The sequence below is a fragment of the Kitasatospora sp. NPDC001540 genome (assembly GCF_042894345.1).
In the GTDB taxonomy this organism is placed as follows: domain Bacteria; phylum Actinomycetota; class Actinomycetes; order Streptomycetales; family Streptomycetaceae; genus Kitasatospora; species Kitasatospora phosalacinea_C.
Window position 1 is genome coordinate 1 of record NZ_JBIAVO010000051.1, and the last position, 49,417, is coordinate 49,417.

The window sequence follows — 49,417 nt, forward strand, 5'->3', positions numbered from 1 at the left end:
GCAGGGGGGACCCTGTGGGAGAGTAGGACGCCGCCGAACAATCTTTCAGAGAAAGGGCTCCAGCCATACGGCTGGGGCCCTTTCCGCATTTCCGGGCCGGGTCTGGCAGGGGGGACGACTGCCATCCGGATATTCGCCCGAGGTTCGAGCGGAGGCGTCATGATGATCGGCATGACGATGACTGACGGGATCGGACCGAGGGCGCACCACTATGGGTACGCGCACCGGGTGCTGCCGGGGCTGGTGCGGGACCTTGGGGCGAAGATGCTGGACCACGAGCCGAAGCCCGGGTTCACCGGTGGGCTCACGGCGATCTGGCAGGGGTACGGCGAGAGGCTCCCGGAGCCGGAACGGTTGCCCGCTGACGGGCTGTCGGCCGAGCTCGTTCAGGAGGACGGTTACCGGGCCCTGCTCGTGGTCCTGCCGCCTGCGGTGGCGCCGTCCGAAGCGCATTTCGTCGCGGTGGTGCAATCCACGGGGGACGAGCGGTGCCGGTACCTGACGCTCGAGCACGGAGTCAGCCCGATCGACCGCCAGGCGTACACGGTCCTCGGCGAATGGGCCGCTGACGGTCGGCACCTCAACCTCGGATCCGGACCTGCTGCGGAACCCGGCGACTTCCTCGCGGCGGTGGCGCGGGTCCTGGCGCGGTCGGTCCCGGTCCACGCGGCCACCCGGGCCGACTCAACCGGCTCGTCGGAGAGCGGGCAGCCCGGGGCGCGGTGAAGTGCGGTCGATGGCCGGGGTGAGAAGGCGAGGAGGCCGTGGTGGCTCTCGGCCGGGGTGTCTCAGAGGCGGCCGGCGGCCTTGAGGGCGAGGTAGGTGTCGGAGAGGGCGGGGGCGATGGACTCCGGCGGGGCGTCGAGGACGGTGACGCCGCGGCGGGTGAGGAGGTCGGCGGTGCGGCGGCGGTCGGCGCGGGTCTGTTCGGCGGCGGCGGCGCCGTAGACGTCTTCGACGGTGGTGCGGGGGGCGCGGACGAGTTCGTCCAGGCGGGGGTCGGAGACGGACGCGAGGACGAGTTCGTGGCGCTTGGTGAGGAGCGGGATCTGCGGGAGCAGGTGCTCCTGGATCTGGTGGGTGTCGAGGCCGGTGAGCAGGACGATCAGGGAGCGGTGGGGGGCCATCCGCAGGGCGGTGGAGGTTAGGGCGCGCAGGTCGGTCTCGATCAGGGCGGGTTCGAGCAGGGCCATCGCGTCGGTGAAGGCGGGGAGCACCTCGGCGGGGGAGCGTCCGGCGACGGTGGCGCGGCGGTGGCGGTCGTGGGCGAGCAGGTCGACGCGGTCGCCCGCCTTGGTGGCGAGGGCGGTGAGCAGCAGGGCGGCGTCCAGGGCGGCGTCCAGGCGGGGGGCGTCGCCGACGCGGCCGGCGGAGGTGCGGCCGGTGTCGAGGACGATCAGGACGTGGCGGTCGCGTTCGGGGCGCCAGGTGCGGACGGCGACGGTGCTGCGGCGGGCGCTGGCGCGCCAGTCGATGGAGCGGACGTCGTCGCCGGGGAGGTACTCGCGCAGGGAGTCGAACTCGGTGCCCTGGCCGCGGGTCAGGACGGAGGTGCGGCCGTCGAGTTCGCGCAGGCGGGCGAGGCGGGAGGGGAGGTGCTTGCGGCTGGTGAACGGGGGCAGGGCGCGGATCCGCCAGGGGGCGTCCAGGTTGGCCTGGCGGCCGGCCAGGCCGAGCGGGCCGAGGGAGCGGACGGTGACCTTGCCGGCGTGGTGGTCGCCGCGGCGGGTGGGGGCGAGCGGGGTGGTGAGGCGGCGGCGTTCGCCCGCGGGGACGGTGACGGTGTGCCGGGAGGCGGTGGAGGCGGTGCCGGGGGCCCAGGCGGAGGGGTACCAGGCGTCGCGGATCCGGGCGCGCAGCGGGCGGCCGGAGGGGTTGGCGACGAGCAGGTCGACGGTGGTGGCCTCGCCGAGGCGGACGGTCGGGTCGCCGGAGCGTTCCAGGGTCAGGCGGCGGACGGGGGCGGCGAGCACCAGGTCGGCGGCGACGGTGGCGAGCAGGGGCAGCACGACCACGCCGACACCGGTCCAGGAGGGGAGGACGATTCCCACCAGGAGGGCGCCGAGGGCGGCGATGAGGGCCGTTCGGCCGGTCAGGGCCATGGGGTGCTGGGCTCGCTTTCTGGCGCAGGGAAGGGGCGGGCCGGGGGAGGGCGCCCCCGGCCGCGGGGTGCCTAGCGGGGCGCGGGCGTCTGGGCGAGGACGGCCTGGATGACGCTGTCGGCGGTGGTGCCCTCCATCTCGGCCTCGGCGCGCAGGTGGACGCGGTGGCGCAGGGTCGGCAGGGCGAGCGCCTTGACGTCGTCGGGGGTGACGTAGTCGCGGCCGGCCAGCCAGGCCCAGGCCCGGGAGGTGTTGAGCAGGGCGGTGGCGCCGCGGGGGGAGACGCCCATGGAGAGCGAGGGCGACTGCCGGGTGGCGCGGACCAGGTCGACGATGTAGGCGAGGACCTCGGGGGAGACGGTCAGCTTGGCGATCTGGGCGCGGGCGGCGGCCAGGTGCGCGGCGTTGGCGACGGGGCGGACGCCGGCCGCGGCGAGGTCGCGCGGGTCGAAGCCGCTCGCGTGCCGGGACAGGACCTGGAACTCCTGGTCGCGGGTCGGCAGCGGGAGGATCAGCTTGAGCAGGAAGCGGTCGAGCTGGGCCTCGGGCAGCGGGTAGGTGCCCTCGTACTCGACCGGGTTCTGGGTGGCGGCGACCAGGAATGGTTCGGGGAGCTTGCGGGGCTCGCCGTCGACGGTGACCTGGCGCTCCTCCATGGCCTCCAGCAGGGAGGCCTGGGTCTTGGGCGGGGTGCGGTTGATCTCGTCGGCGAGCAGCAGGTTGGTGAAGACCGGGCCGGGCTGGAAGGAGAACTCGGCGGTGCGGGTGTCGTAGACCAGGGAGCCGGTGACGTCGCCGGGCATCAGGTCGGGGGTGAACTGGATGCGCTTGGTCTCCACGTCGAGGGCGGTGGCCAGGGTGCGGACCAGGAGGGTCTTGGCGACGCCGGGGACGCCCTCCAGCAGGACGTGGCCGCCGCAGAGCAGGGCCACGACGATGCCGGTGACGGCGGCGTCCTGGCCGACCACGGCCTTGGCGATCTCCTCGCGCAGGCCGGTGAGGGCGGCGCGGGCGTCGCCGGCCTGGGCCGGGACGGTCTTGAGCAGCTGGTCGGTCACGGCTGTCGTACCTGCCATTCCATGTCGTCGAGCTCGTTGGCGAGCCGCAGCAGCGCGGCGTCGTCGGTGGGGGCCGGGCCGTACAGCAGGTGCTGGAGGTCGGCGGTGGGGCGTTCGAGCCGGGCGGCCGCGGCTTCGAGGAGGACGGTCGGGTCGGGGTCCCCGGAGGCGTGCGGGAGGCCGAGGGCGGCGGCGGTGCGGTGGCGGGCGGCGCGGCGCAGCGTCTCGGCGGCGTGGCCGCGGGCGTTGGCGCGGCGGTAGAGCCGGGCGCGGCCCTCGGTGGTCTCGGAGGCGCGGACGACGGCGGGCAGCCGTTCGGTGAGCACCGGTCCGAGGCGGCGGGCCCGCCAGGCGACGGCGAGCAGGCCGGCCACCAGGAGTTGCAGGGTGCCCCAGTACCAGCCGTCGGGGATGTAGTCGCTGATGTCCTTGGGGCGGCCGGTGGAGGTGCCGGGGTCGAGCTGGTCGAGGGTCTGCCAGACCAGGTGCGGGTGGGCGCCGAGCAGGCCGAGGGCGAGGGCGGCGTTGCCCTGCTGGTCCAGGTACCGGTTGGTGAGCGGGTCGCCGTTGCCGAGGACGACGACCTGCTGGGTGCCGCGGGTGCGGCTGAGCAGCAGGTCGCGGCCCCCGACGGGGTAGCAGGCGGTGTCGCCGGGGCGGCCCTCGTAGCTCTGGCCGCCGAGGTCGGCGGCTCCGGCCCGGCGGGCCTCGGGCAGGGTGCAGTCCGGGGTGGGCACGGTGCCGGTGGGCTCGGCGTAGCTGGAGGCGGTGACGCCGGGGGCGAAGGCGTTCAGCAGGGGCTGCTCGGGGGCGATCAGGACGAGGCGGGTGCGCTCGCCCCGGGGGAGCGCGGAGAGCCCGGCGAGGTGCTGGTAGCTGAGCTCGTCGGGGTAGGTGAGGACGACGGTGGTGTCGTCGGCGCGCAGGGCGGCGGCGAGGTCGTCGGTGCGGGAGGCGGTGCGGGAGGAGATCCCGTGCCGCTGCAGCAGTTGGTCGACGGCGCGGGTGCCGCGCGGGTCGCCGCTGCGGGGGTCGAGCGCGTAGTAGACGGAGCTGCCGGGGATGCCGGCGATCAGGCCGCCGACCAGCAGCAGGACCAGGACGCTCAGCAGCCACCAGCGGGAGCGCCGCCAGTGGGCGCGCAGGCGGCTGCGGGCGGGGTCGGTGTCCGCGGGCGGGGCGGCGGGTGCGGGGGCGGCCCCGGCGGTGGCGGGAGGCGGTGCGGTGACGGTCACGCGGTTCCTCCGCCGGCCGTGACGGGTGTGGGGCGGGTGCGTCCGAGGGTCCGGTCGAGATCGGCGAGCAGCTGGTACGAGCGTTCGTCGGCGGGGTGCTCGCCGAACGCGATGTCGTCGAACAGCCGTGCCGCGGAAGCGAGTTCGCGGGCCTGGTCGGGCAGGGCGCGGCCGGCTTCGGCGGCGGCCTCGTCCGCGGTGCGGCCCGGGCGGGGGGAGAGGACGGTGCGCTCCTCCAGGCCGCGGACCAGGGCGCGCATCTGTTCGCGGACGGCGTCCTCCCACTCGCCCCGGGCGGCGTGCGCGGCGGCGTCGGCCCGGTGCTGGGCGGCGCTGCGCGGGCCCTGGGCGCCGGTGAACAACCCGTCGGCGGCGCGGGCGGCGCGGCCGGGCGCGCCGTAGCGGCGCCAGAGCACCACGCCCAGGACGAGCAGCAGGACCAGCAGCACGACGAGCGCGGCGTTGCCGCCGCCGCCGAGCGGGGAGGCGACGCCGTCCACGGTCTTGCTGAACTCGTCCCTGATCCAGTCGAGGAGGCGTTCGACCGGCCCGGGGTCGTTCTGGTGGTAGGCGGCCTTGCGGAGTTCCTCGTGCGCGGCCTCGCGGGCGGCGTCGCGCGGTACGTCGACGGGGGCGCCGTCGGTGAGCAGCGCCCCCTCCCCCCGGAATCCCATGGCGGTCAGGCTCCCGACGGGGCGGTCGCGGCGGGCCGGACGTAGCCGGGCAGGCCCGCGGCGTGGGCGAGTTCCAGGTCGAGGGCCTCGCGGCGGATCCGCTGGTCGGCGTAGATCAGGGTCTGCAGGGCGCCTTCGAGCGGGAGGGTGACGGTGCGGGCGACGATGCCGCAGACGGCGACGGCGGCGATGCTGATCGCGGCAGGGCCGTCCCCGGCGGCGCCGTTGCCCGGGGTGCCGCCGAGGATCATGGCGACGATCTCGCCGGGGCCGGCCAGGACGGTGGCGACCACGCCGAGGCAGATCCGGAACACCAGGATCAGGCCGAAGATCCGCCACCAGGCGCCGCGGGACAGCCGCCAGGAGCGCTTGAGCGCGCCGAGGACGGGCTGCTTCTCCAGCACCAGCGCGGGCACGGCGAGGCTCAGCCGGACCCACAGCCAGACCACCGGCGGCACGGTGAGCAGCAGCAGGGCGAGCAGGCCGGGCAGGTCGGTGGCGAAGGCGAGCAGGGCCAGCGGGACGATCGCGAGGGCGAGCGAGCCGATGCCGATCGCGGTCAGCAGCAGGCACAGGCCGACCAGTCGGCCGAGCCGGCCGCGGGTCCGGGTCCAGGCCTCGGCGAGCGAGGTGTCGCGGCCCAGCAGGCCGTTGCTGACCACGGGGGCGAGCAGGCCGGAGGCCAGGACGCCGAAGAACAGGCCGAGCGGGGCCAGGTAGTTGCCGGACAGCAGGGCGTCGGTCTGGCTGCCGCTGGTGTGCAGCCACCAGTCGATGCCGGCCTGGAGGAGTTCGAGGACCGCGGCGAGGGCCAGGGTGAGCCCGAACGCGGCCCGCCAGTTGCGGCGCACCAGGGCGAAGGTGCCGTCCATCACCTCGCCGAAGCCGAGCGGCCGCAGCGGGATCAGGCCGATGCCCGGGCCGGTGGGGGAGGTCGGCGGGAGGGGCGCGGCGGGGGCCGCGGGGGGCGGGGGCGGGGTGGGTGCCGAGTGGCCGGTTCCGGCGGGGCCGGGCGGTGCTTCGGGAGAACCGGGTGAGGTCCAGCCCGGGGTCTCGGTCATCGACGCTCCTCGTCGGGGCACCCTGGCTCGGGTGCTTCGGGGTGCTTATCGTGCCATGGTGCGCACGCGTACCCCAGGGGTATCCCGTTGCTGATCCACAACGGTCCGGGCAAGGCCACCGAGCCACAACCTTTGCGATGGTATGACTGGTTCGGCGGGGGTTGGGGTCGTTGGACGTCGTTGGACGGCGAGGCCGTGCGGCGCGGGTCACATTCGGGTGATGAGAAGATGGAGACATGAAGGGACGTGTCCTCGTCGTCGATGACGACACCGCGCTGGCCGAGATGCTCGGCATCGTGCTGCGGGGTGAAGGTTTTGAGCCGTTTTTCGTCGCTGACGGGGACAAGGCGCTGGCCGCCTTCCGGGAGACCAAGCCGGACCTCGTCCTACTCGACCTGATGCTGCCCGGACGGGACGGCATCGACGTGTGCCGCCAGATCCGGGCCGAGTCGGGCATTCCGATCGTCATGCTGACCGCGAAGACCGACACGGTCGACATCGTGGTCGGCCTGGAGTCCGGCGCCGACGACTACGTCACCAAGCCGTTCAAGCCCAAGGAACTGGTCGCCCGGGTGCGCGCCCGGCTGCGCCGGGCCGAGGAGCCCACGCCGGAGCAGCTGACCATCGGCGACCTGGTGATCGACGTCGCCGGGCACTCGGTGAAGCGCGAGGGGCGCGGCATCCCGCTGACCCCGCTGGAGTTCGACCTGCTGGTCGCGCTGGCCCGCAAGCCCTGGCAGGTGTTCACCCGCGAGGTGCTGCTGGAGCAGGTCTGGGGCTACCGGCACGCGGCCGACACCCGCCTGGTCAACGTGCACGTGCAGCGCCTGCGTTCCAAGATCGAGAAGGACCCGGAGCGTCCGGAGATCGTCGTCACCGTGCGCGGTGTCGGGTACAAGGCCGGGCCCAGCTGAGGATGAGCGACACCAGGGCTGACCGCTCCCCGTCGGACGACCGGTCCGGCGGGGAGCACGCTGTGCGCGGCGACGTGCTGAGCTCCACCACCGGCAGGCCGCACCGGCGCCGGTGGTGGGCCGGGCTGCTCGCCCCGCTGGTCCGCCCGTTCCGGCACCCGGTGGGCCGGGTGCTGGCGCTGTACCGCCGCTCGATCCAGCTGCGGGTGGTCGCGATGACCCTGCTGCTGTCCTTCGTCGTGGTGCTGGTGCTCGGCGTGGTGGTAGTCGCCCAGGTGCGCACCGGCCTGCTGGAGGCCAAGCAGAAGTCCGCGCACGGGCAGGCCCTGGGCGGCTTCCAGATCGAGCAGGACAAGATCAACGAGGCGATCAACCTGCAGGCCAAGGCCGGGGCGACCGCCGACCCGACCCGCGACCAGATCAACGCCTGGTTGACCAAGCAGGTCTCCGACCTGGCCTCCGGCGGCTCCGGCGTCTACTCGGTGATCGCGCTCGCCCCCGGTGACCAGGAGGCCAGCGCCCCCAGCGCCGGGCTGCGCGGCGCCCGCTACTCCGGCTCGATCCTGCCCGACTCGATCACCCCGGAGCTGCGCGCCAAGGTCGCCGCCGACTCGTCCAACCCGCAGGAGCAGCCGGTCAAGCTGCACCGCGCCCCGAACAGCCAGACCCCGCCCGGCGACGACAAGGGCCTGGCGATCGGCAAGCAGTTCACCGGTCCGGACGGCACCCCGTACCAGCTGTACTACGTCTTCTCCTTCTACCAGGAGACCTCCACCCTCAACCTGGTCATCGGCACCCTGGCCACCGCCGGGCTGTTCCTGGTGATCCTGCTCGGCTGCATCGCCTGGGTGGTGGTCCGGCAGGTCGTCACGCCGGTGCGGATGGCCGCCGGGATCTCCGAGCGGCTCGCCGCCGGGCACTTCGACGAGCGGATGAAGGTCACCGGCACCGACGACATCGCCCGGCTCGGCGAGTCGTTCAACCGGATGGCCAACGGCCTGCAGGCGCAGATCCGCAAGCTGGAGGAGCTCTCCCGGGTGCAGCGCCGCTTCGTCTCGGACGTCTCGCACGAGCTGCGCACCCCGCTGACCACCGTCCGGATGGCCGCCGACCTGATCTACGACAGCCGCGAGGACCTGGACCCGATGGCGGCCCGCTCCGCCGAGCTGCTCCAGGACCAGCTGGACCGCTTCGAGTCGCTGCTCGCCGACCTGCTGGAGATCAGCCGGTTCGACGCGGGCGCGGCGATCCTGGACGCCGAACCGGTCGACCTGCGGGGCATCGTGACCCGGGTGGTGGAGGCCGCCGACCCGCTGGCCCAGGCCAAGGGCAGCGCGGTGCTGATCCGCGGCGCCGAGGACCCGGTGCTGGCCGAGGTCGACGGCCGCCGGATCGAGCGGATCCTGCGCAACCTGGTGGTCAACGCGCTGGAGCACGGCGAGGGCCGGGACGTGGTGATCCGGCTCGGCTCGGCCGAGGGCGCGGTCGCCGTCGGCGTGCGCGACTACGGCATCGGCCTCAAGCCCGGCGAGGCCTCCCGGGTGTTCCACCGCTTCTGGCGGGCCGACCCGTCCCGGGTGCGGACCACCGGCGGCACCGGCCTGGGCCTGTCCATCGCGGTCGAGGACGCCCACCTGCACGGCGGCTGGCTGCAGGCCTGGGGCGAGCCCGGCGGCGGCTCGCACTTCCGGCTGACCCTGCCGCGCACCCGCGGCGGCGAGATCTCCCGGGCCCCGTTCCGGCTGGAGCCGGAGGACTCCCGGTACAACCGCGGGATGTCCTCGGCCGGCGCCCCCTACCGCCGCGCCGCGCGCGGCTCGGGCGCGCTGCCCGCGGGCGAGTCCACGTCCGTCCCGGAGACCCCGGACACCGAGCGGCACACCTTCGGCTCCGGCCTCGGCGGCGTGCTCAGCATCGGCCCCGGCCTGGGCCGGCCCGCCGCCGCCCCGGTCTCCGACCCCTCGGACGTCACGGGTTACGGTGCCACCGGCGCGCAGGTCGTGGTCGACCGCGGCCGCCCGACCCAGCCGGCCCCGACCGAACCGGCCGGCGCCGAGACCGACCAGGAGGGGACCGCCGGTGGACAGGACCGACAGGACGGCTGACCGGCGGGCCCTGGCGATCGGCTGGGCCGTGCTGCTGGCCACCGTCGCCACCGGCTGCGTCTCGATGCCCTCCGGCGGCGCCCCCCAGCGCCTGGAGGCCCCGCAGAACGCCGCCGACGGCCTCCAGGTGCACGTCTACCCGGTCGCCCCGCGCAAGGGCGAGAGCCCCCGCGACCTGCTCGCCGGCTTCCTCGACTCCTCCAACGCCGACCAGGCCAACTACGACACCGCCAAGCAGTACCTGACCGCCCTCGCGGCCAAGAGCTGGAAGCCCGACGCGGGCGTGGTGGTGCTGGCCGGCGCCCCCAGTCCGAGCGGCCCCACCCCGTCCGACGACGACGTCACCGTCCGGCTGACCGTCGAGGGCAAGCAGGTCGCCGCACTGGACGAGCAGCACACCTACCAGGCCCACTCCGGCGAGTCCTACCAGCGGACCTTCACCTTCGTGAAGGAGGCGGACGGCCCCGACAAGGGCGAGTGGCGGATCAGCGACCTGCCCGACGGCCTGATCGTCGACCAGACCAACTTCAAGAACACCTACAAGCCCGTCCACCGGTACTTCTTCGCGCGGACCGACGCCTCCGCCACCCGCCCGCAGGGTGCCCAGGTGCTGGTGCCCGACCCGATCTACCTGCGCCGCCGAATAGACCCGCTGACCGAGGCCGCCCAGGCCACCATCGACGGCCCCTCGCACTGGCTCGGCCCGGTGGTGACCTCCAGGCTGGGCGGGGTCCGGGTGGAGAGCGCCGCGATCGGCGACAACCGGGTGGCCACCGTCAAGCTGCAGGGCGGCGACCCGGCCGCCTGCAAGCAGATGGCCCAGCAGCTCTTCCAGACGCTCGCCGACCAGCAGAGCAAGCTGGACCGGCTCGACCTGTCGGTCAACGGCGTCGCCTGCTCGCTCAGCGGCGCCGAGGCCGCCCTGGTCGCCCCCGGCGCGCTGGCCGGCGCCGACAACGGCGTGCAGGCGTTCATCCAGCTGGAGGACGGCCGGCTCACCCGCTACCTGCCGGAGGTGGCGGAGCCGCTGCCCGTCCCCGGGGCGCTCGGCCAGGCCCCGCAGGCCGGGCAGTTCCACCCCGGCACCGTCGCGGTCCGCCGGGACGCCGCCGTCGCCGCCGTGATCGCGGCCGACGGTCGCGACCTGGTCGAGACCGAGCTCACCGAGGGCGGCAAGTACGGCGAGCCGGTCGTCAGCAGCCGCTCCGCGCAGCCCGGCAAGGGGCTGGCCTCGCCCAGTTGGGACGGCCGCCAGGACCTGTGGCTGGTCGACCGCGACCCGGCCGGGCCGCGGGTGCTGATGGTGCGCGGCCGCACCGTCGTCCCGGTGCAGGTCGAGGGCCTGGACGGACGCACCGTGCAGTCGCTGCGGATCTCCTCCGACGGCACCCGGATCGCCCTGCTGCTCAGCCAGGGCGGCGGACCGACCCGGCTGGTGCTCGGCCTGGTCGAGCACGGCGGCACCGCCGAGGCCCCCGCCGCGAGGATCACCGCGCTGCGCGACATCGCGCCGCAACTGTCCGAGGTGGCCGCCGTCTCCTGGGGCGACACCGACCAGCTGGTGGTGCTCGGCAAGGAGACCGACCGGCTGCAGCAACTGCACTTCCTGGGCACCGACGGCTCGCAGTCCACCGACTCCCCGCTGCAGGGCGGCGAGTCGATGACCGCGCTGTCCGCGACCGAGGCCCGGCCGCCGGCCGACCCGACCAGCCCGTCCGGCCCCGCGGTGCTCACCTCCTCCGAGAACGGCCTGTACCGGCTCAAGGACAACCAGTGGCACGAGGTGCCCAGCAAGTCCGCGGCCAAGGCGTTCATCTACCCGGGCTGAGCCCGGCCTCCCCGGCGGCCTCCCCCGCCGCCGCACCGCGCCGCCCCGCCACCGCGCCGCGCCGGGCGGTGGCCGCGACGGTGGCCGCCGCCCGCGGCGGGCAGCCCGCCGCGCGCAGCGCCCGGGCCGCCTCGGCCAGGCTCGCCCCGGTGGTGACCAGGTCGTCCACCAGCACCAGCCGGTGCCCGGCCAGCCGGGACGCGACCCGGCTCGGCACGGCCAGCGCGCCGTCCAGGTTGCGCCGCCGTTCGGCCGCGCCCAGGCCCGCCTGGTCGGCGACCGGGCGGTTGTGCCGCAGCACCGGCGCGACCAGCGTGGCGACGCCGCCGCGGCGCAGCGCGCGGGCGGCGGCGCGGGCCAGCCGCAGCGTCGGGTCGTGGCCGCGGGCCCGGGTCGCGGCGCGGGCCGAGGGCACCGGCACCAGCAGCAGCGGGGCGGCGCCCGCTCCGGTGGCGGAGCGCACGGCGGCGGCCAGCGCGCCCCCGAGCGGGGCGGCCAGCCGGAGCGCGCCGCGCTCCTTGTGGGCCAGCAGCAGTTGGCGCACCGGCCCGGCGTAGGGCGCGGCGGCGTGCACCGGCGGCAGTCCGGGCGGCGGGCGGTGCGGCCCGGCGGGCCCGGCGGCGGCGCCGTCGAGCAGCGCGCGGCAGGGCGGGCAGAGGCCGGAGAAGCCGCTCCCGCAGCCGGCGCAGCGGGCGGGGAGCAGCAGGTCGAGCAGGGCGGCGAGGACCGGGGCGGAGCCGGATCCGGGCAGGTGGGCGGTGCTGCGACTCGTCACGGAACCCCTCCGGAACGCTCGCCGGGCGGCGACATCAGCCATACGGTGGGCGGTACCGGGCGTGTTGTCCAGCCGTTCGCCGTTGTTTCACCCGTAGGTGGGTAAACAGGGGGGAACAGCCGGGCCGCCGACCCTCCGTCGGTACGTTCCGTTCGACCGGGGGCGCCGGAGGAGCGCTGGGGAGGCGAGATCCCCGCGGCAGGTGTTGCATGAGGCTTCCAGGGGTTTCGAATTCTCCTGGTGGGGAGGAAGTGAGGTGAGGGCCGGTGGTCCTCGCCGATCCTCCGGGCGGTGCCCGGCGGGCGGCGGCGGCCGGCCGGTCCGGCTGGGTCTCACGCCGGTTCGGGACGCACTCCGGGCCGGTCAGCACGAGGGATCGGAGTTCTGCGTGGACATCGTCGTCAAGGGCCGCAAGACCGAGGTGCCCAAGAGGTTCCGCGAGCACGTGGCCGAGAAGCTGGAGAAGGTCCAGAAGTTCGACACCAAGGCGATCAGCCTGGATGTCGAGGTGTCCAAGGAGCCCAACCCGCGCCAGGCCGACCGCGCCGACCGGGTGGAGATCACCCTCCGCAGCCGGGGTCCGGTGATCCGGGCCGAGGCGTCCGCCAGTGACCCGTGGGCGGCCCTGGACCTGGCCTCCGCGAAGTTGGAGGCGCAGCTGCGCAAGTCCGCCGACCGCCGCCGGGTGCACAAGGGCGGCACCAACGGGCGGACGCCGGTCAGCGTCGCCGCCGCGACCGCCGCGCTGGCCGACCTGCCGGCGACCGAGGCCGCCCCGAGCGTCGACGGGACGGCCCGCAAGACCGTCGCGGGCAACCTGGAGGTGGAGGGCGACGGGCCGCTGGTGGTCCGCGAGAAGACCCACGCCGCGGCGCCGATGTCGCTGGACCAGGCGCTGTACGCGATGGAGCTGGTGGGCCACGACTTCTACCTGTTCCAGGAGAAGGACAGCGGGCTGCCGAGCGTGGTCTACCGCCGGCACGGCTACCACTACGGCGTGATCCACCTCAAGGAGGACATGACCGCGGCGGCGGACGTCGCCGGGGCGGGCGGCGCGATCAACAACGGGGCCGACGAGGACTGACGGCGGGCCCCGCCCGCGGAGGGCGACGGGTGACCCCGGCGGCCGCACCGGCCGCCGGGGTCACCCCTGTCGCGATCACCCGGCCGGGCGGTTCGGCGGCGCAGGGTGACCGGGACGGGCCCGGGCCGTGGAATGATGGGCGCGTCGAGGTGACCTGAGGGCGGGGGAGGGGCGGATGGGGGAGCTTTCGCGCGAGGGCCTGGGATCGGGGGACGCCGGGTACCCCCCGCACCGCGCGGAGCCGATCCGGGTGCTGGTGGTGGACGACCACGCGCTGTTCCGCCGCGGCCTGGAGATCGTGCTGGCCGAGGAGCCGGACATCCGGGTGATCGGCGAGGCGGGCGACGGGGCGGAGGCCGTGCTGAAGGCCGCCGACCTGCTGCCGGACATCATCCTGATGGACGTCCGGATGCCCCGGCGCAGCGGCATCGAGGCGTGCACCGCGATCAAGGACGTGGTGCCCAGCGCCAAGATCATCATGCTGACGATCAGCGACGAGGAGGCCGACCTCTACGAGGCGATCAAGGCGGGGGCCACCGGCTACCTGCTGAAGGAGATCTCCACCGACGAGGTGGCCACCGCGATCCGCGCGGTGGCGGACGGGCAGTCGCAGATCAGCCCGTCGATGGCGGCCAAGCTGCTGACCGAGTTCAAGTCGATGATCCAGCGCCGCTCGGACGACCGGGAGCTGCTGCCCGCGCCCCGGCTGACCGACCGGGAGCTGGAGGTGCTCAAGCTGGTGGCCACCGGGATGAACAACCGGGAGATCGCCAAGGAGCTGTTCATCAGCGAGAACACCGTGAAGAACCACGTGCGCAACATCCTGGAGAAGCTCCAACTCCACTCCAGGATGGAGGCCGTGGTGTACGCGATGCGTGAGAAGATCCTCGAAATAGGCTGAGTGCGGGCCGGGAGCCGCCGGGCGGCTCAGCCCAGCAGCTTCTCCAGCTCCGGCCGCAGCGACTCGTCCGCCAGCCGCTCCACCCGGACGTCCGAGCAGCCCACCCACTCGGCCGCCTCGCGCAGCGCCTCGGCCAGCGCGGGGACGAACTTCGGTGCCTCCAGCGAGACTTGGCGGGCGACCAGGGTGCGGCCCTCCCGCGCCGGGTCGACCCGGCCGACCAGCCGGCCGGCGGTGAGCAGCGGCATCGCGAAGTACCCGTGCACCCGCTTGTGCTTGGGGGTGTACGCCTCCAGGCGGTGGGACATGCCGAAGATCCGCTCGGTGCGCGGCCTGTCCCAGATCAGCGAGTCGAACGGGGAGAGCAGGACGGTGCGGTGGCGGCCGCGGGGCTCGGTGGCCAGCGCCGCCGGGTCGGCCCAGGCGGGGGCGGCCCAGCCCTCGACCTCGACCGGGACCAGGCCCGACTCCGGGAGCACGGCGTCCAGTTGGGCGCCCTTGAGGCGGTGGTAGTCCATCAGGTCGGCCCGGGTGGCCACGCCGAGGGCGGCCCCGGCCCGGGCCACCAGCTCCGTCAGGCACGCGGCGTCGGACGGCTCCCGGCCGAACAGCTCGGCCGGGACGGCCCGTTCGGCCAGGTCGTAGACCCGCTTCCAGCCGCGGCGCTCGGTGACCACCACGTCGCCGAAGGCGAGCGCCCGCTCGACGGCGATCTTGGTGTCGGACCAGTCCCACCACTCCGACGTCCGCTTGGCGCCGCCGAGCCCGGTGGAGGTCAGCGGGCCCTCGGCGCGCAGCTGGTCGATCACCGCGGCGTACGCCTCCGGGGAGACCCGGTGGCCCCAGACCCGGCCCTTGTCCCGGTAGGCGCGGCGGCGGAAGGCGAACAGCGGCCACTGCTCGATCGGCAGCACGCAGGCGGCGTGCGACCAGTACTCGAAGGCGGCGCCCCGCCCCCAGTACGCCTGCTCGACCGGGCGGCGGCCGACCGCGCCGAGCCGGGCGTACGGCACCAGTTCGTGCGAGCGGGCCAGCACCGAGATGGTGTCCAACTGGACGGCGCCGAGCTGCTGCAGCACGCCCCGGGCGCCGGCCCGGCGGTCGGGCGAGCCGAGCAGGCCCTGGGCGCGCAGCGCGAGCCGGCGGGCGTGGTCCGCGGTGATCCGGAGGGCGGGGGAGGGCAGCGCGGCGGGGGCCGCAGCGGGGATCTCGGCAGGGGTCTGGGCCATGGGGCGAGGCTAGGCCACGGCACTGACAACCGGCCGTCGGCGAACCGCTTTGACCGTTTGGACCCGGCATCGGCCGATGTGCTCCCAGGGGTGACACAGGAATACCGTGCTGACGGACCTCCCGGCCGCTCGGGCTCCTCGCATACGATGGCCCGTACGGTGGGGTGCACTCCCCACCGGCAGTCATCCAGAGCCGAATGAGGCAAGGAGCCCGCTCACGTGTCCGTCTTCGACAAGATCCTGCGCGCAGGCGAGGGCAAGATCCTCCGCAAGCTGCAGCGGATTGCCGCCCAGGTCAACTCGATCGAAGAGGACTTCGTCAACCTCACCGACGAAGAGCTGCGCGCGCTGACCGACGAGTACAAGTCCCGCCTGGCCGACGGCGAGAGCCTCGACGACATCCTTCCCGAGGCGTTCGCCACCGTCCGCGAGGCCGCCAAGCGCGTCCTGGGCCAGCGCCACTACGACGTCCAGATCATGGGCGGCGCCGCCCTGCACCTCGGGTACGTCGCGGAGATGCGCACCGGCGAGGGCAAGACCCTGGTCGGCACCCTGCCCGCGTACCTGAACGCGCTGACCGGCAAGGGCGTGCACCTGATCACCGTCAACGACTACCTCGCCGAGCGCGACTCGGAGTGGATGGGCCGGGTGCACCGCTTCCTGGGCCTGGAGGTCGGCGTGATCCTGGCGAACATGTCGCCGGCCGAGCGCAAGCGCCAGTACGCGATGGACATCACCTACGGCACCAACAACGAGTTCGGCTTCGACTACCTGCGCGACAACATGGCGTGGTCGCAGGACGAGCTGGTGCAGCGCGGCCACAACTTCGCGATCGTCGACGAGGTCGACTCGATCCTGATCGACGAGGCCCGCACCCCGCTGATCATCTCCGGCCCGGCGGACCAGGCCACCAAGTGGTACAACGACTTCGCCAAGCTGGTGCAGCGCCTCAAGATCGACCGCGACTACGAGGTCGACGAGAAGAAGCGCACCGTCGGCATCCTGGAGGAGGGCGTCGGCCGGGTCGAGGACTACCTCGGCATCGACAACCTCTACGAGTCGGTGAACACCCCGCTGGTCGGCTTCCTGAACAACGCCATCAAGGCCAAGGAGCTCTACAAGGTCGACAAGGACTACGTCGTCATCAACGGCGAGGTCATGATCGTCGACGAGCACACCGGCCGCATCCTGGCCGGCCGCCGCTACAACGAGGGCATGCACCAGGCGATCGAGGCCAAGGAAGGCGTCGAGGTCCAGAACGAGAACCAGACGCTGGCCACCATCACCCTGCAGAACTTCTTCCGCCTGTACGACAAGCTGTCCGGCATGACCGGTACCGGCACCACCGAGGCGGCCGAGTTCCACCAGATCTACAAGCTCGGCGTCGTCCCGATCCCGACCAACAAGACGCCCAAGCGGATCGACCAGCCCGACCTGATCTACAAGTCGGAGCCGGCCAAGTTCGCCGCCGTGGTCGAGGACATCGCCAAGCGCCACGAGGACGGCCAGCCGGTCCTGGTCGGCACCGTCTCGGTCGAGAAGTCCGAGTACCTGTCGCAGGAGCTGCGCAAGCGCGGCATCCCGCACGAGGTGCTGAACGCCAAGCACCACGAGCGCGAGGCGCAGATCGTCGCGCAGGCCGGCCGCAAGGGCGCCGTCACCGTCGCCACCAACATGGCCGGCCGCGGCACCGACATCATGCTCGGCGGTAACCCCGAGCACCTGGCCGCCGCCGAGCTGGCGCAGCGCGGCATCACTCCCGAGGAGACCCCGGAGGAGTACGAGGCCCAGTTCCCGGCCGCGCTGGAGAAGGCCAAGGCCGCGGTCAAGGCGGAGCAGGAGGAGGTGCAGGAGATCGGCGGCCTGTACGTCCTGGGCACCGAGCGGCACGAGTCCCGCCGGATCGACAACCAGCTGCGCGGCCGCTCCGGCCGCCAGGGCGACCCGGGCGAGTCCCGGTTCTACCTGTCGCTGGGCGACGACCTGATGCGCCTGTTCAAGGCCGGCATGGTCGAGCGCGTCCTGTCGATGGCGAACGTCCCGGAGGACGTGCCGATCGAGTCGAAGATGGTCACCCGCGCCATCGCCTCCGCGCAGACCCAGGTCGAGCAGCAGAACTTCGAGATCCGCAAGAACGTCCTCAAGTACGACGAGGTCCTCAACCGCCAGCGCGAGGTCATCTACGGCGAGCGCCGCCGCGTCCTGGAGGGCGAGGACCTGCAGGAGCAGGTCGGCCACTTCATGGACGACACCGTCGCCGCGTACGTCAACGCCGCCACCGGCGAGGGCTTCGAGGACGACTGGGACCTCGACAAGCTGTGGACCGCGCTCAAGCAGCTCTACCCGGTCTCGCTCGACCTGGACGAGCTGGAGGAGGAGGCCGCGGAGAGCGGCGGCCTGACCCCCGAGTTCCTCACCAAGGCCATCCAGGAGGACATCGCCGCCGCGTACGGCCGCCGCGAGGACCAGCTCGGCGAGCAGATCATGCGCGAGCTGGAGCGCCGGGTCGTCCTCTCGGTGCTGGACCGCCGCTGGCGCGAGCACCTCTACGAGATGGACTACCTGCAGGAGGGCATCGCGCTGCGGGCCTACGCCCAGCGCGACCCGCTGGTCGAGTACCAGCGCGAGGGCTTCGACCTGTTCTCCGCGATGATGGAGGGCATCAAGGAGGAGTCCGTCGGCTACCTGTTCAACCTGGAGGTCCAGGTCGAGCAGCAGGTCGAGGAGGTCCCGGTCTCGGACGACGAGCAGGTGCTGCTCGACAAGCTGGAGAAGGACGCCGCCGTCCCGGCCGCCCGCCCGGAGATCCGCGCCAAGGGCCTGGAGGCCCCCGAGCGCAAGAAGCTCCACTACATCGCCCCGTCCGACGAGATCGGCGGCGGTGTCATCGAGGGCGACTTCGACGAGGACGGGCTGCCCGTCGAGGGCGAGGGCGACGGCCTGACCCGCGCCGAGCGCCGCAAGGCCGCCAAGGCCGCGAAGAGCGGCCGCCGCCGCAAGGCCTGACCGGCCGCCCGCCGGTCGCCGGGGGGGGCCGCCCCCCCCGGGGGGCGGCCGGCCACCGGTGCGTTCAGCTGCGGGGGGTCACTTGCCCTTCGCGGCTTCCTTCAGCTTCGAGCCGGCGCTCACCTTGACGCTGTAGCCCTCGGCGATCTGGATCGGCTCACCGGTCTGCGGGTTGCGGGCGGTGCGGGCGGCGCGCAGGGTGCGCTCGAAGGTCAGGAAACCGGGGATGGTGACCTTCTCGTCGCCCTTGGCGACGACCTCGCCGGTGATCTCGGCGAAGGCGGCCAGCACGGCGTCGGCGTCCTTGCGGGTCACCTCGGCGCGCTCGGCCAGCGCGGCCACCAGCTCACTGCGGTTCATGTGTACTCCTGTGGTCTGTTGCTCTGCCGTGCGCGGAGGCATGGCCGGTCCGCGCGACGGTGTTCGTTCAGGCGAGGGGTTGGTCAGGGGCCGGGCTCGCACCCCGAAGCGCCGCAAACTGCCCGCCTGGGTACGAATCCTGCCCCGACCGGCACTGAGAAAGCCAATCGGGAACCGGCGTGGTTGACCCGAACAGCGCCCGCCAGGCGGAGGTGTGACGCTCCGTCGGCTCCGGCAGGGCCGGAGCGGGCGGCGGCCGGGACGGCACGCCGTGGCACAACTGGGGACGTACCGTACTTGTCGGACACGCCTCCCCGTCGCAGGGCTACCGTACGCCCTGGCACCGACAAGCCCAAACACACCCCTTGCCCTTGTGTCGCAAGGCCTCCGGCGCCCCCGCCGCGCGCGGGGGCGCCGGAGCGGTCGGGCTCAGAGCTGAACGGCCGGGAAAGCACCGGTGTCGAGCGTCCCGACGATGCCCGCGGTGGGCCGCTCCGGGGCCGTCTCGGCGTCGCCGCGGGCCGCCACCGCGGCGTCCCGGACGGCGGCCGCGACGGTCTTGGCCACGCCCGGGTGGAAGACGCTGGGGATGATGTAGTTCGGGTTCAGTTCCTCGTCGGTGACGGTGGTGGCCAGCGCCCGGGCGGCGGCCAGCATCATCTCGGTGTCCACGCTGGAGCTCTGCGCGTCCAGCAGGCCGCGGAAGACGCCGGGGAAGACCAGCACGTTGTTGATCTGGTTCGGGAAGTCGCTGCGGCCGGTGGCGACCACCGCGGCGGTCTGCCGGGCCACCGCCGGGTCGACCTCCGGGTCCGGGTTGGCCAGCGCGAAGACGATCGCGTCCTTGGCCATGGTGGCCAGGTCGTCGCCGTCCAGCACGTTCGGGGCGGAGACGCCGATGAACACGTCGGCGTCGGCCACCGCCTCCTTGAGGGTGCCGGTGCGGCCGGAGCGGTTGGTGTTCTCGGCGATCCAGCGCAGGCTGTCGTTCAGGTCGTCGCGGCCCCGGTGGACCACGCCGCGGACGTCCGCCACGGTGGCGTGCACGACGCCGGCCGCCATCAGCAGCTTGAGGATCGCGGTGCCCGCGGCGCCCGCGCCGCTCATCACCACCCGGATCTCGCCGATCTCCTTGCCGACCACCTTCAGCGCGTTGGTCAGCGCGGCCAGCACCACGATCGCGGTGCCGTGCTGGTCGTCGTGGAAGACCGGGATGTCCAGCGCCTCGCGCAGCCGGGCCTCGATCTCGAAGCAGCGCGGCGCCGAGATGTCCTCCAGGTTGATGCCCGCGAAGCCCGGCGCGATCGCCTTCACGATCGCCACGATCTCGTCGGCGTCCTGGGTGTCCAGGCACAGCGGCCACGCGTCGATGCCCGCGAACCGCTTGAACAGGGCCGCCTTGCCCTCCATCACCGGCAGCGCGGCCTTCGGGCCGATGTTGCCCAGGCCCAGCACCGCCGAGCCGTCGGTGACCACCGCGACGCTGTTGCGCTTGATGGTCAGGCGGCGGGCGTCGTCCGGGTTCTCGGCGATCGCCATGCAGACCCGGGCCACGCCGGGGGTGTAGATCATGCTCAGGTCGTCGCGGTTGCGGATCGGCAGCTTCGAGGACATCTCGATCTTGCCGCCGAGGTGCATCAGGAAGGTGCGGTCGGAGACCCGACCGATGCTGACGCCGTCGATGGTGCGCAGCTTCTCGACGATCTCCTGGCCGTGCGCGACCGAGGACGCCGCCACGGTGACGTCGATGCGCAGCGCCTCCAGGCCGGAGGCGGTGACGTCGAGGCCGGTGACCGAACCGCCGGAGGACTCCACCGCGGTGGTGATCGAGCTCACCGCGTTGCCGGTGGCCGGGACCTCCAACCGGACGGTGATCGAGTTCGAGACACTGGGCGCCGTCGCCATCGACGTTCCTTCTTCCTGAATCAACAAATTGTTGAAGTTCATGCCGCTCGGCATGCTAGACCTCGATGGTCGCACCGACCAAGGGGTTGCCAGAAATAACGTGCATTGAGTGTGCGGATCCGACAAACCGACCGGCCCGGACCCGCTCCTCCTTGCCCGTCGGCGAGGATGCGTTACATTGGAACGGCACCGGCTCGATCCAAGCCCCCGGGCCCAACCTTCGTCCCTTCGAGGGACCACTTGCCGCGAGGCGAGCATGGCGGGTCGGTGTTCAACGTGACGGAGGCCCCCACCCATCGGGTGGGGGCCTCCGGTCTTCCCGGCCGCTACTTCAGCAGCGCGGGCACGCCCGCGGCGTCCGGCAGGTCGTCCGGGCCGGAGAGCACCGTCAGCCGCTGGGTGGCGCGGGTCAGCGCCACGTACAGCACCCGCAGGCCCGCCTCCGACTCGCCCGCGATGCCGGTCGGGTCGGCCACCACCGTGGCGTCGTACTCCAGGCCCTTCGCCTCCAGGCTGCCCAGCGCCACCACCCGGTCGCCCAGGCCCTCGGCCCAGCCCGCCGCCTCGGCGCGGCGGTCCATCGGGACCACCACCGCGACGGTGCCGTCCACCTCGGCCAGCAGCCGCTCCAGCTCCGCCCGGGCCGCCGCGCCGAACGCCGCCGCGTCCGGCTCGCGGACCGCCGCGAACCGCGGGTGCGCGCCGGTGGCCCGCACCGCGCTCGGCGACGGGGTGCCCGGGGCGGCCAGCTCCAGCACCTTCGCCGCCACCTCGGCGATCTCCGCCGGGTTGCGGTAGTTCACGGTCAGCGTGTACCGGCGGCGCGGCTTGCCCGCCAGCACCTCGTCCATCGCCGCCTGCGCCTCCTGCGGGAACGGCCAGGAGGACTGCGCCGGGTCGCCGACGATCGTCCAGGTGGCCGTCCGCGAGCGGCGCCCGATCATCCGCCACTGCATCGGCGTCAGGTCCTGCGCCTCGTCCACGATCACGTGCGCGTACTCGCGCCGCTCCTCCGGGACGCGCTCGCGCTGGCGGTACGCCCGCTCGCCGTACGTGGTGACCTCGTCCAGGCCGGAGAGCAGGTCCACCGCGTCCACCTCGCGCACCTTCGGGCGGGCCGGCTCGCCGAGCAGCACCTGCAGCTCGTCCACCAGCGCCACGTCGTGCGCGGACAGCTCGCCCGCGCCGCGCTCGTCCAGGTGCCGCCAGGACGCGGCCAGCAGCCGGGACTCCTCCGGGGTGACCGCGCGGCGGGCGATCCGGTTGGTGTGCCGGTGCTGCTTGAGGGTCGCCAGCACCCGGCGCGGGGTCAGGGCGGGCCACCAGGCGTCCAGGAAGGCCAGGAACGGCGCCTCGTCGGACACGTACTCGTCGAAGGACTCGCGCTCCTCCTGGCGCTGCTCGCGCTCCGCGTACGTGCTCGGCTTCGGCAGGTCGCGCACCGCCTCCGACCAGAGCGCGTCCAGCAGCAGGCGGCGGGCCCGCGGGCGCAGCAGGTTCAGCGGCGTGCCGCCGCCGCCCACCACGTTGCCGCGCACCGCCTTCAGCCGGCCCGCGTCCAGCCGCAGCACCGCGCCGCGGGCGACCACCTTCAGCTCGGTCGGCGCGCCCAGCTCCAGGGCCGCCCGGGCGGCCCGGCGCAGCAGCTGCACCATCCGCGCCGAGCCCTTGATCCGGGACACCTCGGGGCTGTCGTAGCGGGACGCCTCGATCCCGTCCACCAGGCTGCCGACCGCGCGGATCGCCACCTGCCCCTCCTCGCCCAGCGAGGGCAGCACGCCCTCGGTGTACGAGACCAGCAGCGGCGTCGGGCTGACCACCAGGATGCCGCCCGCGTACCGGCGGCGGTCCTGGTACAGCAGGAACGCGGCCCGGTGCAGCGCCACTGCGGTCTTGCCGGTGCCGGGGCCGCCGGTCACCAGGGTCGCGCCCGCGGCGGGCGCCCGGATCACCTCGTCCTGCTCCTTCTGGATGGACGAGACGATGTCGCGCATCGAGTGCCCGCGGGCCCGGCCCAGCGTCGCCATCAGCGCGCCGTCGCCGACCACGGCCAGCTCCTCGCCGCCCAGCGTCGGCGCCAGGTCGGGACGCAGCAGGTCGTCCTCGACGCCGATCACCTTCCGGCCCTTCGACCGGATCACCCGCCGCCGCACCACCCGGCCCGGCTCCAGCGGCGTCGCCCGGTAGAACGGCGCGGCCGCCGGGGCCCGCCAGTCGATCACCAGCGGGCCGAACTCGGCGTCCAGGACGCCCAGGCGCCCGATGTGCAGGGTCTCGGCGACCGCCGGATCGGCCGGGTCCAGCGGCGTCTGGGAGGGGATCCCGTGCTCCTCCGGCGCGTCGGCCTGCTGCAGGTCGATGCGCCCGAACAGGAAGTCCTCGAACTCGTTGTTCAGCCGCTGCAGGTGGGCCCCGGCCCGGTACACCTGCGCGTCGCGCTCGGCGAGCGCGCCGGGCGTGCCGACCTGCACCCTCCGGGCGGCGTCCTCCAGGATGTACTCCGCCTCGGCGAGTTTCTCCTCCAACCGCCGGTAGACGGTGTCGAGATGCTGCTGCTCCCCCGCGATCTCGCGGTCGCGGACAGTATCGGATCGGTGCTCGGCTGTACCGTGCGCGCCCAAGGAGCCCCCAAAGGTGCGGAGAAAAAGGCGGACGGAAGATCTTACAGGGAAACCGGACACTTCTTCGGCAGACGGGTCGGAACCGTCAGGGGCTCGGGGAACGGCGAGTCCGAGCTGCTGCCGGTCGGAGCCGACCGGAGGTCCGTGCTGCTTCGGGCCGCGGTGACGGAACCCGAAGCCACCGCACGCACCGGCAGTGCACCGCCGGCAGCCCCGGCCCCCCTGGCGGTGCCCCTGCTCAGTGGTCGAGCGTCAGCCGGTAGCCCCGCTTGACGACGGTGGTGATCAGCCGCGGCGCGCCCAGCGCCTGGCGCAGGCGGGCCATCGCGGTCTCGACGGCGTGCTCGTCGTCGCCGCTGCCAGGCAGGGCCTTGAGCAGGTCGGCGCGGGGCACCACCCAGCCCGGGTGCCGGGCGAGGGTGCGCAGCAGGGCCATGCCCGCCGGGGGGACGGGGCGGAGGTGGCCGTCGACGAGGGCGGCCTGGCCGCGCAGTTCGAGGGTGTGGCCGGCCACCGGGAGGCGACGGGCGCGTTCGGGGAGGGCGGCGGTGAGGGTCTGGACCATCGCACCCAGACGCATCCGCTCGGGCCAGACGGTGGGGACGTCGAGCTCGTCGAACGGGGCGGAGGTGACCGGGCCGACGCAGACCGCGAGGACGTCACGGCGCAGGGCGTGCAGCAGCTCCTCGGTGCGGCCGCGTTCGGCGGCCCGGTCGAGCAGGCTGATCGCGGCGGGCGCGGAGGTGAAGGTGACGGCGTCGAGCGCACCGGCGCAGGTCGCGTCGAGGAGGCGGTCGAGCGGGCCGAGGTCGACAGGCGGGAGCCAGCGGTAGACCGGGATCTCGACGACCTCGGCCCCGGCGGCGCGCAGCGACTCGACGAAGCCGGGCAGCGGGGCGCCGTGCAGTTGGACGGCGATCCGGCGGCCGTCGACGCCCTGGTCCAGGAGGTGGGAGAGGACCTCCGCGGAGGACTCGGTGGCGGCGGAGAAGGACTCGCGCAGCCCGGCGGCGCGGATCGCGCCCTTGGCCTTGGGGCCGCGGGCGAGCACGGCGCCGTGGCCGAGGGCGGTGCGCAGGTCCTCGCCGAGGTCCCAGCCGTCGGCGGCCTCCATCCAGCCGCGGAAGCCGATGCCGGTGGTGGCGACGGCCAGGTCGGGCGGGTCGGCGACCAGCGCGCGGGTGGCGGTGTGGAGTTCGGTGTCGTCGGCGAGCGGGACGATCCGCAGGGCGGGGGCGCGCAGCACGTTCGCGCCGCGGCGTTGCAGCAGGGCGGCGAGCTCGTCGGCGCGGCGGGCGGCGGTGATGCCGATGGTCCAGCCGGCGAGCGGGCCGGTCTCGGCGGGCTCGGGTTCGTCCTGCAGGCGTCGGGTCGGGTCGGCCATGCGGTGTCGTCCTTAGGTGCACCGCCCCGGCGTCCTGGTGGGGGACGGGGGCGGCGGTGGTCGGGTGGGTGATCAATCGTGTCCGCTCGCGGTGTCACCCCCGGGTCGCTCCGATTACCGGCGTGTTTCGCAGCCGGTCGGAGCGGTCCCGGGGGCGTGACGGTGGTTCAGACCTGTGCGAGGGCGGGGGCGTCGGCGGTCGCGGCGGCGGCGGCCGGGCGGCGGAGGTAGACGGCCCAGGTGAGGGCGAAGCAGAGGGCGTAGGCGGCGAGGAAGGAGACGAAGGCGGGGGTGCCGGACTTGGCGACCAGGAAGGACTGCCGGAAGGCGAGGTTGATGAAGAGTCCGCCGAGGGCTCCGACCGCGCCGATCACGCCGATCGCGGCGCCGGACATCTTGCGGGACCAGGCGGCGGCCTCCTCGGCGGTGGCGCCGGCCGCGATCCGGTCCTGGGCCTTGGCGTCGAAGATGCCGGGGATCATCTTGTAGGTGGAGCCGTTGCCGAGCCCGGCGAGGGCGAACAGGGCGACGAAGCCGACCAGGAAGACCGACAGCGAGCGGATCGACGAGGCGTAGGTGACGACGCTCGCGGCGACGGCCATCGCGGCGAAGTTCCACAGCGTGATCCGGGCGCCGCCGAACCGGTCGGCGAGCTTCCCGCCGAGCGGGCGGACCACGGAGCCCAGCAGCGGGCCGAGGAAGGTCAGCTGGGCGGCCTGCAGCGGGGTGCGGCCGAACTGGTTCTGCAGCACCAGGCCGAAGGCGAACGAGAAGCCGATGAAGGAGCCGAAGGTGCCGACGTACAGCAGCGACATCAGCCAGGTGTGCTTCTCCCGGACGATCGCGGCGAGCGAGCCGGTGTCGGCCTTCATCGGGGCCAGGTTGTCCATGAACAGGGCGGCGCACAGCGCGGCGACCACGATCAGCGGCAGGTAGATGCCCAGCACCAGCCGGGGGTGCCCGGCCCCGGCCCAGGCGATCACGCCGAGCGAGACCAGCTGGATCACCGGCACGCCGATGTTGCCGCCGCCCGCGTTGAGGCCGAGCGCCCAGCCCTTGTGCCGGGCCGGGTAGAAGGCGTTGATGTTGGTCATCGAGGAGGCGAAGTTGCCGCCGCCGAACCCGGTGAGCGCCGCGACCAGCATGAAGGTGGTGTACGAGGTGCCGGGGTGCATGACGTACGCGGCGGCGAGGGTGGGCACGAGCAGCAGCAGCGCGGAGACCACCGTCCAGTTCCGGCCGCCGAAGCGGGCGACCGCGACGGTGTAGGGGATCCGGACGAAGGAGCCGACCAGGGTGGGCATCGCGACGAGGAAGAACTTCCCGGCCGGGTCGATGCCGTAGCCCTTGCCCATGAAGAGCACCATCACCGACCACAGGCTCCAGATCGAGAAGCCGATGTGCTCGGAGAGCACCGAGAAGGCGAGGTTGCGCCGGGCCGTGCGGCGGCCGGTGGCCTCCCAGAACGCGGTGTCCTCCGGGTCCCAGTGCTGGATCCAGCGGCCGCCCGTCCTGCTGTTCGTGGTGGTGCCGTCCATGGGCTCGCTCCTTCGAGTACGGGTGTCCAAGACCCTGTGCCATTGACGCTAGGAGTCCACGATTTCGGGTTCGTTGTGCGGTGTGAAGGGCGCGGAACCGTCCTCTCACCCGCCGGTGGCCCTCCGTGTGAGGGTCCGGGAACGCACGAGAGCCGCCCTCCGGGGTGGAGGGCGGCTCTGCGATGCACATGGGGTGGTGGAGATGCCGGGAATCGAACCCGGGTCCAGTGAAGTGGATTCAGGACTTCTCCGAGCGCAGTCCGCTGTGATTTTCTCGGCCCTGGCGGTCACGCGGACAAGCCGCCAACAGGCCCAGTCACTGTTTGGTTTCCCCGCCACCCCCGCGACCGGGGTGGAAGGTTGAGTTCCCTAGATTATGCCAGGATCCGGGTCGGGAACGCCCCGGGCTGACACCCATTCACTTTCGCAGATCAGGCTGCGAGAGCGAACTGCTGGGAATCGCGCTTAGAGTTGGCGATTATTTTTTTGCGACAGATGGTTAACGAGATCATTGCCGCGTTCCTCGGCTCGCTTCTCCTGTTTCGACTGTCACTGTCGAAACCGATCATCCCCATGTTTTTTTGACAAACAGCTCCGGCGGGAGGCGGGCCGCCCTCCGGGTGATGCTCTGCCATAGTACTCAATCGGCGCGTCAAGGGTCCAGCGCATTAACGGACCGTGGCGGCCGGCGGCCTCACCCCTGCCCGGAGCGGCGGCGGGCGGCGGCCACCGCGCGGTCGGTCTCCCGGCGGTCCTGGCGCTCGCGCAGGGTCTGCCGCTTGTCGTACAGCTTCTTGCCGACGGCGAGGGCGAGTTCGAGCTTGGCACGGCCGTCCTTGAAGTACAGGGACAGCGGGACCAGCGTGTGGCCGGTCTCCTTCACCTTGGACTCGATCTTGCGGATCTCCATCTTGTGCAGCAGCAGCTTGCGCTTGCGCCGCGCCGAGTGGTTCGTCCAGGTGCCCTGCGCGTACTCGGGGATGAAGACGTTGTCGATCCAGGCCTCGCCGCCCTGGACGTACGCGTAGCCGTCGACCAGGTTGGCCCGGCCCTCGCGCAGCGACTTGACCTCGGTACCGGTGAGCACCATGCCGCACTCGTAGGTGTCGAGAATGGTGTACTCGTGCCGCGCCTTCTTGTTCTGCGCGACCAGCTTCTTGCCCGTTTCCTTTGCCATAGCCCGGCCATTCTCGCACCTCGGCGGCGGCCGCGGCAGCCCCTTTACGGCGCGGCGGACCCGCCGGGCGCACCGGACCCACCGGGCGCGGGGGCGGCGAGGGCCGCGGGGGCCGAGCTGCTGAGCCCCTCCAGCACCCGGAGGGCCAGCGCCCGCGGGTCCTCGGCGGCGGCGGGCACGTCGGGCTGGACGCCGGTGCCCTCCGGGGAGCGGCCCGCCGGGGTCTGGTAGCGGCCGACGGTGAGCTCCAGCACCGAGCCGTCGGCGAGCCGGCTGGGCTGCTGGACGGTGCCCTTGCCGAAGGTGCGGCTGCCGACCAGGACGGCCCGGCCGCGGTCCTGGAGCGCCCCGGCCAGCAGTTCGGCGGCGCTCATCGTGCCGCCGTCGACCAGCACCACCAGCGGGACGGGCGTGCTGCCGCCCCCGGCGGCGGTCAGTTCGCGGTGCTCGCCGTTCACCTGGTAGCTGGCCACCGGGCCGCCGTCCAGGAACACCGAGGCGGTGGCGACGGCCTCCGCGACCAGCCCGCCGGAGTTGCCGCGCAGGTCGAGCACCACGCCCCGGGCGTCGGCCGCGGCGGCCCGCACCTGGTCGGCGACGCCCTCGGTGAAGGCGTGCACGGCGATCCGGGCCACGCCGGGCGCGGGGTGGTCGACCTCGACCTCGCGGGCGGCCAGTTCGGCCCGGGTGAGGGTGAGTTGGCGCACCGGCCCGGTCTCGTCGCCCCGGACGCCCACGGCGACCGCGCTGCCGGCCGGTCCGCCGCGCAGCCGGGAGACCACCTCGGTGACCGGCAGTTGCTCGGCGGGCGCCCCGTCGACGGTGACCAGCCGTTCGCCCGGCGCGATCCCGGCCCGGGCGGCGGGCGAGCCGGGCAGCACCTCGGCGACCAGGGTCGGGCCGCCGGCCTCCCGGTCCACGCTCAACCCGACGCCCGCGTACCGGCCGCCGGTGAGGTCGGCGTACTGCTGCGGGCTCAGGTAGGCGGCCCAGCGGTCGCCGCTGCTGCCGACCAACTGCCGGGCCTGCTGCGGGGTCAGGTCGGCCCCGGTGAGGTCGGGGGCGGGCGGGCGGGCGTCGGACGACGAAGGGGCCCGGGTGGAGCCTTCCGGCTCCCCCCAGGCCCCTGACGCGGCTCCGGCGAACAGCACCGCGCCGAAGACCAGCCCGAGCGTCATCCCCTGGCGTACCCGCGGTGCTGTCGGCATGCCTGCGAGTCTAGGCGGGCGGGCGCGCCCGCCGGTAGCACCGACGGGGCGTCAGACCTTCAGGTACTTGCGGAGGGTGAAGAACGCGGCCACCGCCGCCATCCCCATGCCCACCACGACCAGCAGCGGAATGACCGCCATCACCGAGGACAGGCCGATGAAGGTGATGAACTGCACCTTCTTGGCCAGCCAGTGCTGGACGAAGAAGTGCCCGCCGATCAGCAGCCCGGAGGCCAGCGCCGAACCCAGCAGCGCGGCGAACGCGGCCTCCGCGATGAACGGCATCTGCACGTAGAAGTTGGACGCGCCGACCAGTCGCATGATGCCGGTCTCGCGCCGTCGGCTGAACGCGGACACCCGGACGGTGTTGACGATCAGCAGCAGCGCGACGAACAGCATCAGCACCATGATCACGAACGCCGCGGTCTGCAGACCGCGCAGCAGGCCGAACAGGTTCTCCAGGATCTTCCGCTGGTCGTCCACCGACTTGACGCCCGGCTTGCCCGCGAAGGCGCTCTGGATCACGTCGAACTTGGTCGGGTCGCTCAGCTTCACCCGCCACGACTGCGGCATCGCGTCCGGGCCGACCGCCGCCAGCAGCGGGTTGTCCGGGTTGCTGTCCTTGAAGTGCTTGTACGCCTCCTGGGAGGACTCGTACGTCGAGCTCTGCACCAGCGGCGCCATCTTGTCCAGGGCGGCCTTGACGTCGGCGACCTGCTGGTCGGTGGCCTCGCCCGTCGCGCACTGCGGCGAGTTGTGGTCCGCCTTGATGCAGAAGTAGATGCTGACTTCGACCTTGTCGTACCAGTAGTCCTTCATGGAGTTGACCTGGTCGCGGACCAACAGCGAGGCACCGGCGAGGGCGAGCGACAGCGCGACACTGACCACGACGGCGATGGTCATGGTCAGGTTGCGGCGGAGACCGACGCCGATCTCCGACAGAACGAACTGGGCGCGCATGCTTCTCTCTTCTAGCTCTGGTAGCCGTAGACGCCGCGAGCCTGGTCGCGGACCAGCAGGCCCTTGTCGAGTTCGATGACGCGCTTGCGCATCTGGTCGACGATGGCCTGGTCGTGGGTCGCCATCAGCACGGTGGTGCCGGTCCGGTTGATGCGGTCGAGCAGCTTCATGATGCCGACCGAGTTCTGCGGGTCGAGGTTGCCGGTGGGCTCGTCGGCGATCAGCAGCATCGGCCGGTTCACGAACGCGCGGGCGATCGCCACGCGCTGCTGCTCACCGCCCGAGAGCTCGCCGGGCATCCGGCTCTCCTTGCCACCGAGGCCGACCAGGTCGAGCACCTCGGGCACCACCTTGTTGATGGCGCTCTTCGGCTTGCCGATGACCTCCAGGGCGAACGCCACGTTCTGCCCCACGGTCTTGTTCGGCAGCAGGCGGAAGTCCTGGAAGACCGTGCCCAGTTGGCGCCGCATGTGCGGCACCTTCCAGTTCGAGAGCTTGCCCAGGTCCTTGCCCAGCACGTGCACCGCGCCGGTGGACGGGCGCTCCTCGCGCAGGCACAGGCGCAGGAACGTCGACTTGCCGGAACCCGACGAACCGACCAGGAAGACGAACTCGCCCTTCTCGATCTCCAGCGAGACGTTGTCCAGGGCCGGACGGTTCTGCTTGGGATAGGTCTTGGAGACGTTGTCGAATCTGATCACGGCTGCATCACGGAGGCCATCCTAGGTGGATCGGAGCCAGTGACCTTACGCGATGCCCCACCGCACCCGCAGTCGCCGGACGCCTACCGACCGTGGTTTCGTCAGGTGTTGTTCCGGTTCGGACCGGAAATTGCGAGGTACGTCACAGATCGATAACCCTTCTCCTCCGGGAGCCGAGGGGTGCGGAACCTGGCAGAGTGGTAAGCAGTCGGAACCGAATCCGCCTCCGGCGCGTTGGCTCTGCAGCAAGGAGGAGATCGCATGACCTGCGACCAACTGGTGTGCGCCAACTGCAACGGCCGCGTGAGCGACGGTCGCTGCCCGGTGTGCCGCGCCAACCGCGCCCGGCTCCAGCAGGAGCAGAACGGGCCGTTCGCGACGCTCAACCCCGCGGTGCTGCTGGCCCTGCTGTTCGCCGCGCTGTTCGTGCTCGCCCTGCTGCTGCACTGATCCGAGAGACCCCGAAGGGCCCCTCCGCCGAGGCGGAGGGGCCCTTCACCGTGCGTACGGGGTGCGTGCTCAGCTCTCCCGCTGCTTGCGCCACCGGATGCCGGCTTCGATGAAGCCGTCGATGTCGCCGTCCAGCACGCCCTGCGGGTTGCCGACCTCGTGCTCGGTGCGCAGGTCCTTGACCATCTGGTACGGGTGCAGGACGTAGGAGCGCATCTGGTTGCCCCAGGAGGAGCCGCCGTCCTTGAGCGCGTCCATCGCGGCGCGCTCCTCCTGGCGGCGGCGCTCCAGCAGCTTGGCCTGGAGGACGTTCATCGCCGAGGCCTTGTTCTGGATCTGCGAGCGCTCGTTCTGGCAGGAGACCACGATGCCGGTCGGCAGGTGGGTGATGCGGACCGCGGAGTCGGTGGTGTTGACGCCCTGGCCGCCGGGGCCGGAGGCGCGGTAGACGTCGATCCGCAGCTCGCCCTCGTCGATGTCGACGTGGTCGGAGGTCTCGACGACGGGGAGCACCTCGACGCCCGCGAAGGAGGTCTGGCGGCGGCCCTGGTTGTCGAACGGGGAGATCCGCACCAGGCGGTGGGTGCCCTGCTCGACGGAGAGGGTGCCGTAGGCGTAGGGGGCCTTGACGGTGAAGGTCGCGGACTTGATGCCGGCCTCCTCGGCGTACGAGGTGTCGTAGACCTCGGTCGGGTAGCCGTGCCGCTCGGCCCAGCGCAGGTACATGCGCATCAGCTGCTCGGCGAAGTCGGCGGCGTCGACGCCGCCCGCCTCGGCCCGGATGTTGACCAGGGCCTCGCGGGCGTCGTACTCGCCGGAGAGCAGGGTGCGGACCTCCAGCTCCTCCACGGCCTTCTTGACCGACACCAGCTCGGCCTCGGCCTCGGTGCGGGTGTCCGCGTCGTCCTCGGTCTCGGCCAGTTCGAACATGACGCCCAGGTCCTCGACCCGGCCGCGCAGGGACTCGAACTTGCGCAGTTCGCCCTGCAGGAAGGAGAGCCGACTGGTGACCTTCTGCGCGTTCGCGACGTCGTCCCACAGGGTGGGGGCGGCTGCCTCCTCCTCCAGGGTCGCGATGTCGGCCCGGATCTTGTCCAGGTCGAGGACTGCCTCGATCGACGCCATGGTCGAGTCGAGGTTCTTGAGCTCTTCGGAAGGATCGACGGCTGCCACGCCTCAAGGGTAATGGTTCCGCGGGGGGGCTCGGCTACAACCGGGGGTGCCAGGAGGCGTGCACCGCCGCGGAGGCGCCCGCGGGGGGCTCGGCGGCGAACGCCGTCCACGCGGCGGCGGCGCCCGCCAGCAGCAGGACGACGGCGATCAGCACGGCCAGGGTGCGGCGGCGGCGGATCATCTGGGCCCGGGTGCGGCGGTGGGTGGCGGCGGGCTGCGCGCGCTGGGCGCGGGACTCCTCGGCGTAGGAGGCGAGCTCCCGGGGGGAGGGGCGGCGCAGGCTGGTGTGGGTGTCCCGGGTGGAGTCGGGCTGCGGGCCGGGCACCAGCGGGACGGCCGGGCCGCGGCGGCGGCGGTGGGTGCCGCTGCCCGCGAAGGCGTCGGCCTCGGCGTAGACGGCCTCGCCGGGGGTGGGCACCTCCTCGACGGCGCCGCGCTGGGCGGGCACCGCGATCGGGCCGAGGCCGACCAGCTCGGGGAGCAGGGCGCGCAGCCGGGCGGCGAGCTCGGCGGCGCGCAGCCGGGAGGCCGGGGCCTTGGCGAGGCACTCGGAGATGATCCGCCACAGGCCGTCCGGCATGCCCTCGACCGGGGGGACGTTCTCGGTGACGTGCCGCCGCAGCACCGCGCCGGTGTGGCCGCCGCCGAACGGGGTGGTGCCGGTGAGCAGTTCGTACAGCACGGTGGCGGTGGCGTAGATGTCGACGGCGGCGCGCGGCTCCAGGCCCTCGATGATCTCGGGGGCGAGGTAGTCGGGGGTGCCGATGATCCGGGTGGCGCGGGTGCGGCGGGGGGCGTCGACCAGGCGGGCGATGCCGAAGTCGGTGAGCTTGGCGCGCGGGGCGCCGCCGGGGCCGGGCGGGGCGGCGAGGTCGAGCAGGACGTTCTCCGGCTTGACGTCGCGGTGCACGATGCCCGCGGCGTGCGCGGCGGCCAGGCCGTCGGCGACGTCGGCGATCACCGAGGCGGCGACGGCCGGGCTGAGCACGCCGTCGCGCTCCAGCCGGGTGCGCAGGTCGCTGCCCTGGACCAGGTCCATCACCAGGGCGAGGTCGCTGCCGTCGACCACCATGTCGTGGACGCCGACCACGTGCGGGTGGTCGAGGCCGGTGAGGGCGGCGCGCTCCTGGACGAAGCGGCCGACCAGCACCTGGTCGGCCGCGAGGTCCTCGCGCAGCAGCTTCACCGCGACCGGGCCGTCGGGGCCCTCGCCGAGCCACACGGTGCCGGCCGAGCCGCGGCCGATCACCTGGTGGACGGTGTACCGGCTGCCGATCTTGCGTGCCAATGCTGCTCCGTGGGCTCGTGAGGTCGGTGCTCGACGAACAACCTACGCGCCCGCGGGGCCTCCGGGGGCCTTGGAGGGGCCCCTCGGAGGTACCGATCCGGTGGAATTTCGCGGGATTGTCGACAAAGCGTCAATTCCACCGCCCGGCCCGGCCGTCGGTGCGTCAGGTGTGGCTGGTGACCCAGTCGCTCGCGGTGTGGTACCAGCCGACCACGTTGTCCCAGTAGTGCGGCAGCGGCGTGAAGTTCCACAGCGCCAGGCAGCCCAGCGCCAGCACCACCAGCACCAGCAGGCAGCCCTTGAGGCAGCCCAGGCCGGGGATCCGCATCCGGTTGGGGCTGCGGCGGCGCGGCTCCCGCTCCCGGGGCGCCTCGCGGGCGGGCTCCGGCTCCCGGCGCGGCGGCTCCTGGTGGCGCGGCGGCGCGGGCTCGGGGCGGCGCTGCGGGGCGCCGTAGCCCGGCGGCGGGCCGCCCTGGCCGGGCTGCGGCGGGGCCTGGTACGGCGGCGGGGCCACCGGCGGGCGGCCGCCCTGCTGCGGGTACTGCTGCTGCGGGTGCTGGGGCCGGTACGGGCCCTGCTGCGGGGCGTAGCGGCCGTCCTGCGGGGGGCGGCCCTGCTGACCCCGGCCCGGCTGCCCCTGGTACGGCGGCGGGGCGACCGGCGGGCGACCGCCCTGGCCCTGCTGCGGGTACTGGCCCGGCGGGTACTGGCCGGCCTGGTACGGGCGCGGGGCGACCTGCGGCTGGCCCAGCTCCTCCGGCTCGAAGTGGCCGATCCGGGTCTGCGCGTTGCGGTCCCGGGCGGCGCGCAGCTGGGTCTGCCAGGGGTGCGGGCCCTCCGGCTGGGCGGGGGCCTGCTCGGGGCCGGGCGGCATCGCGGGCATCACCCGGGTGCGGTCCGCGGGCGGGGCGGCGGGCGGCTGCGGGCTGATCAGCTGGGTGCGGTCCTCGGCGCCGGGCACCGGCGGCCGGTGCGCCATCACCTGGGTCGCGGCGGACGGGTCGTACCCGACGCCCGCCAGCGTGGCGTCGTGCGGGGAGACCGCGGGCGCGGCGGGCGCGGCGGGCGCGGCGGCCAGCGCCGGGTCGGGCACCAGCAGCTCGCCGACGGCCAGCGCGGCGTCCACCGCGGCCGGGGCGGAGTGCACGCCGACCCCGGCGGCGACCACCCGCAGCGCCTCGGCCAGCGACACCGCGGTGGGGCGCTGGGCCGGGTCCTTGCGCAGGCAGCGCTCGACCACCGTCCACAGCGGCTCGGGCATGGTGCGCGGGCGCTGCGGCTCCTGCGCGAGGTGCGCCTGCAGGACGGCCAGCGGGCTGTCGCCCTGGAACGGCGGGCGGCCGGTGACCAGCTCGTACAGCATGATGCCCGCGCCGTAGACGTCCACCGCGGCGGTCTGCGGGCGGCCCTCGGCGGACTCGGGGGCGACGTACGCGGGGGTGCCGACGAACTCGTGGGTGCGGGTGATGCCCGGGGAGTCGGCGAGCCGGGCGATGCCGAAGTCGGTGAGCATCGGGTGCATCCGCTCGTCGCCGTCCACCGCGAGGGTGGCCAGCAGCACGTTGGCGGGCTTGAGGTCCCGGTGCACGACGCCGTCGGCGTGGCTGGCGGCCAGCGCGTCGGCGACCTGGGCCATCAGCAGCGAGCCCGCGATCGGCGACAGCGGGCCGGACTCGCGCAGGTAGCGGTACAGGTCGGGGCCGTCGACCAGGTCCATCACCAGGGCGAGCAGCTCGCCCTCGACCACCAGGTCGCGGGTGCGGACGATGTTGGGGTGGGTCAGCCGGAGCAGGACGGAGCGCTCGCGCAGGAAGCGCATCACCACGTCCGGGTCGGCGGCGAGCTCCTCGCGCAGCACCTTGACCGCGACCGCCTGCCCGGGCACCAGCCCCGGCACCGCGGCGTCCTCGCGCACCCGGCCGCGCCAGACCGTTCCGGTCGCGCCGCGCCCGAGGCTCTCCTCCAACACGTACTTGCTGCCGACAGGCCGCACCTGTGCACTCCGTTCGGTCACCCGGCACCCGCTGCCGGGGCCGCGTTCCGGCACTCCCCCGTTCCCGTGAACGGCGCCGGGGCCTGAGGAGCCCTCCCGGCCGGGCGGGCTCCGTATTTTCGGCAACTCTAACGGTGCCCGCGCGGGTTTCCGAGGTGTTCCCCGGCCGGGCCGCGCGCGGTCGGGCGGCGGGGCGACCGGGCGTCCTTGACCTGACGTGACGTCGGATTCACCATGGCGATGATCGCAAGATCGTCAAATCCGGTACCGTGCGCGGACTGTCCGTCCCGAGTGGCAGGATGGCAGGCACCACACGTGTGCAGAAGGGACCCCGGGCGAGATGCAGATCCGGCTCACCGTCCTTCGACCGCGCAGCGGCCCGACCGCCCCCGGCACCGCCGCCGACGTCCTGGTCACCGCGCCGGCCGGCACCGTGCTCGGCGCCGTCGCCACCGCCCTGGCCGGCGCGGTCGGCGTCCGCGGCGCCCGCTCCGCCACGCACGTCCACCTCTACGACGGGGAACGGCGGCTGGACGAGCAGACCCCGCTCGGCCACCCCCCGCTGGTGGACGGCGCGGTCCTCGCCCTCGGCGAACCCGACCCGGCGGCCGAGGGCGCCGACGAGCCCGCCGCCGCCGAACTGCGCGTGGTCGGCGGCCCCGACGCGGGCGGCGTCCACCGCCTGCACGGCGAGCTGATCCGGGTCGGCCGCTCCACCGAGGCCGACGTGCCGATCGACGACCCCGACGTCTCCCGCCTGCACCTCTCCCTGCACCTGGCCGCCGACGGCCGCGCCACCGTACGGGACCTCGGCTCCACCAACGGCACCCGCCTCGACGAGCAGTGGCTGCCGGAGGACGGCGCCGACATCGCCCCCGGCACCCTGCTGCGGATCGGCGAGTCCACCCTCCAACTCGCCCGCGCCGAAGGCATAGCGGCCCGCCCGACCGCGCCCGACGGCGAGGGCCGGATCCGGCTGGCCCCGCGCACCGGCGCCCGCAGCGCCCCCGGCCGCGCCGCCGCGCCCCCCGGCCCGCCCGAGCCCGAGCCGGCCCCCGCCGCCGGGCGCGGCAGCCGCTGGCTGCGCCGCGGCAAGGCCGAACCGGCCGCCGACCCCGGCCGCCAGCACGACGCCGCCCGCCTGCGCCAGGCCGCCAACCAGCGCGAACGCTGGCCCGACCCGGCCGCCCTGCTGCTCACCGCGCTCGGCACCGGCCCCCGGCTGTGGGAGCGCGGCCCCGACCACCCGGACGCGCTCACCCTCCGGCTCGGCACCGCCGACCTGCCCGGCGGCCCCGGCACCGCCCCGGGCAGCCTGCTGCCCGCCGTCCCGGTCACCGTCGACCTGCAGACCGCGGGCAGCCTCGGCCTGGCCGGGCCCCGGCACCGGCTGACCGGCCTGGCCCGCGCCGCCCTCGCGCAGCTCGCCGCCCTGCACCCGCCCAGTGGCCTCGCCCTGGTCGTGGTCAGCGCCGAACAGCCCGCCGAGGACTGGGCCTGGGCCCAGTGGCTCCCGCACCTGCGCCCCGCCCACGGCCAGGCCTGCCGCCTGCTGTACGGCCTCGGCCCCGAGCAGGCCGAGGCCCGGCTCACCGAACTCGCCGCCGCCACCGCCGGGCCGCCCGCCACCGTCGTCCTGGTCGACGGCGACCCGGGCACCGACGCCGGGCGGCACGCCCTCGGCCTGCTGCTGCGCCAGGGCCCCGCGGCCGGGGTCTTCGCCCTCTGCCTCGCCGGGGCCCCCGAGGAGCTCCCCGCCGGCCTCGGCGCGCTGGGCGTGGTCACCGGCGAGGTCTCCACCCGCCTCACCCTCGACCGCCCCGCCAACGGCACCCGCGAGCGCCTCACCGACGTCGCCCTCGACGCGGTCTCCCCCGCCTGGGCCGAACGCCTGGCCCGCACCCTCGCCCCGCTCGCCGAGGCCGACGCCGGGGGGCCGCCGCGCGGCCCGCTGCCCGAGGCGCTGCGCCTGCTCGACCTGCTGCGCGCCGAGTCGCTCTCCCCCGCCCGGCTCGCCGAGGGCTGGCAGTCGCTGCCCGCCGGGGCGGGCGGCGCCACCGCCCTGCTCGGCACCGCCCGCGCCGCCGACGGCGAGGAGGACTGCACCGTCGACCTCGCCGAGGACGGCGACCACCTGCTGATCGGCGGCGGCCCCGGCTCCGGCAAGTCCGAACTGCTGCGCAGCCTCGCCGCCTCGCTCGCCGTCGCCGAACGCCCCGACCGCCTCGCCCTGCTGATGGTCGACGGGGACCGCGCCGAGGACGGCGGCCTGGCCGGCTGCACCGACCTCCCGCACGTCACCGGCCACGTCAACGCCGCCGAGGACCCGCGCGGCGCGCTGCTCGCCGCCGAGCGGATCACCGACGAACTCGCCCACCGCGAGGCCCTGTTCGACGGCCTGACCTTCACCGAGTGGCACACCCGGCGGGCCCTCGCCCTCGACAAGACCCCCGCCCTGGTCGGCGGCCCGGCCACCGCGGACGCCGCCACCGCGCCGGTCCGCGTGGTCGAGCCCCGCCGCTCGCCCGACGCGCCCCCGGCCGACGCCGCCCCGCCCCGGCTGGTCGTCCTGGTCGACGACTACGACGCGCTGCTGGGCCCCGCCTCCCCGGGCGGCCGCCCGCTGGCCCGGGCGCTGGCCTCCGTCGCGGTGCACGGCGCCCGGCTCGGCGTGCACGTGGTCGCCGCGACCGGCTCGCCCGAGAGCACCGCGGGCACCGAGGTCGACGAGGCCGCGCAGCTGCGGATCGCCCTGCGCACCGAGCAGCCCGGCGACTCCGACCTGCTGGTCCACCTGCCCGACGCCGCCGCCCTCCCCGGCACCACCCCCGGCCGCGGCTACCTGCGCCGCCCGGACGGCGCGGTCACCGCCTTCCAGGGCGCCCGGGTCAGCGGCCGCATCCCCCGCACCGCGACGCTCCGCCCCACCGTCGTCGCCCAGCGCCTGGAGGACCACGGCGCCGCGCCCTCGCCCCGCCCCGTCCGCGAACTCGGCAACGGCCCCACCGACCTGGCCCTGCTCGCCTCCGCCCTGCGCCGGGCCACGGAGAGCTGAGGGGGAGCAAACCAGGGGCTCGGGGAACGGCGAGCCCGTGGCTGCTGACGGTTCACTGCCGGAGCGCGCATCGGCTTCTGGTTCCTGTCACTGCACGCAGCAGCACGAACCTCCGATGGGCTCCGACCGTCAGCAGCACGGACTCGCCGTTCCCCGAGCCCCTGGCGGGGCTCTTCGCCGTTCCTACCGAACTCCCGCCGCCTCAGCGGCCGTTGCGCAGCAGCGTGCGGATCACCCGCATGGCGACGGAGAGGCTGGACAGCTCGTAGTTGTCCGAACCCCTTATGTCGTCGAGCGTGGTGCGGGCCCGGCTGAGCAGGGTGCCGTTGAGCTCGGCCCAGGCCGAGTAGCGCTCCTCGGGGCTGGACCCGGCGGGCCCGGCGGCGAGCACGTCCGCGGTGAGGGCGGCGTGCGCGGCGAACAGGTCCTCGCGGATCGCGGCGCGGGCCATCGAGGACCACCGGTCGGTGCGCGGCAGGTCGATGACGCGGTCGAGCAGGTGGCTGATCTGGAGCCGGTCGCCGAGGTCGTAGTACAGCTCGGCGACCTCCATCACGTCGGTGTCCGAGCGGTCCGCGACGCCGACGATGTCGAGGGTCGGGAACGCGGAGGACAGCCCGGCGATCCGGGTGGCGAGCTCGTCGGGGACGCCGGCCTCGGACAGCTCCCGGTGGACGGACTGGAACCAGGCGAGGTCCTCGCCGACCAGCGGCTTGGGCAGCGCGTCCCAGACCTGGTTGACCCGGTCGTGGAAGAACGCGATGGTGTCCGCGATGTCGAGCGGCTGCCGGTTGTTGAGCATCCACCGGGTGGCGCGCTCGACCAGGCGGCGGGCGTGCAGCCGCATCTTGGTCTGGACGCGGGCGGCGACCTTGTTGTCGAGGCGCTCGATCTGGTCCCAGATCTGCTCCAGGCCGAAGACCGCGCGGGCCGCGGCGTGGGTGCGGGCGATCTCCTCCATGGTCGCGCCGGTCTCCTCGCGGAGCCGGAACGCGAAGGTGCAGCCGCCGCGGTTGATCGTGTCGTTGACGATCAGGGTGGTGATGATCTCGCGGCGCAGCGGGTGGTGGTCGATCTGCTCGGCGAAGCGGGCCCGCAGCGCGCTGGGGAAGTACGCGTGCAGCACGTCCCGGAAGTACGGGTCGTCGGGCAGGTCGGTGGCGAGCAGCTCGTCGGCCAGGGTGATCTTGGTGTAGGCGAGCAGCACCGACAGCTCGGGCTGGGACAGGCCGCGCCCGGCCTGCTGGCGCTCGCGGATCTGCTTCTCGGTGGGCAGGTACTCCAGGGCCCGGTCGAGCTGCCCGTTGGACTCCAGCCGGTTGATCATGCGGGCGTGCACGTTGACCATGCTGGCGGCCTGGGCGACGGCGTTGGCCAGCACGACGTTCTGCGCGTAGTTGTTGCGCAGCACGAGGTGGCCGACCTCGTCGGTCATCTCGGCGAGCAGGGCGTTGCGCTGCTTGACCGTCATGTCGCCGTCGGCGACGACCTGGTTGAGCAGGATCTTGATGTTCACCTCGTGGTCGGAGGTGTCCACGCCGGCCGAGTTGTCGATGGCGTCGGTGTCGATCCAGCCGCCGGTGCCCTCGGGGCCGCCGCTGGAGGCGAACTCGATCCGGCCGAGCTGGGTGCAGCCGAGGTTGCCGCCCTCGCCGATGACCCGGGCCCGGACGTCGCCGCCGTTGACCCGGATCGCGTCGTTGGCCTTGTCGCCGACCTCGGCGTTGGTCTCGGTGGCGGCCTTGACGTAGGTGCCGATGCCGCCGTTCCAGAACAGGTCGACGGGGGCCTGCAGGATGGCCTTCATCAGCTCGGCGGGGGTGAGCTTGGCGGCGTCGACGCCGAGCCGCTCGCGGACCTGCGCGGAGAGCTGGATGGCCTTGGCGGAGCGCGGGTAGACGCCGCCGCCGGCCGAGATCAGCGACTTGTCGTAGTCGTCCCAGGAGCTGCGCGGCAGGTCGAACAGGCGGCGGCGCTCGGCGAAGGAGGCCGCGGCGTCCGGGTTCGGGTCGAGGAAGATGTGCCGGTGGTCGAACGCGGCGACCAGCCTGATGTGCTCGGACAGCAGCATGCCGTTGCCGAACACGTCGCCGGACATGTCGCCGATGCCGATGACGGTGAAGTCCTCGGACTGGGTGTCGACGCCGAGTTCGCGGAAGTTGCGCTTGACGGACTCCCAGGCGCCGCGGGCGGTGATGCCCATGCCCTTGTGGTCGTAGCCCGCCGAGCCGCCGGAGGCGAACGCGTCGCCGAGCCAGAAGCCGTACTGCTCGGCCACGCCGTTGGCGATGTCGGAGAAGGTCGCGGTGCCCTTGTCGGCGGCGACCACCAGGTAGGTGTCGTCCTCGTCGTGGCGCACCACGTCGACGGGGTGCACGACCTCGCCCGCGACCAGGTTGTCGGTGATGTCGAGCAGCGCGGAGATGAAGGTCCTGTAGGAGGCGATGCCCTCGGCGAGCCAGGCGTCGCGGTCCACCGACGGGTCGGGCAGCTGCTTGGCGACGAAGCCGCCCTTGGCGCCGACCGGCACGATGACGGTGTTCTTGACCATCTGGGCCTTGACCAGGCCGAGGATCTCGGTGCGGAAGTCCTCGCGCCGGTCGGACCAGCGCAGGCCGCCGCGGGCGACCTTGCCGAAGCGCAGGTGGACGCCCTCGACCCGGGGCGAGTACACCCAGATCTCGAAGGCGGGGCGCGGCGGGGGCAGGTCGGGGATGGCCTTGGGGTCGAACTTCATCGACACGTACGAGTGCCAGCGGCCCTCGCTGTCGTGCTGGAAGAAGTTGGTCCGCAGGGTGGCCTTGATCAGGTGCAGGAAGGAGCGCAGGATGCGGTCCTCGTCCAGCGAGACGACCTCGTCCAGGGCGCCCGCGAGCTCCTCCAGGATGCCCTCGGTGAGCTCCTCGCTGCCGGAGCGGTGGCTGGGCGAGAGCCGGGCCTCGAACAGGTTGACCAGCAGCCGGGTGGTGTGGGTGTTGTTGCGGAGCGCGTCCTCCATGTAGTCCTGGGAGAACGTGGAGCCCGCCTGCCGCAGGTACTTGGCGTACGCGCGCAGCACCACGGCCTGGCGCCAGGTCAGCTTGGCGGTGAGGACGAGTTCGTTGAAGCCGTCGTTCTCGGCCTGGCCGAGCCAGGTCGCGGAGAAGGTGTCCTGGAAGCGCTCGCGGTCCTCCTCGGTGAGGTCGGTGCCCTCGCGGAGCTTGAGGCCGAAGTCGACCACCCAGGCGGTGGTGCCGTCGGTGCGGCGCAGCGCGTACGGGTGCTCGTCGAGGACCTCGACGCCCAGGCGCTGCAGGACGGGCAGGACCTCGGTGAGCGAGATCGGGCCGCCGACCCGGTAGATCTTGAAGCGGCGCTCGTCGTCGCCCGCGCCGACCGGCTGGTACAGGTTGAGCCGGAAGTCGCCCTCGCCGCTGAGCGACTCGATCTGCTTGAGGTCGGCGACGGCGGTGCGCGGCGGGAAGTCGGCGCGGTAGCCGTCGGGGAAGGCGGTGGCGTACTTGTGGGACAGCTCGGCGGCCTTCTCCTCCCCGAACTCGCTCTGCAGCTGGTCGTTGAAGCCGTCCATCCAGAACCGGGCGGCCTCGGCGAGCCGGTTCTCGATCCGCTCGATGTCGGCGTCGGACAGCTGCGGCAGCTCGGTGCCGGGGGCGACCCGGACGACGAAGTGCAGGCGGGTGAGGACCGACTCGGTGGCGTACACCGTGTAGTCGATGGTGTCGCCGCTCAGCTCGGTCTTCAGGATGTCGGTGAGGGCGAGCCGGATCCGGGTGGTGTAGCGGTCGCGCGGCAGGTAGACGTACGCCGAGTAGTAGCGGCCGTACTCGTCCTGGCGCAGGAACAGCCGCAGCCGGCGGCGCTCCTGCAGGTACAGGACGCTGGTGGCGATCGACTGGAGCTCGGCGGCGGCGGTCTGGAACATCTCGTCGCGCGGGAAGGTCTCCATGATCTGGAGCAGGTCGCGCCCGTCGTGGCTGTCGCCGGAGAAGCCCGCCCCGTTCATGACCTCCTGCACCTTGCGGCGCACCACCGGGATCCGGGTGACCGACTCGGTGTACGCGGCGGAGGAGAACAGGCCGAGGAAGCGGCGCTCGCCGACCGGCTCGCCCGCCGCGTTGAACTTCTTCACGCCGACGTAGTCGAGGTACGCGGTGCGGTGCACGGTGGCGCGGCTGTTGGCCTTGGTGAGGACCAGCAGCTTCTTCTCGTGCGCCTTGGCGCGGACGGGCGCGGAGAGCCGGCCGAAGGCCTCGGAGACCGGGTGGTGGTCGGTGTCGTGGCTGAGCGGGTCGGCGCGCAGGATGCCCAGGCCGGTGCCCGCGACGGCCTTGAGGACCTCCTCGCCCTCGTGCTCGACCAGGTCGTACTCGCGGTAGCCGAGGAAGGTGAAGTGGTCGTCGGCCAGCCAGCGCATCAGCTCCCAGGCCTCGCCGACCTCCTGCTCGGGCAGGTGCGCGGGGGGCTGCTCGGCGAGCTCGTCGGCCAGCCGGAGCGCGGAGTCGCGCATCTTCGACCAGTCCTCGACGACCTCGCGGACGTCGCCCAGCACCCGGCGCAGACCGGTCTCCAGGGTGCGCAGGTCCTCGCGGTCGGTCTCCCGGTCGATCTCGATGTGCATCCAGGACTCGACCACGGTGTCGGCGGGCCAGTCGGTGCCGGCGGCCTGGGCGCGGTTGCACGCGTCGGTGTCGAGGATCTCCAGCAGCTTGCCGGTGATGTCGCGGCGCACGGCGAGCTGGGGGTGCACGACCAGGTGGATGGCGCGGTCCAGGCGGGTCAGCTCGTTGGTGACCGAGTCGACCAGGAACGGCATGTCGTCGGTGACCACCTCGACCACGGTGTGGCCGCAGGACCAGCCGTTCTCCTCGACGCTCGGGGTGTGCACCCGGACCTCGGCGGTGCCCTGCGGGCGCTTGAGGCCCAGCCGGTAGTGGGAGGCCGCGGCCCCGTACACGTCCACCGGGTCCCGGTTGATGACGTCCTCGGGGGCGGTGTGGAGGTAGTAGTGGTGCAGGTAAGCGGCCAGAGCGCCGTTGCTCAGGCCCTCCCCCGGCGCCGCTCCCCCCACCTGGCTGTTCTCAGCGGCTGCTGCTGCTTTCCTGAGCAGGTCGGCCTTGGCTGCGTCCAGCTTGGTCTGCATGGCTGTTTGGCTCCTGTCGCGCGCCGTTGCGTGACTCGGTGATGACTGTGGGTGCACCGCCGGGCCCCGTCACGGCAATCCTCCCGTACGCGAGGGGTGAAAAGCGCTCACGGCACGCATGAGTCGCGTTCCGCCCGGGTACGACAGCACGTTTGGCCTGCCTGACCGATAACCGGCGACGCCGTCAGCCTAGCCTGACGAAACGAAGGTGTCAGGGGACACCGAGGCACAATCCCGCAGGAAGATCCAACCTTCCTGGACACCTTGTCCAACGCCTTTCCGTTTCGGTGTCCGTCATTCGGGTGACCACTCCATGTGCGGGTGGACGTAGTCCGTCGGAGGGGTGAACGTCTCCCTGATCGAGCGGGTGGAGGTCCACCGCAGCAGGTCGCGGGCCGCGTCCGCGCCGCCGTCCGCGGACGGCTCCCCGTTGACCCGCAGGTCGCCCGCGGCGAAGCGCAGCCGCTCCACCGCCCCGGCCAGCGCCCGCCGCTCCCGCCCGAACACCGAGCCGCCGGCCGGCTCGCCGTCCGGGGCGTCCCGGACGACCAGCTCCAGCGCCTCCTCCCAGCGGGCGTCCTCGTACACCTGCACGGCCAGCAGCGGTCCGGCGCCGCCGTACCGGTCGGTGCCGCCGAGCAGCACGGTGGGCCGGACGAACCAGCCGATCGCGTCGTCGTACTGGCCGCCCGCCAGCAGCTGCACCCCCGGGTCGGCCTTCGCCCGCTCGACCGCGTCCACGGCCGCGTCGAAGGTCGGCCGGTCGATCAGCGCGCCCATGAAGTTGCTCAGGTCGGTGACGTCGCCGACCGCGAGTTCGTCCACCTCGCCGAGCAGGTCCGCCCGGATCCGCCGCCACAGCTCGCGCGGCAGGTAGGCCCGGGACAGCGCGGAGCGGCCCTGGCCCTGGTGCTCGAAGGCGCCGCGGATCAGCGCGGTGCGCACCGCCGCCGGGTCGGCCGAGGGGTGGGCGAGCAGGAAGTCCCGGCCGCCGCCGCCCGTGCCGACGATCCGCGGGTAGCCGCGGTAGCGGGCGATGTTCGCGCCGACCTCCCGCCACAGCCGCCGCAGGGCGGCGGTCGACCCGGCGAAGTGCACCCCGGCCAGCGCCGGGTCGCGCAGCGCCACCTCGCCCACCGCCTGCCCGCCGCCGGTGACCAGGTTGACCACCCCGGGCGGCAGTCCGGCCTCCTCCAGCAGCAGCAGCGTCAGGTGCGCGGCCAGGGTCTGGGCGGGCGCGGGCTTCCACACGACCGTGTTGCCCAGCAGCGCGGGCGCGGTGGGCAGGCTCCCGGCGGCCGCGGTGGAGCCGGACGGGGTGAGCGCGCAGACGAAGCCCTCCAGCGGGCGGTGGTCGGCGCGGCTCCACCCCCCGGGCCCGGAGCGCGGCTGCTCGGCCAGCACCCGGCGGGCGGCGTGCACGTCGGAGCGCCAGCGGTCGGCCAGCTCGCACACCGCGTCGGCCTCGGCCTGCCGCACGGTCTTCGACTGCCCCAGCACGGTCGCCGCCACCAGCGTCTCCCGCCACGGCCCGGCCAGCAGGTCCGCGGCGCGCAGCAGCACCGCCGCCCGGTCGTCGAAGGACAGCTGCCGCCAGCCCTCCGCCGCCGCCAGCGCCGCGTCCACCGCGGCCCGCACGTCGGCGGCCGTCGCCTCGCCCAGCACGCCGAGCCTCGCCGCGTGGTGGTGCGGCTGCACCAGCTCGGTCCGCTCGCCACCGCCGAGCCTGCGCTCCCCGCCGACCACCATCGGCAGCGAGGTGTGCCGCCCGGACAGCTCGTCCAGTTTCCGCACCAGCCGGGCCCGTTCGGCGCTGCCCGGCGCGTACCCGCGGGGCGGCTCGGGGACGGGGGCGGGGACGGTGGTGACCGCGTCGATCGGCATGGTGCGGGGGTGCTCCCTAGGGGTTCGACTGCCTCGTACTGCTCCCCCCACCCTGGACGCGCCCGCCCCCGCCGCCGCGCCGTGACACGCCTACCGGGCGAGTTCCTCCGCCACCGCGACGGCCTCCGCGAGCGAGTCCACCACCGGCACGCCGAGGTGCACCAGCTTCTCCCGGGTGTGCGAACCCCCGGTGTACAGCACCGACTTGATGCCCGCCGCCAGCGCCGCTTCGGCGTCGTCCGCGGCGTCTCCGATCAGCACCGTCCGCCCGCGGTCGATCGCCCCGCCCATCGCCTCCAGGTGCACCGCCAGCTCCCCGGCCTTGCGCCCGCCGGCCGCGCCGCGCCGACCGTCCACCCGCAGGAAGTGCCGGGTCAGGCCGAACGCGTCCACGGCCGGGACGAGTTTCGCGTGCTCGTACATCGACAGCACCGACTGGCTGCGACCGGCCGCCGTCCACCCCTCCAGCAGCGCCTCGACGCCCGGGGTCAGCCCGCACTCCGGGAACAGTTCCGTGTACTTGACGTGGAACGCGTCGTCCAGCGCCAGCCACTCGGCCGGGCTCGGCATCCGCCCCATCAGCCGCTCGTAGAACCGCGGGATCGGGATCTCGTACTGCGCCCGGTACTCCTCCAACGTCATCGGCGCGATGCCGACCGTGGCGAAGGCGGCGTTGCTCGCCCCCACCACGGCCGCCATGTCCGACAGCAGGGTGCCGTTCCAGTCCCAGACTATGTGTGTACGCACCCGGCAAGGGTACGCGCCGTCAGTTGAACCGGTCAGGGTCCGGGCCGGTGCGCAGGCCGCGGTCGGAGGCGGCGATCGCGGCCAGGTCGTCCTCGGTGAGCGCGAAGTCGAAGACGTCCAGGTTCTGCCGGATCCGGGCCGGGGTGACCGACTTGGGGATGACCACGTTGCCGAGCTGCAGGTGCCAGCGCAGCACCACCTGGGCCGGGGACTTGCCGGTGCGCGCGGCGATCGCGGTGACCGCCGGGTCGTCCAGCACCGCGCCCTGGGCGAGCGGGCTCCACGCCTCGGTGACGATGCCGTGCGCGGCGTGGAAGGCGCGCAGCTCGGCCTGCTGGAGGCCGGGGTGCAGCTCGACCTGGTTGACGGCCGGGACGAGTCCGCCCGCCTCGATCAGCCGGGTCAGGTGCGCGGGCTGGAAGTTGGAGACGCCCGCGGCGCGGATCCGGCCCTCGGCGGCCAGGCGCTCGATGGCCTTCCAGGACTCGGCGTACAGGTCCCGGGCCGGGGTGGGCCAGTGGATCAGGTACAGGTCGACGTACTCCAGGCCCAGCTTGTCGAGGCTGGCGTCGAAGGCCCGCAGCGTGGCGTCGTGGCCCTGGTCGGCGTTCCACAGCTTGGTGGTGACGAACAGCTCCTCGCGCGGCAGCCCCGACGCGGCCAGCGCCTTGCCGACCCCGCGCTCGTTGCCGTAGACCGCCGCGGTGTCGACGCTGCGGTACCCGGCCTCCAGGGCGGCGGCGACGGCCGCGGTGGTCTCCTCGTCCGGCACCTGGAAGACGCCGAAGCCGAGCTGCGGCATCCGGACGCCGTTGTTGAGGGTGACGTTGGGGATGGTGGTGCTCATGTTCCTTCTCCAGTACGGGAGTTCGAGATTCTTCAGGAGTGCAGCGCGGGGGCCCGGACGGCTGCGGGGGCGGCCTGTTCCCGGCGCTCCAGGGCGGCGGAGACCAGGGCCAGCACCAGCGCGGAGGCGGCCAGCAGCGCACCCACCCAGTTCGGGGCGGTGTAGCCGTACCCGGCGCTGATCACGGCCCCGCCGAGCCACGCGGCCAGCGCGTTGCCCAGGTTGAATGCTCCGATGTTGACGGCCGAGGCCAGCGTCGGCGCGCCGTGCGCCTGGTCGAGGACCCGCTTCTGCAGCGGCGGCACGGTGGCGAAGCCCAGCGCCCCGATCAGCAGCAGGGTGACCGCGGCGGTGGCCTCGTTGCGGGCGGTGACGGTGAACAGCGCGAGCACGACGGCCAGCGCGCCCAGCGTGGTGAACAGCATCGGCATCAGCCGACGGTCGGCGAACCGGCCGCCCAGCAGGTTGCCCAGGAACATGCCCGTCCCCAGCAGCACCAGCAGCCAGGTGACCGAGCCCTCCGAGAACCCGGCGACCTCCGTCATCATCGGCTTGATGTAGGTGATCGCGGCGAACACCCCGCCGAAGCCGAGCACCGTCATGCCCATCGCCAGCACCACCTGCACGTTCTTGAACGCCGCCAGCTCCCGTCGCAGGTGCGCGCCCTCCGGCCGGGGCAGCTCCGGCACCAGCTTCGCGATGCCCAGCAGCCCGACCACGCCGAGCGCGGCCACCGCGGCGAAGGTGGTCCGCCAGCCGACCTGCTGGCCGACGAAGGTGCCCAGCGGCACGCCGACGACGTTTGCCACCGTCAGCCCGGTGAACATCGTCGCGATCGCCCCGGCCTTCTTCTCCGGCGCGACCAGCTCGGCGGCGACCACAGACCCGATCCCGAAGAACGCGCCGTGCGCGAGCGAGGCCACGATCCGCCCCGCCAGCATCGCCCCGAACCCGGGCGCGAACGCGGACAGCAGGTTGCCCGCGACGAACAGTCCCATCAGCAGCATCAGCATCCGCTTGCGGCTGATCCGCGTCCCGAGCACGGTCATCAGCGGCGCCCCGACCACCACGCCGAACGCGTAGCCGGTGACCAGCAGGCCCGCCGTCGGGATGCCCACCCCGAAGTCAGACGCGACCTCGGGCAGCAGCCCCATGATCACGAACTCGGTGGTGCCGATCCCGAACGCCCCGATGGCCAGGGCGAGAAGCGCGAGGGGCATGACATTGACCTCCAGGTGATTGCCGGTGCACCTTACGTGCTTCGACAATAATTGCAGACGCATGAACTTGCAAACGCAACGAAACCTGGCCCCTGCGGCCCCGAGGACGGCCGCCCCGCCGCTGCCGATGCCCCCGCAACGCGAAGGACCCCGCCCCGGCCGGGTGGCCGTGGCGGGGTCCTTCGGGGGCGTGCGGGCGGGCGTCAGGCGATCAGGCCGGGGATCTCCTGGATCGCGAACCAGAGCAGCTCGTGGTCCTCCGCGCCGTCCACGGTGAACTGGGCGTCCTGGTCACCGCCGTCCGCGGCGGCGATCGCCCCGACCGCGGCGGCGACGTCGGCCAGGACGTCGGGGTCGCTGTCGTCGGCGTGCACCGCGGCGGCCTTGGCCAGCCGGACCGGGCCGCCCAGGACGACCCGGCCGAGCGAGGCCTGGTCCTGGTACTCGTCGCCGGGGAAGGGCGTCACCGCGGAGTCCGCGATCTCGACCGCGAGGACGACCCGGCGCCGCGGGGCGTCCGGGTCGGCGGCCAGCAGGCGGACGGAGGAGAGGGCCGCCCGGTTCAGGGCCGCGTACTCCAGCTCCTCCAGGTCGTCGCTGACGTACCACTCGCGCAGCGCGGGCGTCACCGCGTAGGCGACGCTCTGCTCCAGGACGCCCTCGGGGTGCGCCACCGCCAGGTCCTTCAACGTGGTCGGCACGTACACGCGCATCGGGGCACCCTTCTGACGGTCTCACTGTGCGACGGGTCAAGAATACGCAGCCCGCCCGGCCGCCCGCGATGGCCGGTCCGCCCGCCCGCCCGGTGCGCCGATCAGGTCACGTCCGGCGTCCCCCTACGGGCCGTTCCGACACCCGACCCGGCGTCAACTTCCGTCCCCGCACCGGCCGCACCGACCTTGCGGCCACCGGGCCACCACCCGTACGGGTGGATTTCCGGGAACGGCCGGACCGCGGGAAACCCCCTTGGAGCGGCCTCCGTCCGCCCGGTAGCAATGGGCCCGTCCGACGCACCCCGCACCCCGTATCCCGCACTCCACGAGAGGGCCCCGATGACCGAGCAGCTCGCCCACCCGCCGGTCCAGCACCCCCCGGCCCACCCCACAGCCCACCCCGCGGCCCATCCCCGGATCCACCCGCTGGTCCGCCCCGCCACCCGCCGCCCGGTGCGCCACCCGCACCCGGAGCCGCACCCGGCCGGGCCCGCGGCACCCCGCACCGCCCGCAGCCCGCGGGCCGCCTGCGACGGCTCCGGCCCGCCGTACCGGCCCCGGACGGCCGCGCCCAGCAGCACCGGGCACGCCGAGCTGGCCGGGCGGTTCGCGCACCGGCTGGTGGAGGTGCTGTGCGGGGCCCGCCCGGTGCACCAGCTGCAGCGGCACACCACGCTGCCGGGCTTCCACCAGCTCGCGGCGCTGGTCCGCACCGGCCCGCTGCGCCCGCGCGGCCGGACGCTGCGTCCGCGGCTGGGCCGGGTGCACGACTGCGCGCCGGTCCCGGGCGCGGTGGAGGCGTGCGTACGGGTCGAACTGGGGCCCCGGCACCACGTGCTGGCGTTCCGGCTGGAGCGGCACACCCGCACCGGCCAGTGGCAGTGCGCGGCCGTGGAGACCAGGTGAAGGCCCCCGCAGCCGCCGGGAACCCGCCCACGGCAGCCGGGAACACCACCGGGAACGCGCCGGGGGGCCCCCCCCCCCCGGGGGGGGGGCCCCCCCCCCCCGCGGGGGGCCGGGCGGGGGGGGCGGGGGGGGGCCCGCCGCGCGGGCGGGGGGGCCGTGGGGGGCGCGGCGCGGG

Annotated in this window: 35 protein-coding genes and 1 other RNA gene; 10 read left to right on the forward strand and 26 right to left on the reverse strand. The window is 73.7% G+C overall.

Features of this window, described 5'->3' with window-relative positions; all coding sequences use genetic code 11:
- The first annotated feature begins 159 nt into the window (after nt 1-159).
- Nucleotides 160-726, forward strand: coding sequence for a hypothetical protein (locus ACFY00_RS35300; protein WP_388037580.1), 567 nt, complete (start codon nt 160-162; stop codon nt 724-726).
- Nucleotides 727-788: 62 nt separating this feature from the next.
- Here ACFY00_RS35300 and ACFY00_RS35305 read toward each other — a convergent pair whose 3' ends face one another.
- The 5 genes from ACFY00_RS35305 to ACFY00_RS35325 form a co-directional block, all read right to left on the reverse strand.
- Nucleotides 789-2,102 (reverse strand): DUF58 domain-containing protein, encoded by a 1,314-nt coding sequence (locus tag ACFY00_RS35305; protein WP_388037582.1) that lies wholly within the window; start codon nt 2,100-2,102, stop codon nt 789-791.
- Nucleotides 2,103-2,173: 71 nt separating this feature from the next.
- A complete protein-coding gene (locus ACFY00_RS35310; RefSeq protein ID WP_388037584.1) occupies nt 2,174-3,160 on the reverse strand; it encodes an AAA family ATPase in 987 nt (328 codons plus the stop codon).
- The gene (locus ACFY00_RS35315; RefSeq protein WP_388037586.1) at nt 3,157-4,395 is read right to left on the reverse strand and encodes a DUF4350 domain-containing protein; all 1,239 of its coding nucleotides are present in this window, start codon (nt 4,393-4,395) and stop codon (nt 3,157-3,159) included. The genes ACFY00_RS35310 and ACFY00_RS35315 overlap by 4 nt, the downstream gene beginning before the upstream one ends.
- On the reverse strand, nt 4,392-5,069 hold the full coding sequence (locus tag ACFY00_RS35320) for a DUF4129 domain-containing protein (protein WP_388037588.1): 678 nt from the start codon (nt 5,067-5,069) through the stop codon (nt 4,392-4,394). Before ACFY00_RS35320 ends, ACFY00_RS35315 begins: the two co-directional genes overlap by 4 nt.
- Nucleotides 5,070-5,074: 5 nt before the next feature.
- Nucleotides 5,075-6,130: a glycerophosphoryl diester phosphodiesterase membrane domain-containing protein gene (locus ACFY00_RS35325; RefSeq protein WP_388037591.1), complete on the reverse strand. Its 1,056-nt coding sequence runs from the start codon at nt 6,128-6,130 to the stop codon at nt 5,075-5,077.
- A 236-nt stretch (nt 6,131-6,366) separates the two neighbouring features.
- Here ACFY00_RS35325 and mtrA point away from each other — a divergent pair, with 236 nt between their 5' ends.
- Genes mtrA through ACFY00_RS35340 form a run of 3 tightly spaced genes read left to right on the forward strand, consistent with a single transcriptional unit; the run spans nt 6,367 to nt 10,977 of the window.
- Complete coding sequence (gene mtrA / locus ACFY00_RS35330) at nt 6,367-7,044, forward strand: MtrAB system response regulator MtrA (protein WP_030459579.1); 678 nt, start codon at nt 6,367-6,369, stop codon at nt 7,042-7,044.
- Between the two features lie 2 nt (nt 7,045-7,046).
- Nucleotides 7,047-9,149 (forward strand): MtrAB system histidine kinase MtrB, encoded by a 2,103-nt coding sequence (gene mtrB, locus ACFY00_RS35335; RefSeq protein WP_388037593.1) that lies wholly within the window; start codon nt 7,047-7,049, stop codon nt 9,147-9,149.
- Nucleotides 9,124-10,977: an LpqB family beta-propeller domain-containing protein gene (locus ACFY00_RS35340; protein WP_388037596.1), complete on the forward strand. Its 1,854-nt coding sequence runs from the start codon at nt 9,124-9,126 to the stop codon at nt 10,975-10,977. Before mtrB ends, ACFY00_RS35340 begins: the two co-directional genes overlap by 26 nt.
- On the opposite strand, the gene ACFY00_RS35345 is transcribed toward ACFY00_RS35340, so the two are convergent.
- On the reverse strand, nt 10,961-11,752 hold the full coding sequence (locus ACFY00_RS35345) for a ComF family protein (RefSeq protein WP_388037599.1): 792 nt from the start codon (nt 11,750-11,752) through the stop codon (nt 10,961-10,963). The two genes, ACFY00_RS35340 and ACFY00_RS35345, sit on opposite strands and share 17 nt — an antisense overlap.
- 388 nt (nt 11,753-12,140) lie before the next feature.
- Between ACFY00_RS35345 and hpf the strand changes: the two genes are divergently transcribed.
- Nucleotides 12,141-12,836, forward strand: coding sequence for a ribosome hibernation-promoting factor, HPF/YfiA family (gene hpf, locus ACFY00_RS35350; RefSeq protein ID WP_388037602.1), 696 nt, complete (start codon nt 12,141-12,143; stop codon nt 12,834-12,836).
- A gap of 175 nt (nt 12,837-13,011) precedes the next feature.
- The gene (locus ACFY00_RS35355; RefSeq protein ID WP_285737391.1) at nt 13,012-13,737 is read left to right on the forward strand and encodes a response regulator transcription factor; all 726 of its coding nucleotides are present in this window, start codon (nt 13,012-13,014) and stop codon (nt 13,735-13,737) included.
- 26 nt (nt 13,738-13,763) lie between these two features.
- Here ACFY00_RS35355 and ACFY00_RS35360 read toward each other — a convergent pair whose 3' ends face one another.
- Entirely contained in the window at nt 13,764-14,966 is a 1,203-nt protein-coding gene (locus ACFY00_RS35360) for a winged helix-turn-helix domain-containing protein (RefSeq protein WP_388037605.1), read from the reverse strand.
- A gap of 219 nt (nt 14,967-15,185) precedes the next feature.
- On the opposite strand from ACFY00_RS35360, the gene secA reads away from it, so the two are divergent.
- A complete protein-coding gene (gene secA / locus ACFY00_RS35365; protein ID WP_388037608.1) occupies nt 15,186-17,972 on the forward strand; it encodes a preprotein translocase subunit SecA in 2,787 nt (928 codons plus the stop codon).
- A gap of 78 nt (nt 17,973-18,050) precedes the next feature.
- Here secA and ACFY00_RS35370 read toward each other — a convergent pair whose 3' ends face one another.
- From ACFY00_RS35370 to ftsE, 10 genes are all read right to left on the reverse strand, one after another.
- Nucleotides 18,051-18,332 (reverse strand): HU family DNA-binding protein, encoded by a 282-nt coding sequence (locus tag ACFY00_RS35370; protein WP_030459611.1) that lies wholly within the window; start codon nt 18,330-18,332, stop codon nt 18,051-18,053.
- Between the two features lie 429 nt (nt 18,333-18,761).
- Nucleotides 18,762-20,237, reverse strand: a complete 1,476-nt coding sequence (locus ACFY00_RS35375; RefSeq protein WP_388037610.1) for an NAD-dependent malic enzyme — start codon at nt 20,235-20,237, stop codon at nt 18,762-18,764.
- Between the two features lie 326 nt (nt 20,238-20,563).
- Complete coding sequence (locus tag ACFY00_RS35380) at nt 20,564-22,858, reverse strand: HelD family protein (RefSeq protein WP_388037612.1); 2,295 nt, start codon at nt 22,856-22,858, stop codon at nt 20,564-20,566.
- A 238-nt stretch (nt 22,859-23,096) separates the two neighbouring features.
- Nucleotides 23,097-24,242, reverse strand: a complete 1,146-nt coding sequence (locus tag ACFY00_RS35385; protein ID WP_388037614.1) for a uroporphyrinogen-III synthase — start codon at nt 24,240-24,242, stop codon at nt 23,097-23,099.
- A gap of 167 nt (nt 24,243-24,409) precedes the next feature.
- Entirely contained in the window at nt 24,410-25,780 is a 1,371-nt protein-coding gene (locus tag ACFY00_RS35390; RefSeq protein WP_388037616.1) for a nitrate/nitrite transporter, read from the reverse strand.
- A 194-nt stretch (nt 25,781-25,974) separates the two neighbouring features.
- Nucleotides 25,975-26,353, reverse strand: a transfer-messenger RNA (tmRNA) gene (ssrA, locus tag ACFY00_RS35395).
- Between the two features lie 121 nt (nt 26,354-26,474).
- Nucleotides 26,475-26,957: an SsrA-binding protein SmpB gene (gene smpB / locus ACFY00_RS35400; RefSeq protein ID WP_033219940.1), complete on the reverse strand. Its 483-nt coding sequence runs from the start codon at nt 26,955-26,957 to the stop codon at nt 26,475-26,477.
- Between the two features lie 44 nt (nt 26,958-27,001).
- Nucleotides 27,002-28,165, reverse strand: a complete 1,164-nt coding sequence (locus tag ACFY00_RS35405) for a S41 family peptidase (protein ID WP_388037618.1) — start codon at nt 28,163-28,165, stop codon at nt 27,002-27,004.
- Between the two features lie 51 nt (nt 28,166-28,216).
- Nucleotides 28,217-29,125, reverse strand: coding sequence for a permease-like cell division protein FtsX (gene ftsX, locus ACFY00_RS35410; RefSeq protein WP_388037619.1), 909 nt, complete (start codon nt 29,123-29,125; stop codon nt 28,217-28,219).
- Between the two features lie 11 nt (nt 29,126-29,136).
- The gene (gene ftsE / locus ACFY00_RS35415; RefSeq protein ID WP_014136012.1) at nt 29,137-29,826 is read right to left on the reverse strand and encodes a cell division ATP-binding protein FtsE; all 690 of its coding nucleotides are present in this window, start codon (nt 29,824-29,826) and stop codon (nt 29,137-29,139) included.
- 261 nt (nt 29,827-30,087) lie between these two features.
- On the opposite strand from ftsE, the gene ACFY00_RS35420 reads away from it, so the two are divergent.
- Nucleotides 30,088-30,276: a hypothetical protein gene (locus ACFY00_RS35420; RefSeq protein WP_388037622.1), complete on the forward strand. Its 189-nt coding sequence runs from the start codon at nt 30,088-30,090 to the stop codon at nt 30,274-30,276.
- Nucleotides 30,277-30,345: 69 nt separating this feature from the next.
- Here ACFY00_RS35420 and prfB read toward each other — a convergent pair whose 3' ends face one another.
- The 3 genes from prfB to ACFY00_RS35435 all read right to left on the reverse strand — a co-directional run bounded on the left by prfB (nt 30,346) and on the right by ACFY00_RS35435 (nt 34,730).
- A complete protein-coding gene (gene prfB, locus ACFY00_RS35425; protein ID WP_388037625.1) occupies nt 30,346-31,449 on the reverse strand; it encodes a peptide chain release factor 2 in 1,104 nt (367 codons plus the stop codon).
- Between the two features lie 34 nt (nt 31,450-31,483).
- The gene (locus ACFY00_RS35430) at nt 31,484-32,737 is read right to left on the reverse strand and encodes a serine/threonine-protein kinase (RefSeq protein WP_388037628.1); all 1,254 of its coding nucleotides are present in this window, start codon (nt 32,735-32,737) and stop codon (nt 31,484-31,486) included.
- Between the two features lie 163 nt (nt 32,738-32,900).
- Complete coding sequence (locus tag ACFY00_RS35435; protein WP_388037630.1) at nt 32,901-34,730, reverse strand: serine/threonine-protein kinase; 1,830 nt, start codon at nt 34,728-34,730, stop codon at nt 32,901-32,903.
- Between the two features lie 340 nt (nt 34,731-35,070).
- Here ACFY00_RS35435 and ACFY00_RS35440 point away from each other — a divergent pair, with 340 nt between their 5' ends.
- Complete coding sequence (locus ACFY00_RS35440) at nt 35,071-37,785, forward strand: FtsK/SpoIIIE domain-containing protein (RefSeq protein ID WP_388037632.1); 2,715 nt, start codon at nt 35,071-35,073, stop codon at nt 37,783-37,785.
- Nucleotides 37,786-37,987: 202 nt separating this feature from the next.
- Here the strand turns inward: ACFY00_RS35440 and ACFY00_RS35445 are convergent, their stop codons facing one another.
- The 6 genes from ACFY00_RS35445 to ACFY00_RS35470 form a co-directional block, all read right to left on the reverse strand.
- On the reverse strand, nt 37,988-42,925 hold the full coding sequence (locus ACFY00_RS35445) for an NAD-glutamate dehydrogenase (RefSeq protein ID WP_388037635.1): 4,938 nt from the start codon (nt 42,923-42,925) through the stop codon (nt 37,988-37,990).
- 294 nt (nt 42,926-43,219) lie between these two features.
- On the reverse strand, nt 43,220-44,803 hold the full coding sequence (locus ACFY00_RS35450) for an aldehyde dehydrogenase family protein (protein WP_388037651.1): 1,584 nt from the start codon (nt 44,801-44,803) through the stop codon (nt 43,220-43,222).
- A 96-nt stretch (nt 44,804-44,899) separates the two neighbouring features.
- A complete protein-coding gene (locus ACFY00_RS35455; RefSeq protein ID WP_388037638.1) occupies nt 44,900-45,556 on the reverse strand; it encodes an HAD family hydrolase in 657 nt (218 codons plus the stop codon).
- Between the two features lie 19 nt (nt 45,557-45,575).
- The gene (locus tag ACFY00_RS35460) at nt 45,576-46,403 is read right to left on the reverse strand and encodes an aldo/keto reductase (protein WP_388037640.1); all 828 of its coding nucleotides are present in this window, start codon (nt 46,401-46,403) and stop codon (nt 45,576-45,578) included.
- A gap of 32 nt (nt 46,404-46,435) precedes the next feature.
- Entirely contained in the window at nt 46,436-47,623 is a 1,188-nt protein-coding gene (locus tag ACFY00_RS35465; RefSeq protein WP_388037643.1) for an MFS transporter, read from the reverse strand.
- Nucleotides 47,624-47,826: 203 nt separating this feature from the next.
- Nucleotides 47,827-48,336, reverse strand: coding sequence for a DUF6912 family protein (locus tag ACFY00_RS35470; protein ID WP_388037645.1), 510 nt, complete (start codon nt 48,334-48,336; stop codon nt 47,827-47,829).
- A gap of 339 nt (nt 48,337-48,675) precedes the next feature.
- Between ACFY00_RS35470 and ACFY00_RS35475 the strand changes: the two genes are divergently transcribed.
- A complete protein-coding gene (locus ACFY00_RS35475; protein ID WP_388037648.1) occupies nt 48,676-49,242 on the forward strand; it encodes an Rv3235 family protein in 567 nt (188 codons plus the stop codon).
- Nucleotides 49,243-49,417: the final 175 nt, after the last annotated feature.

Bases quoted from the DNA above. Each gene is read 5' to 3' on its own strand.
- ACFY00_RS35300 (WP_388037580.1), top strand. From the start codon at position 160: ATGATGATCGGCATGACGATGACTGACGGGATCGGACCGAGGGCGCAC.
- ACFY00_RS35305 (WP_388037582.1), bottom strand. From the start codon at position 2,102: ATGGCCCTGACCGGCCGAACGGCCCTCATCGCCGCCCTCGGCGCCCTC.
- ACFY00_RS35320 (WP_388037588.1), bottom strand. From the start codon at position 5,069: ATGGGATTCCGGGGGGAGGGGGCGCTGCTCACCGACGGCGCCCCCGTC.
- ACFY00_RS35325 (WP_388037591.1), bottom strand. From the start codon at position 6,130: ATGACCGAGACCCCGGGCTGGACCTCACCCGGTTCTCCCGAAGCACCG.
- mtrA (WP_030459579.1), top strand. From the start codon at position 6,367: ATGAAGGGACGTGTCCTCGTCGTCGATGACGACACCGCGCTGGCCGAG.
- mtrB (WP_388037593.1), top strand. From the start codon at position 7,047: ATGAGCGACACCAGGGCTGACCGCTCCCCGTCGGACGACCGGTCCGGC.
- ACFY00_RS35355 (WP_285737391.1), top strand. From the start codon at position 13,012: ATGGGGGAGCTTTCGCGCGAGGGCCTGGGATCGGGGGACGCCGGGTAC.
- ACFY00_RS35360 (WP_388037605.1), bottom strand. From the start codon at position 14,966: ATGGCCCAGACCCCTGCCGAGATCCCCGCTGCGGCCCCCGCCGCGCTG.
- ACFY00_RS35370 (WP_030459611.1), bottom strand. From the start codon at position 18,332: ATGAACCGCAGTGAGCTGGTGGCCGCGCTGGCCGAGCGCGCCGAGGTG.
- ACFY00_RS35375 (WP_388037610.1), bottom strand. From the start codon at position 20,237: ATGGCGACGGCGCCCAGTGTCTCGAACTCGATCACCGTCCGGTTGGAG.
- ACFY00_RS35385 (WP_388037614.1), bottom strand. From the start codon at position 24,242: ATGGCCGACCCGACCCGACGCCTGCAGGACGAACCCGAGCCCGCCGAG.
- ACFY00_RS35390 (WP_388037616.1), bottom strand. From the start codon at position 25,780: ATGGACGGCACCACCACGAACAGCAGGACGGGCGGCCGCTGGATCCAG.
- smpB (WP_033219940.1), bottom strand. From the start codon at position 26,957: ATGGCAAAGGAAACGGGCAAGAAGCTGGTCGCGCAGAACAAGAAGGCG.
- ACFY00_RS35405 (WP_388037618.1), bottom strand. From the start codon at position 28,165: ATGCCGACAGCACCGCGGGTACGCCAGGGGATGACGCTCGGGCTGGTC.
- ftsX (WP_388037619.1), bottom strand. From the start codon at position 29,125: ATGCGCGCCCAGTTCGTTCTGTCGGAGATCGGCGTCGGTCTCCGCCGC.
- ACFY00_RS35420 (WP_388037622.1), top strand. From the start codon at position 30,088: ATGACCTGCGACCAACTGGTGTGCGCCAACTGCAACGGCCGCGTGAGC.
- ACFY00_RS35440 (WP_388037632.1), top strand. From the start codon at position 35,071: ATGCAGATCCGGCTCACCGTCCTTCGACCGCGCAGCGGCCCGACCGCC.
- ACFY00_RS35445 (WP_388037635.1), bottom strand. From the start codon at position 42,925: ATGCAGACCAAGCTGGACGCAGCCAAGGCCGACCTGCTCAGGAAAGCA.
- ACFY00_RS35460 (WP_388037640.1), bottom strand. From the start codon at position 46,403: ATGAGCACCACCATCCCCAACGTCACCCTCAACAACGGCGTCCGGATG.
- ACFY00_RS35465 (WP_388037643.1), bottom strand. From the start codon at position 47,623: ATGCCCCTCGCGCTTCTCGCCCTGGCCATCGGGGCGTTCGGGATCGGC.
- ACFY00_RS35470 (WP_388037645.1), bottom strand. From the start codon at position 48,336: ATGCGCGTGTACGTGCCGACCACGTTGAAGGACCTGGCGGTGGCGCAC.
- ACFY00_RS35475 (WP_388037648.1), top strand. From the start codon at position 48,676: ATGACCGAGCAGCTCGCCCACCCGCCGGTCCAGCACCCCCCGGCCCAC.